Source organism: Chitinophaga sp. CF418, from assembly GCF_900142925.1.
Lineage (GTDB): Bacteria > Bacteroidota > Bacteroidia > Chitinophagales > Chitinophagaceae > Chitinophaga.
Window position 1 is genome coordinate 1 of sequence record NZ_FRCN01000023.1, and the last position, 57,671, is coordinate 57,671.

A 57,671-nucleotide genomic window follows, 5' to 3' on the forward strand; every position below is an offset into this window, starting at 1 on the left:
ACCTGCGTGAACAACTTCAAGGTGATCCGCAAGTGGTGGGCTAAGGATGCATGTGGCAATACTTCTGACACTTTAACGCAGCTCATTACTGTCCACGACGACGTGAAGCCAGTGATCAGTGCAGACTTCGACAAGACTATCAGCCTACAGTGTCTGAAAGACATACCCGCTGCACCTAAACCGACTGCATCTGACAATTGTAACGGTGATATTACGCCTGTATACAGTGAAAAAGGCAGTGGCGTTGCATGTGACTCTACCATCACCCGCAAGTGGGTATTCGCAGATGCATGTGGTAATACTGACTCTGTAACACAGGTCATCAAGATCAAGGACAATATCAAACCTATACTGTCTGGCAGTGCGGGTAATGTGACCGTGGCATGCTACAAAGACATCCCGGCTGCAGCAGGCCTCAGTGCTACTGACAATTGTACTGTAAAACCAGCTATCTATTTCAGCCAGAAGGTGCTTGACAGTACTTGTGTCAATAAGCTCAAGGTTATCCGTAAATGGTGGGCTAAGGACGCATGTGGTAACACTTCTGATACGTTGACACAGCTTATTACTGTCTGCGACAATATTAAGCCGGTAATAACAGCTAATTTTTATAAGATAGTGTACGTACAGTGTCAGAAAGATATACCTGCTGTTCCATCAGCAACTGCAACAGATAATTGTACGGGTAATATTCAGCCGGTGTTTAGTCAAAAGGGTATCGGCAATTCATGTGATTCTTTGGTCACCCGCAAGTGGGTATTTACTGACGCATGTGGTAATAAAGACTCTGTAATGCAGCTTATCCTGATCAAGGATATTACCGCACCAGTAGTAACTTACAAGCCAGCGGATGCCACAATACCTTGTACATCACCAGTTGTATTTGGTAATCCTACCTTCTCAGATAATTGTGGAACTATAGCAGTAACCTACGCAGACAGGAAAGAAGGTACAACTTGTCCATTCAAATATATCCGCAAATGGACAGCGAAGGATAAATGTAACAATAGCGTATCAGTAGAACAGGCCATTACTGTTTCTTGCTGCCAGGGTAAATTCTGTACTTATACACAGGGCTTCTACGGCAACGTGAATGGTCTCGCCTGCACACCATCCGGTACTTCGCTCACTGCCAAACAGATCATGAGTGCTGCTGTCGATGCACAGGCCGGTGATTCCGTTATCTTTGGCCTGAAAGCCACCAGTAAGTACTTTACACTGTTCCTTGGTGATATCGCCAATGATAACATCTTCAAGATGTTGCCTGGAGGCGGTACTCCGCTGGCACTGAAAGGTTACGCAACCTTTAGTAAGAGCAACACATGGGCTAATGTACCGTTGCTGACAACTACCAGCAATTTTGGAAAGATCAATAATGTGTTGCTTGCTCAGACAATGTCAATGTTCTTTAATATGTCTGTAACGCCGACATTGAAGACCCTGACAATAGAAGGCGATACATTGCTGACATCAAAACTGACCGCATGTGGCAGCAATACAGCATCTACAACAGTTAATAAGTATGTTCTGCCACCTAGCGTAGTGATCTACCTGAAGTCAGTCGGCAAAGCCAATATAGCTGGCCTGTATGAACTGGCTAACATGTACCTCGGAGGACAGACAATACCAGGAGTGGCTATTGGAGACGTAAGCAAAGCCGTAGATGCAATTAATAATGGCTTTGATAAATGCGCAGTCCTTGTTGGCTGGACCAAATCATCTGCTTTAACTACCCTGAAAGTCTCCAACACAACAGTTTCCGTCAATGATCCAAAAGCAATGGAACCAATAGAAGAGCCTAAGTTGAATGTTACAGTATTCCCGAACCCATACAATGATAAGTTGATATTCCGCTTCGTTGCACCAGTCAGCGGGAAGGTTAAACTGGAAGTTTACAACCTCCTTGGTCAGCAAATTGGTCAGCTCAACTACGGTATGGTTGACAAGGGTACGCAGCACACAATTGAATACCATGTACCAGTTATTCATCGAGACGTACTAGTATACAGATTGAGTGTAGGCGAACTCTTTAAGACGGGTAAAGCGATACATGCCAAGGAATAAACGGTGACCCTTTTTCCAATATCGACCATATCTTCTGAGGGTGTCTCTTAGTGAGGCACCCTCTTGTTTTTACCAATCAGGGAGAGACGTTGGCCTGCAACCGATATACAATGTATTTTTCGATATCATTCCTATTCGTTAACAATTTTTTTTGGTTTTGGTACAAAACAATTCGACCTTTACACTAAGAACAGTGCTTCTCTTTTATCTAAGACGTCCAATACTCCAACTACTTTTCCAGAATTTTTTTAACCACGTACTATTAAAATACCGAAATCTGTCTGGTTGCCAACAAGCGGACGCGGGAGTGCTTTAAGCGATTAAAACCACCGTCACAAAGTGTCATTGTGTACGTACTCCGCCTATGCCTTTTCCTTTAGATCGTCACTTTTCCTGTAGCACGTCACGCCTTATTTAACTTAACGTCATTTTGCTTAACGCCACATGCCATTACGTATCAGCATACGTATTACGGACCGGCGCATTCATCAACCAAAACAAATCACGCCAACTATGAATGCAACACGTTTACTTCTTTGCATTTTAAGGGCCACTGTACAAAAATCGCGAGCGCGCATAGCGCTGGCCCTCGCGCTACTATTATTCAGTCAACTGACGACTCACGCACAGTCGGCGAACCTTGATCAGGGCGCCAATGAAAAGGCGACTACGCCACAAAGTCCTGTTGCCTGGGTCAATGGTAATCTTAACGCCCAGCAGGCACATTTCCTTGAAGGCTACTCGGTACCTTACCGGGCTATCCTTGAGGGCCTCGTTGTTAACCAGACATACACGCTGGTGATTGGATTCGATATCCGGAGTGGAGGAAAACAGGCGTTGGATTATCTGACGCATTTCCAAAGACTGGATCCTCACAACGTGTTTGGCCATGCTGCGGAAACGGTGAACCCATTGCTCAACGCTCCCCAGGCACCAGCCTACTTTACCACTACGGATGTCCTTGACATTCTCCCTCCATCCAGCGCGGGATCACCGGTAGCGGGGCAGCCTACTACCAGCTTTAATACGCTACCCAATGCTGAACGACAGCTTACAGGCTATAATATGGATCTGCTGAGTATGAGCTATGCTTCGCAGGGCAACCTGACTGCAACTGGTTCTGAAACCGTAGTCAATATTACTTTTAAAGCGCTCAAAGAAACCGCCATACTGGCCTGGGGCGGTCACATCGCCAGTATTGTAGACTGGGGACGAGACCCCGTTACGCACGAACCCAATTCTGCCAGTGCCATCAGTGGTTCTCCTTACCATATGAGCCTGAAGAAATGGATCATTAATGGATCAGATGTCAGCATCGGCAACCAGGACAGATCCCTGAAGACAGATGCTGTTTTCATTCCTCCTAAATGCGAAGTCACCGGGCCTGTCAATGCCTGTGTAGAGACCACAAAACTGACATATGTAGCAACGGTTGATGATTCAATCGGTCTTACCTATGCCTGGAGCATCATAGGCGCTAATACTGCCAATGCAAAGATTGTTAATCCGGCATTAGGCACTATAACAGTAGTACCAATAGGTGCTGCATTTACGCCAGGCTCTTTCAATCTCCGTTTGATTGTTACCCGGGAAGGCCTGAAAGATACCTGTTATCTCAATAGCCATACTAATCCTGGTGCACCCGTTATTGTTTCCCAGGTAATTGTTAATGCTGGCAGTGACCAGACTATTACCAATCTTGATGTTGCGAACCTCTCTGCCTCCGCCACAGGAGGTACCGGTACGTATACATTCACCTGGACGCCGATCACCGGCCTGAGTAATCCTAACATTGCTAATCCAGTCTTCACTCCACCTTCTACCGGTGTATTCCAGTTTGTTGTAAAGGCAGATGATGGCCAGTGTTCCGACCTTGATACGGTTGTTATCACCGTCAATGAACATCCAAAGGCTCCTTGCGGCATTGATGGACCGAGCCCTGTATGTCCTGGTTCACAGAATCAGTATACCGGACCGGATCCTTCTCTGGTAGGTTCTTACCTGTGGTCCGTGCTGACAGGAGATGGCACTATCAACGGCGTTAATAATACCCAGAAAGTGCTGATAGACGCCGCAGCCAAGTGTGGCGCATACCGGCTCCGGTTGATCGTTTCAACACCTGATGGAAAGCGTAAGGACACGTGCTACCTTGATGTAGATATCAAGGATACTATCAAACCGGTACTCTCCGGGGATGTTTCTGATGCAAATGTTACCTGTGCCAAAGATGTACCAGCCGCTCCTAAAGTTGGCGTAACTGACAACTGTACAGCCGAATTGAAGATTGAAACAAGCAGAGATGTTGTCGACAGCACCTGCGTCAATAAGTTTAAGATCATCCGTAAGTGGTGGGCTACAGACCTCTGTGGCAATACTTCTGACACCTTGAAACAGGTGATCACAGTAAATGACGATGTCAAACCGATAATAACAGCCGACTTTGACAAGACTGTCAATATACAGTGTCTGAAAGACATACCGGCTCCGCCTAAGCCAACTGCAACAGATAATTGCAACGGCGATGTTACACCAGTATACAGTGAAACCGGTAGCGGTTCAACCTGTGATTCTACTATCACCCGTAAGTGGGTATTCGCTGATGCTTGTGGCAATAGTGACTCCGTAACACAGGTTATCAATATCAAGGATGATATTAAACCTATACTGCACGGAACTGCTGATGATGCGAATGTAACATGCAGTAAAGATATACCTGCTAAGCCAGAGATCACCGCTACTGACAATTGTGATGAAAAGCCAGCTGTTTACTTCAGTAAGGAAACGGTTGACAGTACCTGCGTGAATAACTTCAAGGTGATCCGCAAGTGGTGGGCTAAGGATGCATGTGGCAATACTTCTGATACTTTAACTCAGGTGATCACCGTTCATGACGATGTGAAGCCGGTTATAATAGCAGACTTTGACAAGACTGTCAAAGTACAGTGTGTGAAAGACATACCTGCTCCGCCGAAACCGACTGCAACAGACAACTGTAACGGCGATATCGATCCTGTATACAGTGAAGAAGGCAGTGGCACTGCATGTGACTCTACAATCACCCGCAAGTGGGTATTCGCTGACGCATGTGGCAACAGTGACTCCGTAACGCAGGTTATCAATGTCAAAGATGATATCAGACCAATACTTTCCGGTACTGCTGATGATGTCAACGTAACCTGCAGTAAAGACATACCTGATGCTGCAAAGATCTCCGCTACTGACAATTGCGATGAAACACCAACTGTTTACTACAAACAGAAAGTAATAGACAGTACCTGCGTAAATAACTTCAAGGTGATCCGCAAGTGGTGGGCTAAGGATGCATGTGGCAATACTTCCGATACGCTAACTCAGGTGATCACCGTTCATGACGATGTGAAGCCGGTTATAATAGCAGACTTCGACAAGACTGTCAAAGTACAGTGTGTGAAAGACATACCTGCGCCGCCGAAACCGACTGCAACAGACAACTGTAACGGCGATATCGATCCTGTATACAGTGAAGAAGGCAGTGGTACTGCATGTGATTCTACTATCACCCGCAAATGGGTATTCACTGACGCATGTGGTAACAGTGACTCTGTAACGCAGATCATCTACATCAAGGATGACATCAGACCAATACTGTCTGGTACTGCTGATGACGTTAACGTAACCTGCAGTAAAGACATCCCTGACGCTGCAAAGATCTCCGCTACTGACAACTGTGGAACACCAACTGTTTATTTCAAACAGAAGACAATAGACAGTACCTGCGTGAATAATTTCAAGGTTATCCGCAAGTGGTGGGCAGAAGATGCATGTGGCAATACTTCCGATACACTGAAACAGCTGATCACCGTTCATGACGATGTGAAGCCGGTTATAACAGCAGACTTTGAAAAGACTGTCGACGTACAGTGTATCAAAGACATACCTGGTGTTCCTAAACCGACTGCAACAGACAACTGCAACGGCGATGTTACTCCTGTATACAGTGAAACCGGCAGTGGTACTGCATGTGATTCTACCATCAACAGGAAGTGGGTATTCACTGATGCCTGTGGCAATAGTGATTCCGTAGCACAGGTGATTAATATCAAGGATAATATTGCGCCTGTCGTAGTATTCAAACCAAATGATACAACCATACTGTGTATATCTCCTGTTGTATTTGGCAAACCTACTTTCTCAGATAATTGTGGTACTGTAATAGTTACTTACGAAGACAGGAAAGAAGGTACAACTTGTCCGTTCAGCTATATCCGCAAATGGACAGCGAAAGATAAATGTAACAATAGCGTATCAGTTGAACAGGTCGTTACTGTTCCATGCTGTCTGGGCAACTTCTGTAGCTATACACAGGGCTTCTATGGCAACACGGGCGGCTCTGCATGCACACCATCCGGTACATCAGCCACTGCTAAACAGCTGATGACTGCCGCAGTCGATGCACAGCCTGGTGACTCTGTTATCTTTGGTCTGAAATCCACCGGTAAGTTCTTTACGCTGTTCCTCGGTGATATCACCAACGACAATATCTTCAAGATGTTGCCTGGCGGCGGTACTCCTGCGGCACTGAAAGGTTACGCAACCTTTAGTAAGAGCAATACATGGGCGAATGTACCATTGCTGACAACTGCCCAGAATTTTGGAAAGATCAATAATGTACTGTTGGCTCAGACAATGTCACTGTTCTTTAATATGAGCCTGAATGTAACGCTGCAGGGCGTGACAATAGACGGTGACACATTACTGACAGCGAAACTGACCGCATGCGGCAGCAATACGCCAACTTCAACGATTAGCAAGTTCGCTCTGCCACCTAGCGTAGTGAACTATCTGAAGTCAGTAGGCAAGGCTAACATAGCTGGCCTGTATGAACTGGCCAACATGTACCTCGGCGGACAGACAGTACCAGGAGTAGCTATTGGAGACGTAAGCAAAGCTGTAGATGCGATTAACAACGCATTTGATAAATGTGCAGCCCTTGTTGGCTGGAAGAGCTCTTCAAGTATAACTACTGCGAGAGTATCCAATACAATAGCTGTAGCTCCTGCCACCGATCCGAAGGTAGCAGCTCAGGGTGATGATGTTACATTGAATGTGACAGTATTCCCGAACCCATACAATGATAAGTTGATATTCCGTTTCGTTGCACCAGTCACCGGACATGTTAAACTGGAAGTTTACAATGTCCTTGGTCAGAATATCGGTCAGCTGAACTATGGTATGGTTGATAAGGGTACCCAGCATACAATTGAATATCATGTACCTGCTCCTTACAGAGACGTATTACTGTACAGATTAAATGTAGGTGAACACTTCAAAACTGGTAAAGTAATACCTGCAAAGAAATAGTAGCCATTTAACCATTTCTAATAACCCTTCTCAGAGAGTGCTCCGGAACCGGAGCACTCTTTCTTTTATGCCCTACTCACCGGTAATATCTTCTTTCGGGAAACCTGGATTACACTTCGGGCAAGATGTGATACTCCCGGTGCTTCCTTCTACTCATCACTCTTTTCGACAACCAGGCTGTCATCTCTACCCGTTAACATCTTTTTTTTGGTTTTGGCATAAAACATTTAGACCTTTGTGCTGATACCTGTGTTTAGCTTTTATATACGGACGGTCCAATCGTCCATCTACTTCTCCACATTTTTAACCACATGCTATAAATACCTATTATTTGTCTGGCTGTCATCAAGGAGACGCGGGAGTGCTTTCAGCAATTAAAACCATCTGTTACAAAATGTCATTGCGTATGTACTTCTATGAGTTTTCCCGTAGCATGTTCCTCCATTAACGCCAACTGCCATTACGCACGTCCAAACACGCATCATCAAAAAGGCGCATCCATCAACCAAAACAAACCTTACCTGTCATGCACGCAGTACGTCTACTTCTTTGCATTCTAAGGGCCATTTTACAAACACCGCGGGCGCGCATAGCGCTGGCCCTTCCGCTATTATTATTCCTTCAACAAACGACTTACGCACAGTCGGCGAACCTTGACCAGGGGGCCAATGAAAAGGCGAGTGCGCCCGTAAGTCCTGTGGACTGGATTAATGGTAATCTTAATGCCCAGCAGGCACATTTCCTGGAAGGATATTCGGTGCCTTACCGGGCTATCCTTCAGGATCTCGTTGTTGACCAGGTATATACCCTGGTCATCGGATTCGATCTCAGGGACGGAGGCAAACAAGCGTTGGATTACATAACGCATTTTCAGAGACTGGAACCTCACAACGCGTTTGGCCATGCCGCCGAAACGGTGGATCCATTGCTAAACATCTCCGGCTTCCCTCCTTCCTACTTTACTACTACGGATGTCTATGCCATCCCGACACCCTCTGCTGCCGGATCGCCGGTGCCTGGGCAGCCTGTTACCAGTTTTACAGCATTACCCGGCGGCGAGAAGCTGTTTACAGGGTACAATGTGGATATAACGGATATAAGCTATGCTTCGCAGGGTAGTCTGACTGCTGCTCATTCAGAGACTGTGGTCAATATTACGTTTAAAGCGCTTAAGGCTACCGCTGTACTGGCCTGGGGTGGTCATATCGCCAGTATTGTAGACTGGGGAAAAGACAGCTCCGCCAGTGCGATCAGTGGTTCTCCCTACCATATGCGGTTGAAGAACTGGATCATTGATGGAGCAGTGGTCAGCATCGGTAACCAGGACAGGTCCCTGAAGACAGATGCTGTTTTCATTCCTCCTAAATGCGAAGTCACCGGCCCTGTTAATGCTTGTGTAGAGACAACTAAACTGACATATGTGGCAACGGTTGACGATCCAACCGGGCTTACCTATGCCTGGAGTATCATAGGACCTAATACAGCCAATGCAAAAATTGTAGATCCTACCCTGGGCACTATAGACGTAGTGCCAATAGGTGCTACATTTACAGCCGGCTCTTTCAGTCTGCAGTTGATTGTTACCCGGGAAGGCCTGACAGATACCTGTTATCTCAACAGCCATACTAATCCTGGCGCACCTGTCATTATCTCTCAGGTAATTGCTAATGCCGGCAGCGATCAGACCATTACCAATCTTGACGTTGCCCATCTGTCTGCCTCCGCTACAGGAGGTGACGGCACTTATACCTTTACCTGGACACCAACCACGGGCCTGAGCGATCCTAACATCGCCAATCCGGACTTCACACCACCATCTACCGGTGTATTCGAGTTTGTCGTGAAAGCAGATGATGGCCAGTGTTCCGACCTTGATACGGTTGTTATCACCGTCACCGAACATCCAAAGGCACCTTGTGGCATTGATGGCCCGAGCCCTGTATGTCCGGGTTCTCAGAATCAGTATACCGGCCCGGATCCTTCACTGGTAGGTTCTTACCTGTGGTCAGTGACGGGAGATGGTACCATCAACGGTGTTAATAATATCCAGAAAGTGTTGATAGACGCCGCAAACCATTGTGGCGCATATCAGCTCCGGCTGATCGTTTCAACACCTGACGGAAAACGTAAGGATACCTGCTACCTCGATGTACTGATCAAGGATACTATCAAACCAGTAGTCTCCGGAGACGTTGCTGATAAAAATGTCGCCTGTGCGAAAGATGTACCAGCCGCTCCTACCGTTGGAGTAACTGATAACTGTACAGCCGAACTGAAGATTGAAACAAGCAGAGATGTTGTCGACAGCACCTGTGTCAATAAGTTTAAGATCATCCGTAAGTGGTGGGCTACAGACCTCTGTGGCAATACTTCTGATACCCTGAAACAGGTGATCACAGTGAACGATGATGTCAAACCGGTAATAACTGCAGACTTCGACAAGACTGTCAATGTAGAATGTCTGAAAGATATACCAGCTCCACCTAAACCGACTGCAACAGATAATTGTGGCGGTAGTATTGAGCCGGTATATACCGAAATCGGTAGCGGCACTAAATGTGACTCTACCATTACCAGGAAGTGGGTATTTACGGATGCATGTGGTAATAGCGACTCAGTAACACAGGTCATCAATATCAAGGATGATATTAAACCAGTGCGCTCTAATAGTAAAGCTGATACCACTGTAACATGTGCCAAAGACATTCCTGCGATAGCAACCGTCACTGCCACTGATAACTGCGATCCGAACCCGACTGTTTATTTCAAACAGAAAGTAGTAGACAGTACATGTGTGAACAGGTTCAAGGTTATCCGCAAATGGTGGGCTAAGGATGCATGTGGCAATACTTCCGATACCATAACGCAGGTGATCACCGTTTACGACGATGTGAAGCCGGTTATAACAGCAGATTTTGACAAGACTGTCAATGTACAATGTCTGAAAGACATACCTGCTGTTCCTAAACCAACTGCAACAGACAATTGCAATGGTGATGTTACACCTGTATACAGTGAAAAAGGCAGTGGTACTGCATGTGATTCTACCATCAACAGGAAGTGGGTATTCACTGACGCATGTGGCAATAGTGACTCTGTAACTCAGGTTATCAATATCAAGGATGATATTAAACCTGTACTTTCCGGCACTGCAGATAACATCAATGTAAAATGCGCTAAAGACATACCTGCGGCAGCAAATATCACCGCTACTGACAACTGCGACCTGAAACCGACTGTTTATTTCAAACAGAAAGTAACAGACAGTACCTGTGTAAACAGGTTCAAGGTTACCCGCAAGTGGTGGGCAGTAGACGCATGTGGAAATAAGTCCGACACGCTGACTCAGCTGATCACCGTTTACGACGATGTGAAGCCGGTTATAACAGCAAACTTTGACAAGACTGTCAATATACAATGTCCGAAAGACATCCCGGCTGTTCCAACACCGACTGCAACAGACAATTGTAACGGCAATATCCAGCCTGTATACAGTGAAAAAGGCAGCGGTACTGCATGTGATTCTACCATCAACAGGAAGTGGGTATTCACCGACGCTTGTGGTAATAGTGACTCTGTAACGCAGGTTATCTATATCAAGGATAATACTGCTCCTGTAGTAGTGTACAAACCAGCAAACAAGATAATATCCTGTACGTCTCCTGTTGTATTTGATACTCCAACCTTCTCAGACAACTGTGGAAGTGTATCAACAACTTATGAAGATAGGAAAGAAGGTACAGCTTGTCCGTTCAAGTACTTCCGCAAATGGACAGCGAAGGATAAATGCAACAATAGTGTAACATTCGAGCAGACTATTACTGTTGCCTGCTGTGCACAATGTGGCTATACTCAGGGCTTCTACGGCAACCCGAATGGTCGTGCATGTACACCGTCTGGCACAACAATGACTGCTAAACAGATCATGAGTGCTGCCGTCGATGCACAGCCTGGCGATTCTGTTATCTTTGGTCTGAAATCCACTGGTAAGTTCTTTACATTGTTCCTCGGCGATATCACCAACGACAACATCTTCAAGATGCTGCCTGGAGGTGGTACTCCGCTGGCACTGAAAGGTTACGCAACCTTTAGTAAGACGAATACATGGGGTAATGTACCACTGCTGACAAATGCCAGCAATTATGGAAAGATCAATAATATTCTGCTGTCTCAGACAATGTCAATGTTCTTCAACTTGTACCTGACGCCAACACTGAAGGATCTGCAATTGAAGGGAGATACATTGCTGACAGTGAAACCAATCGCCTGCGGCAGCAATACGCTCAATCAGACAATTCAAAAGTTTGTAATACCGCCTAGTGTACTGAACTACCTGATTTCAGTCGGAAAAGCCAACGTGGCTGGCCTGTATGAACTGGCCAATATGTACCTCGGAGGACAGACAGTACCAGGAGTAACTATTGGAGACGTAAGCAAAGCTGTAGATGCTATTAACAGGGCATTCGATGGTTGCGCAGCCGTTGTTGGCTGGAGCAGCTCTTCAAGTGTAAATACTGCGAAGGTATCCAGTGTAACAACAGTAGCTCCTGCCACCGATCCTAAGGTAGCAGCACAGGCCAATGAGACTACATTGAATGTGACAGTATTCCCGAACCCATACAATGATAAGGTGATATTCCGTTTCGTTGCACCAACTACCGGACAGGTTAAACTGGAAGTTTATAATGTTCTTGGTCAGCAGATCGGTCAGCTCAACTACGGTATGGTAGACAAGGGTACTCAGCATACAATTGAATATCATGTACCATCTCCTTACAGAGACGTATTATTGTACAGATTAAATGTAGGTGAACACTTCAGAACTGGTAAAGTAATACCTGCAAAGAAATAGTAACCATTTAACCTTCATCTAATAACCCTTCATACAGAGTGCTCCGGTAACCGGAGCACTCTTTTTAATGCCTCCCCTCTCTGGTAACGAACAGTCTACTGATCAGCTGGCACTTTGCTGTATTGGGCCCTTATGGGGCTTCTTTCTACCTTATCGGTCCATTAGGCAACCAGGTTGCCAAACAGAAAGAAAAAAAGAATAAGGCCTGATAGCTGGCATACTCAACATATTGCGGAACCTCTCTTCTTATAGATGCAGCGTCCTTATTTTTTATCTCCGTTAACTATATTTTTGCCTGCCTTTTCGTACCTTTAATATACCAACTACGATCCAAGCCAAATCGAGCCAACTACATCGAAACATTACCTCAGGCTTTTCCTTTCCGGATACTTTGTGTACTGACATCACTTTCTTCATCTATTCAACTCCTTAACTATGCGAACAGCAATTCTACTCCTGTTTCTATCCATTTACAGCGCCTTTAGCTATGCGCAAATCTGCACCACGCCTTATCGTATTGCTGTCTTAGGCTCTTCTACGGCTGCCGGAATGGGAGCTACCCCTAATCACGGCTGGGTAGCTCTTTATACACAATACCTGAAAAGTATTAACATCAATTATCAGGTATACAACCTGGCCGTAGGCGGTTATTCTACCTACGAAGTTAATCCAACCGGCTATGTTCCACCAGCTAACCGGCCATATCCCGATACAGCGCATAACATCACCAAAGCTTTATCCTTCCAGCCAAATGCCATCATTATCAATCTGCCTACCAACGATGTAGGCCGGGGCTATACACTGGCAGAACAGCAAGCCAACTACCAGCGTATTGTCGCCGCAGCAACTGCACAGGGCGTGCAGGTCTGGGTATGCAGCACTCAGCCACGTAACGACTATACCGCATCGATGGTCGCTAATCTCAAAGCAATGCGCGATTGGACCTTCTCCTACTTTGGGAACAAGTCTATCGATTTCTGGACAGGCATGAACCAACCAAATGATTCAATTAAGTGGGCATACAGTTATGGAGATGGTATTCACTTTAATGACTCAGGACACTATATATTTTACAGCAGGATGGTTGCCAGGGGCATCCCGCAGACGCTCTGTAATGGCACTCCGCCACCGCCGCAGATACCCGTTGTGCTGAACAGCTTCACTGTTACAAACAGCACTAATAAACTGCAGCTGAACTGGAGCACAGCTTACGAAAAGAATGTGAAACGTTTCCTCGTACAGCGAAGTACAGACTCTGTTAATTTCAGTGCCCTCGCTACAGTCACCGCCACGGGAAATGACAGTACAGGACGCTCATACACTTATCTCGACACCGTACTCCGTAAAGTGAAACAGTTCTACAGGCTGGATGTTATCGTGGCAGACACGCATTATATCTATAGCGCCATTAAATCCGGCATGCCGGATACGGCCTATGGCACGCCACCGCCACCGCAGATACCTGTTGTGTTGAACAGCTTTACTGTTACGAACAATACCAATAAACTGCAGCTAAACTGGAGCACGGCTTACGAAAAGAATGTGAAACGTTTCCTCGTACAGCGAAGTACAGACTCTCTTAATTTCAGTGCCCTCGCTACAGTCACATCCACAGGGAATGATAGTACAGGACGTTCATACACATACCTGGACACTGTCATCCGTAAAGTGAAACAGTTCTACAGGCTGGATGTTATCGTGGCAGACACGCATTATATCTATAGTGCCATTAAATCCGGCATGCCGGATACGGCATATGGCACCAACACTTATTTCAATATCACCAATCTCCAGGTACAACCCAGCAAGGATAAACTGCAGATACTCTGGTATAGCAACAATGAAAAGAGCACCAAACAATTTATCATAGAACACAGCAGTGATTCACTGAACTGGAATGTTGTAGGTACATTGGCCGCGGCAGGCAACTACCCGGGTTCCCGCTTCTACAACTTCCTTGATCCTACTATCTATTACCGGCTGCAATACTACCGGCTGAACATGGTAACCACCAGCAACCTTCACTTCTTCAGCGCTGTTGTAAAAGGCATGCCTGATACCATGTATACCCAACCTTTCCGGATCGCCACTTTCACCGTTACGCTGCAGCAGACCAAAGCACAGCTCAACTGGACCACGAGTGCGGAGAAAAACACGAAGAACTTTACCATTGAACGCAGTAGAGACTCACTGACATGGCAAGCCATCGGTACTGTTAATGCGGCCAGCAATTCAAGCACTACCCGCTCCTACAGCTTCCGTGATACCGCTACGCTGACAGGCACTGTTTATTATCGCCTCAACATGCTGACACATGATAACAGGCGCTTCTTCAGTAAAGTGGTAAAATTCACTTTCCCCGGATCACTCACTATGGGTACCCGGCGGTCGCCTCTTCTCCCTTACACAGGCGTATCAGAACCGGTACGACTGGCGCCTAATCCTATACAGGAAAGCAGCCGGCTGCTCGGACTACCTCCAGGTAATCATGTTGTCAGGATCTTCGACTTCTCCGGCCGGCAGATCTATTTCAACCCACAGTTCCAGGCAGGAAAGACAATAGAAGCCCGTCGCTGGACACGCGGTGTCTATCTTATCATCATAGATGAAGGAACATACCGGTTAAGAATTATCAAACAGTAACAAATCCCTTTCGTAGGAAAAAGGCGTTCGCTCTGAACGCCTTTTTTGTTATTTTCACTCCTGACAAAGCTATAGGGGCTGGAGACATACTGCCACTGCAAAATTATGACCTTGGAAATCAAACTCGGATTAAAAGAGAACTGGAAGCAATTCTCCCTGCTGGTACTGATAAACATGTTCGTGGGTGGTATGGTAGGATTGGAAAGAACAGTAGTGCCATTGGTGGGGACAGAAGAGTTTAAGATAGGATCTGACCTGCTGATATTTTCGTTCATCATCGCTTTTGGCGTTGTAAAAGCCTTCACCAACCTGGTCTCAGGGGTCCTTGCCGACAGGTATACCCGTAAAAGGATATTGATCTTTGGATGGTTAGCCGGTCTTCCCGTTCCCTTTCTGCTGGCATGGGGACCGACCTGGAACTGGATCATTGCCGCCAACATATTATTAGGTATCAGCCAGGGACTGGCCTGGTCTATGACCGTGAATATGAAAATTGATCTTGTCGGTCCCCGGAAGAGAGGTCTTGCCATGGGGCTCAATGAAGCCGCCGGTTATGGCGCCGTTGGGCTGACCGCGCTGCTCACCGGTTATCTCGCTTCCCGTTATGGTCTTAGACCTCAGCCATTCTATATTGGTATTCTTTATACAGTTGCCGGCCTGGTGTTGTCTGTGTTTGTGGTCAGGGACACACGTAAACATGCACAATTGGAATCAGCGCTGCATCAAACAGTCTCTTCGGTTCACAAGCCTGATTTACTATGGGTATTTAAGGAAACTTCTTTCCGGAATAAGAATCTTTTTGCCGTTTCACAGGCGGGTCTGATCAACAACCTGAACGATGGTATGTCATGGGGTGTTTTCCCTTTGTTGTTTTTATCTGCCGGTGTTAGTCTGCAAGGTGTAGGATGGATAAAGGCCGTCTATCCCGTTGTCTGGGGGGTGGGTCAGATCATAACCGGCCCACTTGCGGATCGTATAGGGAGAAAGCCGCTTATCGTATGGGGGATGATCATACAGGCGTTGGGGCATGTGGTGATCGGTGTTGAAATGTTGCCGCCATTTGCTTCCGGCATATCAGGATCTATCCTGCTAGGCGCGGGAACCGCAATGGTATATCCATCCTTGTTGGCGGCAGTAAGCGATGTTGCCCATCCTTCATGGCGGGCCTCTTCATTAGGGGTATACCGCTTCTGGCGGGATATAGGTTACGCTGTGGGGGCTGTCATGTCGGGAGTTGTGGCGAATATGCTGGGTTTGATCTGGGCGGTACATGTAGCAGGGGCAATTACGTTTTTGTCCGGTATTTTTGTGTGGGTGCGGATGAAGGAGACGGTGAGATAACATGACCTGTTGCCATTAAAACAACTACGGGAGTATAAAATTATTCTTTCTCAGCATCCCGCAAAATCAGTTTATCTTATATCCCGTATTTTAAAGTTACCATGTTCTACCCAATGAGAAGACACCATTTCCACTTTATCCTTGCCATCATCCTCTTTTCCTGTAAGCAGCCATCAAAACAGCAGGAGAACCCTTTTACTTCTGCAACGTTCAAGTCTCTGCCTAAATACCCCTCAGAAGGGCTTCTAAGCGATTTCGACCTGCTTGTTAACAGCCTGAAAGAGGGACATACCGGCATATACTGGTATTCTTCCGCAAAATCGTTTGACAGCCTGGTAAGCGTTCAACGTGCAATGATAAAAGACAGTATGAACGGGTTTCAGTTTTATAACATCGTTGCCCCGATCGTAGCTTTTACGAAAGAAGACCATTGTGATATCAGCCTCTCTGATGAACTGAAAGCCTTTCAGCGGCAGCAAGGAAAGTTTCTGCCATTGTCTGTACTCAATTCCGGTGACGATGCCTTTATTTTAAGTGATACGGTATCCGGTCATGCCTTCAAAGGAGCACGTATTGTTGAGATCAACGGATTACCCATTAAAACGATCAAAGAAAAGATTTATAAGACATTCGGATCAGATGGTAATATTATGAGTTCGAAGATCGTCTTCCTGGATGGGATCCGCCTTGCTGTTGAATACGCAAAGGTAATGGGACAACCGGACAGCTTTAATATAACGGTAGTGTACCCGTCAAGCGAAAAGCAGGAAACAGTGTCAGTCAAGCCAGTAACATTTAAAACACTTAAGGCTATTGAAACAAGCGTGAATGTTGCTTATCATACGGATACAAGTAACCTACCTGCATCATTTAAGTGTCTTGATGGAAATACTGCGCAGCTTACCTTTAAAACCTTCAGCAACAGCAACTTTCGCAAGCATAGTATGAATTTCCGGCAGTTCACGGATTCCTGTTTTAATATCCTGCTAAATGCTGAAGTTGATATCCTGATTATTGATATGCGTGAAAATGGCGGCGGTTCTGAAGGAAATGAGGACTATCTCTTCTCCTGGCTCACTGACAAGCCATATATCAAATATGACAGTGTAGAATTATCCCGGTTTGCATTCAGTTTCATCAACTATACAGATTATGCCAAAGACAGCGACAGAATTGATCTATATAAAGAATTGCGTTATGAAAACGAATTGACTGGCAGTGGGAGAATATTACGCAGAAAAGGGATCTATACCCCGACACCTCCGAGAGCGCATCCGTTCAAAGGCCACCTGTATATTCTTACAAGTGGCTGGACATATTCCGGAGGGGCAGAATTCTGCAGCCTCGTGCGGGAACATACGAATGCCGTGTTTGTCGGCCAGGAAACCGGTGGCGGCTATTATGGCAATACCAGCGGCACTTTACTGGAGCTTACCCTCCCGGTGACAAAGCTCAGCATCTCCATCCCCATACTCAAATTTAACTTGGCTGTACATAAAGGTATTCCCGGTCATGGCGTGATTCCGGACTTTGAAGTCAAGCCCTCTTTTGAGGCTTTTAGTAAAGGTATTGATCAGGAATTAGAGCAGGCGCTCTCTGTGACGCCGGCGGTAGAAATCAAATGAGCGATTGTCATTCTGCTATTGTAGCCGGTTGATGCAAAATCGCATTTTCTCCCTTGTAAATTGTCAGCTCTGCGGGAGGATCGTCGTAATTTGCTCCCAGTAGCGTGACCGAACAACTATAAACATAGCCGTTATTTTTGAACTCATATCTGTGGTTACCTCCGGTACCTTCAAATATAACTTCTCCATTTTCTATGATGAGGTCCGGCTTATCGTTCTGTTTATTTTTTAAAGACCAGGAAGCGTACCGATAATGTCCATCGGCCATCTCATCAATCCTGATCCTGAATTTTCCTGTTTCCAGCAGACATACCGGCCGCTTGAAGTCCTTTATGGATGTGTGTACCAGGCTCCTTTCTTTATCTATCAGTAGGCCCTTCTTTTGGCTTTCAACCGCTGATTGATAATTCACCGCGATCAGCTTGCCTTCTTCATTCAGCCATAGCTGTCCGTTACGCAGCATTAATCCACGCCAGCCCATCTTTGACCAATCCTTGTCAGGGACAGACGTTACAATCGACTTTACCAGTGAGTCATCAAACACTTCATTATACCTGCTTAAAAGCTCCTGTTTGTTCTTTATCGGCGGAAGAGGGTATTGTCTTTTTAATGGAAAAACGATCTTCTTAGATAATCCGTCTTTATCCTGTTGCTTTATACAGGTGATAAAATCGGAAATAAGCTTTTGATACTCTACAGTCCCTGTCTGGCTAAAGGCAGGAAGGAAATATAGCGTTAACAGCAATATGACGATGAATGGCTTTTTCATTTGATTAGAATCGTTTGCAGGCAAAGATACCAAAACGCTAATGTCTTTACGCCGCGGGTATTTTTTTCCATTTTGTGCGTCCCAAAGACCTATTCATGCAGGATATTCTTTCTAAAGTAAGGCCTATTGAAAGATATAGGGTGCTTAGTAACACCTATCGGGGTGATAATTCACTGGGAGATTATTCGTACGAAATGGTACTTCTAACGTTCAAAGGGCCTGGTTACAGTCCGGTTTACTTTACCCGGCACCTTCTGTCGCCTCTTCCGATCAAGTCCAAGTCAAGTCCTATTGATGTTCTATTGAAATTCGATTATATCAGCTCACTTAAGGCTTATTATAAGGGCATAATAATAGCCTTAGAGGATATCGAAGTGCCCCTTTTATTCCTTTATAATGCCGATAAAGAATAGAATCTCGATCGAACAAAGAAGCTAACTATCAGCTTCTTAATGCCAATTTTTCCGTAAATTGAACAATAATCTATTGCATGTTATGGCCCAAAACTTCAACATTCTTACCCAGGGTCTTTCCGGTCATGTCGGAGACCTTATCTATTACGAGCGGAACGGCAAACAATTCTGCCGTAAGATGCCCCAGTATGGCCCGGATAGTATGTCCGCCGCCAGCAAACAAAGCAGCCGCGAATTTGCAAAGGCCAGTAAGGCCGCAAAATCGATCCGTTCTGCCCTGAACGGTATATGGCAGCCAGCCCAGGACGAAACGACTGTATACAGGCTAAATAAGGCCGTTTATGCGGCACTGAGAGAGGATGTCCTGCATCCACGGGGGAAACGCGTATTCACAGCTGCCGCATTACATCAGCATCTGAAAGATTTCCGGTATAACAAAAAAGCTGTCATGACCATTGGTGGAATAGATACCATACGTCAGGAGAATGGCAACGTGATATTAAAATTGCCCACTAACTGGCAAAACTGGCTGAAACCGCCTAAAGATGCCCGTTATATACAGCTCCAGGCAGTAGCACTGGATATGGACTTTGAGCAGCATACCTGCCCCGGTAGCACGACAGCCGCCAGCTGCGTGCCCTTGGGAGAAAAACAACATACCCTGTTGCTGCCAGTTACACCTGTCAGGGCAACCGCTACGATCGTTCTTTTACAGATCCGTTTTCTGCATACCAATACAGGTATTCAGGCCACCGGTACCGCCAGCAGTGAGCAGGCATTTGTAACAGCAGTACTGGAACCGGTATTACCATTGGTAGAAAAGACAAAGCATCCGCAGCAAGCTGCCAAAACATCCAGAATTGCAAAGAAAAGCCGCTCCGCAGCGGATATACTGCGAGTTGACAGCCGGCAACAGGAAAGACCTATGCTCACCTCTGGAGAGAAGGCCAAAGAACAGTTTATTCAAAAAGAATTGGCAAATGTGCATGAAGAGGGGCCTCCTCTAACAGTCTTTCATCAATATAACTGTGACCAGTTCCTGGTCTGATCAACTCAATTTTGTTTAGATACCTACAAAGGAAAAGCCGCTCTGAGAGCGGCCTTATAATTCTTTTGTGCCCCACCGAAGCTTTGAATTCCCCCGGCATCCGCTACAATAGCGGGTTTACTATTTTCCGTAACATGGTCCCTAATATGCAATTTAGAGATACACATACCCGTAATGCAATTGCTACTTCTTTTGCAGCTCATTCTTCACTGTCCTCACTACTAACCTTGTAATATTGCCAGCCCTCGGCTTCATATCATCCTTCACGGAAGACCTCACCAGCAATCCTGTTTTAATATCCACATTGATTGTTCCCTTCCTGGAATAAGAGGCCTGGATATCGTTATTTATAGCTGAAGCCGATGATACCGCTATCTCCATTTCATTCCCTTCCTCAGCCTTCACATTATATTCTACTCTCAATGGTCCTACATGGTGATTATCGTCTTTGATCCATTTATCACCTATTCCAACTTCTTCTTCCGGGATATAAGAAAACGCTGCATCAAAGATTTTCCTGATCTCTTCATTATTAACGGTAACCCGGGTTGTTTTTCCAAAGCTTTTAACAGCAGGATCGTCTTCTCCCATGCTTTCAAGCGCAACATTAATCAGTGTATCCACTCCTGTTACCTTTTCTACACGCCAGTCAGGGTTGATGTAAACAGTAAACGATTTTCCCAGTATCGCTTCTCCCAGTTTACGCAGCTGGTCATTCTGCGTGTGCAGCTCATCGCTGGTGCTCTTTACCACAAACTCATTAAAGTCGTCTGAGTTAAACCCGGTCAGGTCATGTGTAAACAGGTGTTCCGTCCGCTGGTTGATTTTCAGGTAAGTGGCCCTTATCATTAACTTCCCCTCGGCTGTCTTCCCTATTACACGGAGGAACCAGCTGGTTGAAAAATTCTGATTGATGGCACGTACTCCGTCCTCATGAATGTCGGAAATGGCTGTGTTTCTGAAAACGTATTGCTCCCCTGGCGTCAATACCGGAATAATTGTCCTCTTTACCTGTCCGGATAAGATTGCTGAAAAGAAGATAAGGCCCGTCAACAGGACAGTACTCTTAGTGGTCATAGGTATATGCGATTAGTTTAAGAAAACAAATATATTAAAATGAATATATAAAGTAAAGAAACATGTGACCACCGGTAATTCCGGCCTCTATGAGATCAGGTTAAAAGATACCAGCACAATTGTAACGCTTACACAGATGAGCGCCACCAGGAAAACGTAATCCGCTATCTTTTCCAGTCGCTCACTTCTACGCTCATCTTCCGCCCGCATAGATAGAAACGAGAGAAAACAGCTGGCCATTAAAAGCAGTGAGGCTATTCCGGTACTGTCGTCAATGAGTGTACCATTGTTAAAATGCATGACTTTGATGGAGGTCAGCACAATCAGACAAAACCCAAGCAGATTGGTAGAAGTATTGAGTATATGTGGTGATTTGCTTCCGTTAGCCATATTACGCGCAGATTTAAGGTCAAAAGTTAAGTAAAAGCTCGTTTTTAATAGATTTATCTGGAAAGTTATAAGGGAAATTTAACAAAGCCGGTGAGTGTTAGTACTTCCTGGGGCCGTTATTGCGGGATGACGGCGCAGACATTTATACAGCCCACCGTTCATTGCTTCTAATAGTCCTTTTGCAGAAATGGGCCTAAACTTGCCCGAATGGCGCACTTATTGTGTTTTCCATATTCCAGGCTACTTTCGTCGGTAGCTCCTTTTATTTCCTAACATTAACAACTAGTATGCAAGTTGCAATTAAAAGAGCTTATGACCCTGCCGATCCAAAGGATGGCTACCGTATCCTCGTCGATCGGCTATGGCCGAGGGGTATTAAAAAAGAAGATGCTGAGATTGATGAATGGCTTAAGGAAGTAGCTCCTTCCACAAAGCTGAGAACCTGGTTCGGGCATGATCCGGCGAAGTGGAAGGAGTTTAAAAAGAGGTACAAGGATGAGTTAAAGGATAATGAAACATGGGATGAACTACAGGCTTTAGCTAAGGAAAAGAAGAAGATCACGCTTGTGTATGCGGCGAAGGATGTGGAGCATAACCAGGCGGTAGTGTTGGAGGAGTTGTTGGATGGGAATGCTCAATAGATGCTACAAGCCTATTTCATCAAATAGGATACAAAGGACATCAGACATTCAGAGAAAGGCTGCCGTATGTTACTTAGGAGTACCGAATAGCATATTTCCTTTACCGGCACTAAAGGATATCGGAGCGAAACAAAATAAGCCCAGTCATGACTGGGCCTTATAAAAGGATCTGTATTAACAATATACCTGAAAGCACTATCCCGGGCCATACATTGTACCCACATATTGATGTGCGCCCCTGTCACAACCTTTAATTTCTTTGTTGTAAGACTATAATCAAAAGCCTTTGTTATATTATTTCTATTAACGACAACCACAAATTCTGCGGCCGCAAAGGCTCGATATCCAATTACCTGGACAATTTCATTTTTATCATTCCTTACTTTATTGACAATACTATCTATGGTTGATAGGTAGGATTTAAGCTCGAATGAAGAACGATAGTGGCATTCGCATTCAAATTTCAGTTGAGCGTGGATCTTGTTGTTAAAAAAGAATAGTACTATTAAAATAATTAAACGACGCATAGGCGGCTAGTTAAATTTTGCAGATTGAAAGCGTGGCATTCCAAACTTATAAACTGTTGCGGACTTTGCCTCTTTTTTGTGCATTAAACTCTATAGAAAGAACAGAAGTACCTGGGAGCGTAATTAAACTAGCAGAATCTCTTAGCTTACCACATACCGGTAGCACTCAGAGCTCTTGCTAGAACGGACCTCATAAGAGTATATCATCGCTGAAGCCGTTATGCACTGCCAAGCCCTTCGGCGTATTTAACATCGTCTTGATATTCAGAAAACGTATCCTGCCAGAACGAAACTTACAAAACGCTTCTGCGGCTAGCGAGATGTACTCATTCCTTTTTTTTATTCAAAACATCCGTTTGCGGAAAAATGCAAAGGCCTTTAAGGTTCCGGCATCTAAATAGATCCCAAATCACCCTGTCCCCCTCTAACGGTATAAGAACTCCATTAACTTTCATTCCTCCAATGCTTAACTTTCCTGCAACAAAATTCAGACGTGACTCCAAATCCAGATCATAGTATTGTCCTATTACAATAGGCTCGCAATTGCACACACTGTCCTTTGTCGAAGCAATCTTTACAATCGGATTGCCTTTCTGGGCGTAAATTATATATATCGATTCAACAGTATCAATACGGCAAATTTTATATTTACCTTCTATATTGATATTTTGATAAACAGGTGATTGAGAGAATCCACTTTGAAAATGTAAAATAATGATCGAAAAACAAACTAGAAGAAATTTCATTGTCATTTTTTTTCAAGCGAATTGGACAAGTAATGGGTTACATTCTTATTAAAATCCGCCGACTTACAATTTACAGGTAAATGTTCCGCATCTAATAGCAGTTGCTCGCAAATCATCCTCCAATAGCGTTGTTCGTTTTAAAAGCAATTTTGTTTCGTTCTAACCTAAATCTCGTCTTTGACAAACTAGATCAATTCAAAGTCGTCACTTTTCGCGCTGTAGGTCCGCAGTTTATCGAACTGCGATAAACTGCGGATCTACGAGGACGCAAATATTTTTCCGAGACTATTAAAAAAAATAGTCAAATAGCTACTTTTTTATTCGGCCCCGGGTAGCTAGCTCCTCTCTCCAAAGATAATCGGCCTGCATGGTAGGATTCCGTTACCTCATGAAGCATATCCTGCCACGGCTTACCATAGTATCTGTTTTCTTCACATTTAACTGATAATACACACCAACCTTCAATGGTATAACTATAAGCCACCTCACATATGCAAAGAGAACGCCCAGCAACATTGCAAGGCGCTCCATATAATTATCATTCTTATTTTTCTTTCAACTGGTCATACCGTTTCCTTATTAGTTGCCTGAAAGATCTATCTATCATAGGGATATCAAACTCAGACTCTTTTCTGTCCCCATAACTACATTTTTTGTCCAATCTATTATCGTCTGTATTCAAAATCCGTTTCAGAGCTGCTTTATTATTAACCTTTTTCAGGATCTTCCATCTTAAAGAAACCGGAGAATGAAGGTCGTGCCATAAACTGGCTTGTGTATCAAAACATTCATCAAACAAAAATACAGGAAGCGCTCCCTGCGTATAAGAATTGAGGCTGTCCGCATAAGTTAATATCTGTTCCTTTTTTTCCTTTAACCGATCTAAATGTAAGCCAGGGCTTACCGTTACAAATGTATCATTAACCTGAGCCAACAAACCGCTTACTTTAAAGAAAAAAACAATGAATAATATAACCCTTGTAATCATTTAGCTTTAAGTTTTTTACTATTAAATATTATATCAGTGCTTCCATTATTGTATTTAATAGTGCCATCGCCCAATGCATTCGAGGCTCTGACATTAGCATCAGCTTCTTTATTTTGGCTATTTTCAGCAGCTTTAATATTTTTTGACATCGCTTTTAAAGCGGGCATGCCAATTTTGTTATTAATAAAGTCACTTTTTTGAGCTGCATCCATCCCTGTTGCCGCCTGGGAATTATTAAATGCTTTTGTGGCATCTACCATAACGTTATCAGCGGTTCCTGTATATGTGGTTTTCTTTCCATCAATCTTTACTTTAATAGTAACAGGTGAATTGGCAGCATCCATTAACTGGTCCTTATGCCCTTCTTCATGTGCTTTAACTTCCCTTTCTAATCCGGGACTCTGTGTTTCTAGGATAAGCAACTATTGTGTAATCGGTCGGGAATATTGGTAATCAACTACTTTCAGCACTTGCCCATCATTGTCTCTTATCACTTTGAGACGCCCAAATCCGTCATATTCATAGTAAGTGATCCTGCCGACTGCGTCGGATTGGCTGGTCATTCCTACCAAGGGTTCATAACAGACACTTACCATCCGCGCAGCTGCCGGATAAACCCTTAATTCATCAATTGTGATTGCACCACTTACCGTTACAGTTGAAATCCCCGCATTTAGTCTATGTTCATAATAATTCCAACCTTTTTTAGTCGTAACCAGTGTACCACTTCCTCCGTTCACGCTTGCTGAACCGGATTTGCTCCAATAAGAAACTACAAAACTATTAGTCGTGGATAACCCCGATCTTGATACCGCTCCATTCCCTAAAGCATAACATTGATTGCCAGTAATTGCCTGTGTGGTATCTCTTACAGAAGATGGTATAGTCCAATAACCGGCAGCATCGGGCTCAAAGCTTGTATAGGCTATATCGGTCTGCGCGGCATTGCTTACAGTAGCGATCGGGTACAATGTATCATATCCCCAAACATAACTTTGCTTAATGTCATTCTCCTTCTGCTGTTCCTGTATATTACCGTACAGGTCAAACTTATTATAACGAATGCGTGTCTCTATAGGATTTGAGCCGATCTGCAGCTCTGTGTTCATGGGAAGTAATAATTTGCCGTCATTGTTCCAGTCAGTATAATTAGTGTTGGCCAACAGCACAGGTCTGCCTCCCTTTTGTCGTATATTCTTCACGACGTGTGAAAGTATGTTCCTGTTCACCATTTTTTGATACACGTTCCCGGAAGCTGCGAGCTTTGACGGATAAATGCTGGAATCACTGATTAACTCACCATCACTGGCCCATGAATTCTGCATGGTTGGTAACGTATGCAGCAGGTCATCATATTTATATTCGGTAAATGTGGATATCTTATTACCAGAATCATCCCAGGTCGTGTCAGACTGATTGGTCAGCAACATAACACCAGAACGATTCGGAAATGAAGTAAGCGCAAAATCCTCATTCGCATAAACCGTAGTACTGTTCACTTCCTGGCAACAGGTAGTCAGGTAAATATTCTTAATCTTCAACGAATTTTCCAGGGTTTCCCGGTACGGGCTATAGTTAAACCGTTTTGTGCTGATAAGTGAATAATTCCCCCCAACTCTTTTATAAGTATTCTCATAAGCCAGCTTATTATTCTTCCAGGAATTAGATGTGAGAAATATACCAATGGTATTAAATGTAACTGTCCTCACTACAGGCAGATTTGCAATCTCTGTCTGATCTGTATACACGTTGTACCCATACTCTGTTTTGCCATTGGTCACATCCAGGCTGTCCACCTCATACCTGGTCACCAGTGGATATAGCAGTGGACTTCCACTGAACTGTGATACCGGCAATACGCTATTGGCATGAAATATCAACGCGTCATTGGGAGGTACTGGAATAGTCATATAGAAGCAATTGGCCCCTGCCCCACGGGGCATTATCTGCTCATAATTCAAATCGCGGTAGTATTGATCTGTCAGCATAGTTCCTGGTGCATATTCATACTTCTCACGATCCAGGAATTTCCCATCTAAATCATAGTTGGTAATGGTCTTTACCCTCAGTCCTCCGGATCTTTCGGTAACAAGTACGTCTCCGAGATTTTTGGTATAAGAGATCACGCAGTTTGCAGAAACATCAGGGCTGGAACTATAGATATTTACAGTTAAATTATATGTATGTCCTGCAACCAGCGACAAGCCGACGTCATTAACCTGGTAGGAAGAACTTTCCTGCCCGACCGGAGTACTAATAAAGAAAATCTGCGAGCCAGTAGTCTGATCCGTAAGTATTATCCTTGGCCTGTCTGTTACCGGCTTACCAGCAAAAGCAGAGATATATGCAGAGTACTTAAAATCTTCATTGTCTGCATCCACCGTAAATATCTTTGTATTCGTAGACTGTACATTGCCAGTACAACTAGCTGATTGTGAAATATCCTGAACCTGCGTTTCATACTTTTGGAAGGCATGTGGTTCAAATTCAAATACGGTTTTACCTTTTGTCGGGTACTCTATTGATGTGATAGTTCCGGCTTTCATCCTATCGCTGTCCGGTTCTCTGTTAGCACTACCAATATTGTAGTAAGTGTTCCAGAAATAAATATTCTGAGCGGGGATCAGGGTAACATTCCCCCAGGCACCGTTGTTAAATCCCCAGCGGTCCTGCGCATAAGATTCACGGGGCGCCAGTTTGGAGGTGTCATAGGTCATCCGGTAACTTTGTGGAGACAGCGCACCACTGACAGACAACAATGCTACAGAATCCAGTCTGAGCCTCTTTTTCTGTTCCGCACTAGCTGCAGTGAAAACGTACTCTGAACCAATGCTATTAAAGTAGGATTGATACAGTTTCATCCGTTTTACCTGCTTCAAACGGCCATTCAGGTTGGAATAGACAATAATTTCGTTCAGGCGCATGCCTGATCCTGTTACGTCCTGTCTGTCACATGTATTGATGAATGAAATCCTTCCCCCTCTCCAATTAATTTCCTTTGGATATGCCTCATTCAATGTGATCATCTGTGTTTTAGTCTGTTGCTCATTCTTAAACTGCCAGTTCGGAGTAGGCCCACACTGAGTAAATGCATTTCCAACATAATGTGTAAAATTAGTACTCCACTGATAGGATGTGCTACAGGAATTCTCATAACTGAAATAAATTGTGTCTGCAGCATTGCTATCCACCATCTTTGTCAGTCGCCAGGAACTGATATAAGTATACAACCCGGAAGCCACTGACATATCGGTGGAGGTAGTCTTCTCAAACAGGTACACAATCCCATTCTCGTCAGTAATTTTGTAGAACAGTCCATTCGATCCCACACCAGTCTCTATCTTATTATTTGTTACCGGTATTTGCATGAAAGTACCATTCCTCCTGTAAAGAAACTTACCAGAAGGACCATTGATATTGTATGAATAAATATCCGGCTCCGCGTCCCGAAGCCCTTTCTGTACCTCATACAAATAAGTATAAAACGTTGAGGGGGAACCTGCCACTGAATCAGGAGATGGGGCGTTTCGAAACCCAAATTGATCTTCATCAGGAATTCCCACCATCTGTCTGCTGATAGAACCTATACCAGATAAAGCCCACCCCAGCCCCACGCTGGATGCCATTTCATCTATTCTTACGCCACCGGCATGATAGTCCAGCGATATGGGTATATTAATCTTTCCAATATTGATATTAAATACAGGCACCGTGATAGAAGGGACGCCTGTTGCGTAGCTTACAGGTATCTCACCAAATTTACCAAGGCTGGCAACTTCCGGCGATTTTGGGGAAACATCAATGATACTTTGAAAGGTAGTACCCGACCTTATCTGGCCATTCACAGTTATACCTGCTGTCAGACAAAGCAGCAAAAGAAATCGTCTCATAGGTAGAGAATGATTAATAACAAGTCATTTAATATATCATAAGAATTCCGGCATTAAACTATATTAAAGAGCCTTTCTTATGGATTAAGATCTAAATTGAGAAATGTGACTGCTCGAACAATGTATAGGAAGCCTGTCAAAGGATACAGGGCAACATCAAATTTCAATCAGCCGCAAAGGTGATGAAACCATGCGACAAAACACATAACACATTAGTTGTATGCATATTACATAATTATTTCTGAACGTATCATCGCAAAGAAAGCTGCTAATAACGCATTGTATGTGCGTTGAGAAGTTCTGATGCCAAGCATCCTCCTCACGAAATACCGTTGTCAGTATAATAACAGTTTTTTAATCTTTTTTGCATATTTTCACTATAATTTGAAACAGAATACTATATGAGAACATACGCAATACTTATTTTCTTGTTGTTTGCCGGAACTGCTTATTCGCAGAAAACCATCAACAATTACAAATATGTACTCGTACCGGACAGGTTCGATTTTTTTAAGATGGATAATCAATATGGATTGAATACGCTGACCAAATTCCTGTTACAGGAAAAAGGATTTACTGCTGTGATGGGTAGCGAGCCATTACCACCGGAAGTGGTTGCCAATCCCTGTAGTGCGCTCAAAACTGAGGTAGTAGAGAAAAAAGGATTATTCGTTACAAACCTTACGCTGCTATTGAAAGATTGCCAGGGTAATATCATCTTCAAAAGCAAGGAAGGTAAAAGCAGGGAGAAAGAATTTCAGGCTGCTTACGAATTTGCTTTAAGGGGTGCATTTTCATCGCTGAACGATGTACCTTATAAATATGACAGCGTCTCGTTAGCACCACCACAGCCGGTTGTTGCGGTGCAGCCTCCTATACCTTCCGCTCCTGTTCCCGCTCCGGCAGCGGCCCCCACATCAGTTGCGATCACCGAAAGCATGGGTACCTTATATGCGCAGGCAACGGCCAATGGATATCAGTTAATTGATACCACTCCGAAAAAGGTATTAACACTGCTCAAAACTTCTATGCCTGACTATTTCATAACTGAGGGCGGAGCATACAATGGTCTTGTCTTCAAAAACAATGGGGAGTGGTTTTATGAGTACTATAAAGACGGCAAACTCGTTTCTTTGAAACTGCAGATTAAGTTCTGATCGCTATCTGAAAAAATATACTTCTGATCTGTTCAGGAGATTGAAGCCGGGGCCACACACCCCGGCTTTCCTTTTATGCTTCTTCTGTTACTCTTGATGTTTTCGTCAATGGAGGTGCAACAAATACTGCCATCTTCGGGATCAGATAGCTCAGACAAACGCCGATATTAAAGGCCGCAGTGAAATTCTGTGCTTCTGTCTTCACATTACCGTTTGCATCTGTTCCATCCACGTCATCAGCAAAGTAACCTACCCTGTCAGTTATACCGGAGATAAAGAGGAACGGTGCGTCACACAACAAGCGTATTACGCCATGAGTCGTTTCTACGGAGCCTACCGGCAGTGTGTTACCGGTATCGGCGAGTGCCTTTAACCCACTCTCATCAGAATACTGGTAATCGGCATAGTTAGTGATATTCACAACGCTCACGCCGATGTAGTCTTTATCAGACAAGACACCGATATTACTTGAAGGATTCAGGTAAGGCTTCAACAAACGTTGTTCTATCAATTTGATTGTATCAGCATCCAGGCGATTGAAAATGTTTGCATTAACAGCTGAAGGAAGTACTTTTTCGAAATGTACAGGATCATCCCATTGACTTTGTGGGTTTTCACCGTTCGGATGATAATTATGAATGAAGATATTGCTGCCAAATACTACACAGCCGTTATTGTTACCACCGTCGAGCCCTAGTGCAGCTGTGCCTAACGCAACTACCAGGTCTGGTTTTTCAGTACGGTACTGGAGTATCTTGGGCAGACATTCATGTTTACCCTGCGAGCTGGAGGGATTCCATTTTGGATCCATGATGTCCTGCACGCACCACAGCTCAATCGTTATTTGCTCATATGAGTCCCATACGGCGCGGGGCTTTGCGGTGCCTTGTGAAAAAGTCCATGGATAGTTCAGTTGTGTGGGGTCTTTCAGCTCTTGAGGACGGATCCTCACGTTCAAGAGCGCATTTAAAATAGGTTCAACTTCCCAGGATTTGTTGCCTATTAATACAATCCTTTTCATAAAGTGGGTTTAAAGAGTGAATGAATGGGTGCTAAACAAGCGTATTAATGGTTATTCGGGTGTAATTCCAGATTAATAACACCGAACGGGGAAAAAGGTTAACTTTTTTAGAAATCCATTGGAAGGGAAGGAAGATGCAGAAGATTGAAAATTCCTAATGCCAGGAGTTATTACCTCACAAACCGCTGTATTACCCACGAGATCAATGTAAGGACTATACTAACCAGGATCATTGTTGTAATGGGAATATATATCCGATAGTTGCCCCGTTCAATTCTGATATCTCCCGGAAGATGTCCCAGAAAGCGCAGCTTATCGCCCAGGAACCATATGATTAGTCCGGCTATAAGTATCAGAACTCCAATAAGCACTATCGTTTTGCCAATACGTTCCATGTTTCCAAAGTTACGTTTTTCCCCTCAGCACCGCAGCCCCCCAAACATCTTCGTATGTGACTACCTGACAAAAAAACTGAACCGGCTAACGTTACCTTTTCCCCCCATATTTACCAAAACAATCTCTATATTGCGCCTCAAACATAAATCCCCTACTATGAACATAAAAACCGGATTCTTACTGTTCCTCGGATTATCTTTGACATATACCGCCTTCTCCCAGACACAAGCTAAGAAGAACCTCAAGCTCACCTTTACCCCAGGCGAAGAATTTGATTACAAGAGCAGCATGATCATTGATGTAACGCAGGCTAAACAACCTATGATACGCCAGGAACTTGCTTATACGCTTTTATGGAAGGTCATAGGTAAAGATGCGACCGGAAAAACAATGATCAGGGCAGCATATACCAGTCTCAGGCAAAAGAAAGAAGATAGATCGAAACAGGAGACTACTGGTTATGACTCTGACATGCCGGATCAGTTTATCAAAACAAGCAATGGTGAGAAGGAACAATTCCTCAATTTGCATTACCGCCAGTTCAATGATGCCCTGATTGGCCAGGCCTTCACCATTTATTTTGATGAATCCAACGCCGGTATTAAGGTTACCGGTGTTGATACCATAACAGACAATGCGCTCGATAAGGTACAGATAGATGATGCGGAATATAAGGAAGGCTTTAGACAAGGCGTAAAATCAATGTCAAATAATGAGGAAATTCAGAAACAACTGGAAGCCGCATTTGACTATCTGCCTGGAAAGCCAGTGGGTATTGGCGACGGCTGGACTAAAAACAAGCCTCTTGAAATGGCTACACTGAAATTAGGGTACGTTGTAAAATCAATTCAACCAGATAGTATGGCTGTTTTACTCATATCAAGCCCGGTGATAAATAATGATTATCAGATGAGTGTGGGTATGCAGGGTAATCTGACCATTGATGCCAAAACTGGTTTATTGATTCATTCTGCTACACGTCAGGAATCGAAATCGGTACCTGGTAGTCAGGAGCAGGTATCCATGATCACCACCGAAAAATTTGAGCTGATCAGGCGAAAGAAATAAAAGTAGTTTCGATACTAACAATATATATATCATAAAAGAGATAACAGAAAAGGGAATCAAATCAAGGTAATCAGCCTTGCGTTTGGTTCCCTTTGTATATGTATAAACTGGCAATCAGGCTCCTGATCGCATTATAGATTGCAATCAGGACAAGATAACATATCCTCAAACACGGCTGCATCTAAACGCAATATTCCTTCATGGAAAACCGTATCAGACAGATGTGTTACTATCCCTTTTTCCAGAACAGCCTGCATTACTAGTCAATACCTTATCGGCCTGTCCTTTACACTTGCCAGCCTTTTAAACTGTATCATCGACATTTTATATTTCCAAAATAATACCTTCGCAATGAAAAATGCGATGCATCCTCTTTCATTAAATAAACTGGATGGATGTATCGTTATCCTGATTATACCATATTGTTGTATGCTAATGAAAACCAGAAACAAAGTACTGTTTGCATTGCCCGTGGTGTTGAGCATTTTATCATGCTCCAAAACCGAAAACACCAATCCATCAAACGAACAGGAACAAGAAAAGCAGCAGGCCGCCGCTGCAACTGACTACAGGCAGGAGATGCGGAACTTTGTAATTGGCATCAGCCAGTATGCAAAGGCGCAGAATCCACAGTTTGCCATTATTCCGCAGAACGGAATAGAACTGATCACCACCAATGGAGAATCCGATGGTACCCTTGCACAGACCTATCTGAACGCTATTGACGGCGTAGGACAGGAAGACTTGTTCTTCGGTTATGAAGATGACAACAAGCCCACTCCTTCCGAAGATAACCTGTACCTGCGGGAATTCCTCAACCGGATCAAGACCACCAAAAAGGTAATGGTAACGGATTATTGTTCAGGTAAGACAAACATGGATAAGTCTTACAGCTCCAACAACACCAACGGCTATATTTCTTTTGCCGCGGATAAAAGAGAGCTGTATAACATTCCCGCTTACCCGGCCCAGCCTTATGGTGTGAACACCAACAACATTACCAGTCTTTCACAGGCAAAGAATTTCCTGTATCTGATCAATCCGGAGAAATTCTCCAGCAAAAAGCAGTTCATTGATTCTGTAAAGACAAAGAACTATGATGTGATCCTGATGGACCTGTTCCTGAATGAAACTGCTTTTACTGCAGCAGAGATTGATCAGCTTAAAACAAAGGCTAATGGTGGCAAACGCCTGGTGATCTGTTATATGTCCATCGGAGAGGCAGAAGATTATCGTTACTACTGGCAAAGTACCTGGAAAGTAGGTAACCCGCCGTTTATCGTAGCGGAAAATCCTGACTGGCCAGGCAACTATAAAGTACGGTACTGGAACACTGACTGGAAAAATGTCATTTTCGGTAATGATGCATCTTACACGAAGAAACTGATAAACAGTCACTTTGATGGTGCTTATCTCGATATTATTGACGGGTTCGAATATTTCGAGGGTAACTAAGCCCCATTATCTGTCATAGGTATAAAAAAAGATGCAGTACGCATAGCGATACTGCATCTTTTTTTATACCTATACCTACTTCTCCTGATTCGCCTGTAAAACAAAACAATAATTGTAGTTTACCGCGTCCAAAAGGTAGCGGTTGAAGTAACAGCCATGATCCGGGAAAAGGTCCTAATGCCCCTTCATTTTTTACTGACACCACCACGCACCTTGTTGATCTCTTCATAGGTAAATGCGCTGTCTTTCTGGTTAAAGCGCTTGTTGATATAAGTGAGTATAGAGGCTACAGCATAGTCATCCAGAAAATCGCCATGTGCAGGCATTACGCCGTTGTAGGTCTTACCGTTCACTTTGATCTCTCCCTGCAACCCATTCAACACTATTCTAATTAATCGCTCCCGGCTGCCACTGACAAATTCAGAACCTGTCAGGGGTGGATAGCGGTTATTATCTCCTTTACCATCGCGCTGATGGCAACTCGTGCAATACGTATTATACAACATATTCCCATGCATCTCCCCTCCCTTTCCCAGGTTATCCTTTACTTCGTCGGGTGTCTTTATGTAAGACCGCGATTTACGGGCTTCCATAGCGGCCAGCTGTGCCTCGCCAAACCGCGCTTTGCTTCCTTTATACATCACCCGCCATATCCTGCCCTTATTGGATTCTGAAATATAGAGTGAGCCATCTGGCCCTTCAGCGAGCCCCATAGGACGATATAATGCATCACTTGTATTCACCACAGTATCTACGCCGGTAAACCCGTCTGCAAACACTTCCCATTTACCCGTGGGCTTCCTGTTCTCAAACGGCACAAAACATACGATGTACCCTGCCTGAGGATAAGGCGATCTGTCTGTTGAGCCGTGGAAAGCAATGAAAACACCCTTCTTATACCGCTCAGGAAACTGACGACCACGGTAGAACAATAGCTCCATAGGCGCCCAATGACCGGGGAAGCCGATTACAGGTACATCAAACTTAGCAGCTCTGCCAATAATCTTCCCATCACCGCCATATCCGGGCTGCAGCATGTTCCTGCCCAGCATGTGATCGAAGTAGGCATAAGGCCATCCAAAATCCGATCCTTCCGTAACCTTCAAGAGCGGTTCTGAGGGTAGTACTGCTGCCTGCCAGGAGGTAAACACATCCGGATACCGGGTATGAAAATTATCTATCCCATTCATCACTGCATACAGACAGTCATCGTCCTGGTTCCAGGCTATGCCTAATACACTTCGGATGCCCGTGGAGTATTTATAGCCGTCTTTCTGTGTCTGACCTTCCTTGTCTGCATCAAAACGCCATATACCTCCATGCCATTTAAGGTCTGGAGCAGGATCAAGCCCCTTGCCTCCCGGCATTCCTCCGGGACCAGCTTTTTCAACATCCTGCGCGGCATCTGTAGGAGCACCAAAAGGCACATACATATTGCCGCGATTATCGAATGCAATGGGCTTGGCTGTATGCCAATGGCGCTCGATATACTCATCCTCATCGGTGAGGATAATCTCCTTTCTACTGTCGGGAATAAGCTGCCCCGCCTTTAGTTTGTTCCTGAACACCTGCCGGAGCGTAGAAGTATACAGGTAACCGTTATAGATCACCATACCTACTGGTAGCCCTCCTTCATCTTTATAATCACCGAAATAAGCAATAATATCTGCCTTACCATCATTGTCATTATCCCGGAGCCCTACTGTTCCTCCTCCTCCTTTCATGATATCGTTATACACAAGCTTTGCATAGATATCGCCGTTTTCATTTACAGCTATATGCCTGGCCCTGCCAATGCTATCTGCCACTACCACCGCTTCAAAATTACCCGGTAGTATAAGTCCTCCATTGTCCGGATCTCCCGGAGGCAGTACTGCAGGAGGTTTACTTTTACAATGAAATACAATAATAGCTATGCAAACGATCAAACACCATTTAATAAAGTGGGAACGGTATATTGCCGGGAAAGTAAAGGAGGATTTGCACATGATCATTACGTTTTGATATAAAATCAAAAAAAGGACCCTCATTTATACTAATATACGGAATCTGCCTGCTTTAATATGAATATCTAATTAATTAGTGAGCAGGCAATATTACAGCTGCTGGCCTGCCGGTCCAGATAGTCCGGAATTAAGGATGCGTTGTCCTGACGCTTATTGAAAAAGACAGCGATGGTAAGAATAAAGTTAAATTGTATTTCTTATCAGAACATGAAAAGATCGAATATATTAACCCTGTTTGATCAGATTTTAAATAATAATTTTGTCGCCTTATCCGGAGTACCTGCACTCCACTCTTCAATAAAAAACCAATTCAACGCTATGACCCAGGAATACATCGAAATACGTGGTGCACGGGAAAATAATTTAAAAAATGTAGATGTTCGTTTGCCCAAGAGGAAAATCAACATCTTTACCGGCGTATCCGGTTCAGGGAAGTCGTCTATTGTATTTGACACCATTGCCAATGAGGCGCAAAGACAATTGTATGAGAACTTCAGTATGTTTATCCGGAACCTGCTTCCGCGTTACCCTCAGCCCAATGCAGATGTTATAGAAAAACTGAGCATGGCAATTATCGTTGATCAGAAGCGGCTGGGTGGTGGTTCTCATTCTGTGATGGGTACTGTGACAGACATTTCACCTGTACTGCGCCTGCTTTTCTCCAGGATAGGAAAACCCTTTGTCGGATATTCAAATGTATTCTCCTTTAATGACGCACAAGGCATGTGCCCGGAATGTAACGGATTAGGGCAAAAGCTGGGATTTGACGGAACGAAGTTTTATGATCCTGATAAGTCTTTAAGGGAAGGAGCATTACAGGTACCTGGTTTCGCTGGTTGGGAAAAAGATATGTATGCCAACACCGGTTATTTTGATATAGATAAGAAGCTGCGTGATTATACTGATGAGGAAATGAATCTGCTGCTATATAGCCCTCCCACAAAGTTTAAGCTACAAATAGGTAATGGAACGATGAATGCCACCTATATGGGGATTATAGAAAAATTCAATCGTTCCTACATTAAACGGGACCTTAAAACTTTATCGGAACGTACACAGAAAATGGTGTCCGCTTACCTGCATTATGGGCCGTGTCCGTTATGTAAAGGCGCCCGCCTGAACCAGGAGGTGTTAACATGTAAAATAAATGGATATAATATTGCATCGCTGTCTGCAATGGAAGTAGAGGAGTTGATTCCCTTCCTGCAGAAAATAAGCGATCCCATAGCCCGACCAATGATAGAAGCACTTACTGAGCGTTTACAACACCTGGTTGACATGGGATTGGGCTATCTGAGCCTTGACAGGGCCACAGATACACTGTCAGGAGGAGAATCCCAAAGGGTAAAGATGGTAAAACATCTTGGCAGCAGCCTGATCGATGTATTATATATTTTTGACGAACCAAGTGTGGGATTACACCCCAGGGACGTCTACAGGCTTAATGCGCTGCTTACCAAGCTGAGAGATAAGGGAAATACGGTAATAGTAGTAGAACATGATCCTGATGTAATCAGGATTGCAGACCATATAGTAGACGTGGGCCCGATGGCTGGATCAAAAGGTGGGAGTATTATGTATGAAGGTAGTCTTGCTGGTTTACTCAAATCGGGCACCCTTACCGGAAAATATATGAACCATACTTTTACTATAAAAGAACAATACCGGAAAGCAAAGGGACAACTCTCTATCAATCACGCCACTAGTAACAATCTACAAAATGTATCCGTTAATATTCCTGTGGGCGTATTGACAGTAGTCACGGGTGTAGCCGGCTCAGGCAAAAGCTCTCTGATACATCATGCTTTTCTGTCAAAACATCCCGAGGCGGTTGTAGTGGATCAGTCAGCTGTGGGCACTTCTTCAAGATCCAATCCCGCAACTTATACCGGAGTGATGGACCTGATAAGAAAAGCATTTGCCAATGCCAATAATGTAAATGCATCACTTTTCTCGTTCAACTCAAAAGGAGCTTGTGAGAATTGTCAGGGTACAGGTGTCATCTACACAGATCTTGCCTTTTTAGAAGGTGTAAAAACACCTTGTGAGATATGTGAGGGAAAAAGATATAAGGAAGAAGTGCTTAGCTATAAACTGAACAGCAAAAACATTTCCGAGATTCTGGAGATGACCGTTAAAGAAGCCAATGACTTCTTTACCATAAAGGAAATCTCAAAGAAACTGCAAACATTGATGGAAGTGGGTCTGGAATACCTGACACTGGGACAACCATTGAGTACGCTCTCAGGAGGAGAATGCCAGCGTATCAAGCTAGCCAGTGAACTGCATAAAAAGGGCAGCATCTATGTTTTGGATGAACCAACTACAGGGCTGCACATGTCTGATACCGGCCGCCTGATCTCTTTGATGGATAGCCTGGTAGATGGCGGGAATACAGTAATTGTCATCGAGCATAATCTTGATGTTATAAAAAATGCAGACTGGATAATAGATATGGGGCCGGAAGGTGGCCATAAAGGAGGCCAGGTGATTTTTGAAGGAACACCGAAAGAACTGTGTAATCATACCAGTTCGTATACCGGTTATTACTTAAAACAGGCATTAGGTTAAATGCATTGTTCAATTTAAGCTGACACTTTATTAATGCTGATCTGATAAAAACAAAGAAGGGCTGTATCAAAAGTATGATGCAGCCCTTCGGATACCTGATGGCGACAGGTAGTTGTTTAATCGGTTTTCAGTGCCTTTGCTTATTATTGATACATCTTTTGTAAACAGGTCTTTTACGCTGGTAAAATCTCAATATACCCTTCTGTTCCATGCACCCGGATCCGTTGACCATCTTTTATCAGCTTAGTAGCATTCCCTACTCCGACAACTGCCGGCAGGCCATATTCACGAGCGATAACCGCTCCATGAGTCATCAGTCCGCCAACTTCTGTGACCAGGCCCTTTATGGATACAAACAATGGTGTCCAGCTGGGATCGGTGAAAGCGGTGACTAATATATCTCCCTCTTCCAGGTTAGCATCATCCATGTTTAAGATGACACGTGCTCTTCCCTCTATTAATCCAGACGATACAGGTAAGCCCACAATAGCCCCTGCCGGAAGATTTTCCCACTTGTACTCGCCTCTAATGACTTCACCATCTGATGTCATAACACGTGGTGGAGTAAGCTTTTCATGCAATTTATACTCTTCCTTCCGTTTACTGATGACCTGGTAATCCAGTTTATTGGTACGTACGACTTCACGAAGTTCTTCCAACGTAAGAAAATAGACGTCTTCCTTTTCATGAAGAATATTGGCTTGTACGAGCTGTCCGGCTTCTTTCAGTAAGGCTTGTCTGTAAATGAAGTAACGATTGACCAGATTGTATTTTGGATATTCACGATAACCCATGAAATTCCGGATCAAACCGATCATTCGTTTTGCCTCTCCGGCTTTTTGTTCACCATCCGGTAATTGCTTTATTCGCTCTAATAACTCTTGTTCCTTTTTCAGTGCCTCCTGTAGTCCCTGCTGAAATTTCCGGCTGCTGGCACCAGCTTCCAGGTTCTTTATGTTACTGAGGATCATAGGAACAAGTGTAGCCGGTTTCTCACTCCAACGCGTTCTGGTAATATCGATTTCCCCGCTGCATCGCATTCCATACTTGTTAAGATATGCATTGATAGCATTCCGCACCTCCTCTCCACCATTAAACTTAATCAGTTCATCCAAAAAGTCATCATCTTTTACATGCTGTAAATAGTTAATTATCTCCGGATAAGGGCGAATCACATCAGCGACATCCAATAGCGCCAGCCCCATTTCGGATGTAATATTGTTTGACACAGACAGAGAGAGCGTATCAGCTACATTTTTTTCACCTAACCACTCTTTCATCTTTTCATTTATCCATGATGAAGCATTCATCGCAGTCATAATCACACCAAAGCTTTCCCGATCTGGTGAATCTTTCACTTTCCGGATGTCTTCCAGAATAAAATCAATCCGATCCAATCCTGATTTCCCCTGGATGTTACGCTTCAACTCGTCTATCAATGCCTCCCTACGTTTTATCAACTCAGCAACGATTGCCGGATCATATTCCTTTAGCGTTAGAAAGTCTTCAGGCGATGTCCTCCCATTGCTTTTACCGGGATTTATTTCCTGCCCCTCATCAGATATCAATCTTATAAAATCTCCCCGCTCTAAGATAGTCGTCAGTGCGTCCCTTATGAGCGGATCAGATTTTCCCAGAACATTTACAATAATTTCTCTTCTGCCAGGCGACGCAAGATCAGGTGCGATATCGACAAACAGCCTTCCTCCTGCCGTATACATAGGTCGGCCAGCTGCTAACTGGAACAAAGATATTCCCAAAGGCTTCATCGGGTCAGTCATCATTTGTTGATGACCAACAGATACATAGACGTGGTTTTCCCGATCAGCCACTTCAGGGATCGGGTATAAAGTAGTGATTGGCCGGCTCTGGACAATATAAAATGTATCATTGTCCAGGCACCATTCGATATCCTGTGGACAGCCGAAATGTACTTCGATCTTCCGGCCCATTAGCTCAAGCTGCAGGATCTGGTTATCCGTTAGTACCTGCCTGTTCCGGCTACCGGGTTCAATCTCCTGTTCTTTCGTACCACCATCTTTTAAGGCATAAATACCCAGCTTCTTAGTGGATATCTTCTTATCGATGATTTTACCCTTACCCACTTTATAATTATCAGCATCCACCAGGCCGGAGACCAGGGATTCTCCCAATCCGAAGCTGGCATCAATGGATGACTCTTTCCTGTTAGAAGTGAGGGGATCGGCAGTAAACAGAATTCCTGCCGCCTGCGGGAAGACCATCTGCTGAACAACTACAGACAATTGAACTTTATTGTGGTCGAAGCCATTTTGAAGACGATAAATTACTGCCCGTTCGGTATATAACGATGCCCAACACCTGCTGATATGCTTTAGGATTGCCTCCTCTCCTATAATGTTCAGATATGTGTCCTGCTGGCCTGCAAAAGAGGCTGTTGGCAAATCCTCCGCAGTTGCACTGGATCTTACTGCATAGGCATTTTTCTCACCACACAGGGAGAGCCAACGGGAGATCTCTTCATGAATATCGGAAGGAATGTTTATCCCTTCGACACTGCTGCGAAGTTCAGCGCTGAGTTTACCGATCTTAACCCGGTCTTCCACCTTTAGAAGTGATAGCTGATCCAGTAAACCATTAATCGATGGCATTTCCCCAATGATTCTTTTAAACGCATCCGTAGAAATACAAAAGCCATCCGGTACGCGGATCCCTTCAATCCTGGTAAGTTCTCCCAGGTTTGCACCTTTCCCTCCTACAAGACTGAGTTTTGTCTTGTCGATGTCCTGAAAACCTAACACATATGAACTCTTATTGGCCATATTCATGCTATTTAGATTTTTTGCAATTATTTTTCGCTGAGCTTATTTGTTGTTTCACTCATTACCTCAATTGCTTTTAAAAAGTAGGTTTCTATTACTTTGAGGTCCTTAGCTGAAAATGAAGCGATAATGTTTTCTGACTCCTTCCGGAATTCCCTATAAAGCGGCTCAAAGAGAGCCATTATATTATCAATGTTTGGCTCAATGATCACCTTCCGTCTGTCATCTTCTGCAAATCGTCTTTTCACCAGCTTTTTCTTTTCAAATCTGTCTATTAAACCGGTAATAGCACCGGTAGTAAGACCAGTTAAATTCGCCAGCTCGCCGGCAGTCATTTGCCCTTTTTCTATTAAGAATCCCAGGTATTTGTGATCAGTTCCGGAAAACCCGGCCTTTCGGGCAATGGTTTCATGCATATGAATAGAAGTATATGCATGTTGCTGGCTCAGTTTCCTTATTCGTCTGATTAGCTCGGTATCCATTTTTTATCTTATTAAGTAAATATCTTAGTTACTAAGATAATATTAATTTAGCGAAGTATCCAAATAATTTTGGTCGTATTGGGGCGTAAGACGCAACAGCGGAAGGTGAATTTCATGAGGCTAAGTGTATTGGCGGAGAGACACTGAATTAATAAAAAGTATTATATTAGCATGGCACATAAAAGATATTCCTGCATTCCCTGAATTGCCAATACCTATGAATTATCAGATCATAAGAGATGAAAATATCCTCAAAGAATTTATTGCATGGCTGCCAGACCTTGAAGAAGGAGAAACCTACTATGTAGGGTTATTGGCAAGAGGCAAGTATGCAGAGGGGAATACTATTAAATCCGACAAGCAGCAGCTAAAAAGATTCACCAGCCGGAAGGAAGACCTTTTTTATAAGATCTGGCAACTGGAATGTCCTGTAGGAGCTTATACGCAGAAAGGCACTCCTGTTCCGCAGGAATCTCTGGCCATCTACATTACGCCTAATCCCCGTAGTATGTATGATGCTACGTTTAGTGGCCTTACCACACTTGCCAAATGCATACAACATCAGAAGAAAACACACAATCCTCACCAGGAAGTGATGAATGAGATACAACGCTCAAAAAGCAGAAGTTGTTTTGTCGATTTCGATATCGACTATAAGGAAGCTGATTATGAACAATTTCTGAAGCCTTGGGTCTTTGAAAGAGTAGGCAATACTGCTAATGTAAGGTTCATTGAAACAAGGGGTGGTTACCATGTACTTGTTGACCCTTCAACGGTAGAAGAGCCGTTTAAAAAGAACTGGTACCAGGAACTGGCGAAACACCCACATACAGACCAGACAGGAGATCAGCTGATACCGATCCCGGGATGTACGCAGGGAGATTTTATGCCAAGGTTTGTGTAGGAGATATTCTATACGCTGAATTTCTTCGGATTAACGGTAGAGTAGCCCTTAAGTTGCCCTTTTTTGCGATCTCAACTATTCAAAAAAATCAACTATTGTCCATCCTACAAAGATTATATATTCTAAATAATATATATTTGATCCTTATTTCAAACTCCTATGGACACTTTAGACATCGTGAAGATTTTAGGCACGGGGATCGCCGGATTTGGTTTTTTGCTGATGTATCTCGCGTATAAACTGATTGCCAGCCTGGTTACGCTGCCAAAAGTTAACCCAGCCATTCTTAAAATGATCAACCGCTATATGGTGGTTTGTTTCGTCATGACCGTAACAGTGGGCGTATTTACGTTTATGTCCACCTCTTACAAGAATGATTTGATTTCCAGCCAGGAAGCCGTGATCAAAAGCAAGGATACCGCACTGAACATCCTGACCACATCTCAGAAAAGTAAACTGCTTTCCGACAGCGTATCAAAAGCTACTGACAGCCAGACTATCGCTCAGGTACAGTCCAGGCAAAACAGCTATCTCGACACACTGCAGAAGTACATCGAAAGCCGGCACAATCCCACGCAGCGTGACAGGTTTAACCATTACAAGAATTCACTTTCCACCATCGCTGACTCATTGACTATGTCAACTGTGGATCATAAAAGGAGGGAATTCCTGAAAGAGAAGTACGTAACGCTCAACGATTCGATTAGCAGATTATCGCTGAAAGTAGTGGACAACCAACAACCCGCCAGCAAAAATTAAGCTATAACATACATGGATAAAGCCTGCTGCATTATTTGGCAGCAGGCTTTATTTCCATTACTTGCTAAAGGCGGTCGGTCCTCTCAATGCTTCACCACCAGTCCCTGCCCGGGCACATACTTATCATATTCCATGTGCCTGGCAATACGCATCGCTTCAGCCTCTCCCTTCAACCTCGCCACCAGGTGCAGCGCACCGTCTATGCCTGCGGAGATACCTGCAGTGGTAATGATACGTCCATTATCTACATAACGTACATTAGCCAGTACTTTGGCGGATGGCACAGCCTTCTGCAATGATTGGATGCTATTATGAAAGGTTGTCACCGTGAGACTGTCCAGCAAACCGGCACGTCCCAGCACGAATGCACCTGTACACACAGAGAAGTAGCCTTTCGTGCTGCCATCACGGCTTTTGATCCAACTGATCACTTCCGGATCACCAGCGGCAACATCATCATCTCCACCGAATATGGCAAAAATATCTGCCGGTGGCGCATCCTGTATACTGTAGTCGGGATTCACTTTTAATATGCCCTGTATGGTTACAGGCGCCTTGGTTTTACCTACGGTAAATATTTTAAACCCGGCATAGGAAAACACTTCCAACGGCCCAGCAAAATCAAGCACTTCTGTACCGTCGTACAGGTAGAAGCAGATGCTGGATAGCTGCTGCCCTGGTACCAGGGCGGTATCACGGAGCACCAATGTCATGCCACAATGCGGGCATACACCTGGCTTATGATATACGATAGCGTCGCATTGGCCACAAGGTGGACAAACATAATCGGGTTCTTTTTGTTGTGCCATTCCCCATAAAGGCATGCACAACAGTAAAATAAACAGATGTTTCATATACTATTATTATACACGCAAATTACGGCAGGGCATCGTGCAAAGAAGGACAACGAACCTGCTAATCAGGCCATTTTAGCTGTTACACCCGCCTTCTTTGCCAGCTGGCTCAGTTGCCGGGTACTGCCAATGCCGCAGGTCCTGGCAACCCATGCCAGTTTCTGGCCATCCTTCAGCAATTGTGTGGCCTTTTCTTCCCGCAGATTACGGATGTAATCTCCAATGGTAATGCCCGTCGTAGACTTGAACAGGCGGGTGAGATTCCGCGACGACATAAACACCATTGCCGCCAGTTCGGTGATTGTCAGTTTTGTGTGCAGATGATGAGTAATGTAATCCTGTACTTCATGTACCTGGTGATTGATATGCTGCCGGTGCTGCAGATGGATACTATGCTGGGATGCCTCCCCGTCGCGACGGATGTATACCACCATGTCTTTGGCTACCGTATATGCGAAAGTAGGACCATAATGTTCTTCCACCAGGAACAATGCCAGGTCTATACCCGTAGAGATGCCCGCGCTGGTGTAAATATTATCGCTCTTTACGAACAACCTGTTTTCTATTACCTGCAACTTTGGAAAGTGTTGCTGTAAAGCGACGGTATAGCCCCAATGCGTAGTGCAGCTACGCCCATCGAGCAGCCCGGCCACCGCCAGCGCAAATGCAGCCGTGCAAACAGAACATACGGTAGCGCCTACCGCAGCAGCGTGTTGCAGCCATGGTATCCATACGCTGTCATCTGTATGGTCCCACTTTGAAATGTCCATTCCAGCTACAATCACTATATCGTCGGATCGAATGCTGATGGCATCCAGTGGCTCTACACGGGTGAACCCCAATCCTGAAGAAGTACCAGGCGCAGTATAGGGCGACACATATCGCAATTCATACGGATGTCCGCAACATCCTGCTTCGTAAAAAACCGTGACTGCCCCCGCCAGATCCAGCAGATGCACATGGTCAAACAGAAAAAATACGACTCGCTTCTTTTCCATGATACTAAGATAGGCAATGAATCGCCTATAATTGGGGCATACTCCAGGGGCCTGGTATCCATGCCAGCAATTTTGATCCGGATCAAGCTAGGAAAAGCTGGCGCCCTTGCCGATGTTACCGACGCCCTTGCCGTGGCTCCCTCCTGGCAAGTTTAATCTTACAAAACACGCCAGCTTGAAAATTGTTGATTCGCAGGGTATCTGATAATGACAAACGCCAGTCTAAAAGGGAATGCTCTTAATGGCATACGTAACTATTTACATCACAACCAATTAAGAAAACTGTAGTCGTTTTGTATACACATTTATACCGGAAAGTAGACATTCCGTAGCCACCTGAAGTTTGCTGTTGAAGAGATGCCTGTTCACCTTTGTGCCGGTAATAACACCACATGTAAACCATCTCACCATGAGCACAAAAACACTATCTATTCTCTCTTATGTAACATTGATCGGCTGGGCAATTGCCTATTATTCAGGTAAAGACAGGGCCGACAAGCTGCTCAGATACCATTTACGGCAGTCACTGGGATTGGCCATTATCAGTATTCTTCTCAGCATTGTGTTGAACATTATTGCAAGTATTATTCCTGCATTGGCCTTTCTGAGTTTGCTTAGCCTTGTAATCACTATCTTTTGGGTGCTGGGGATCATAAACGCAGTCAATGGAGCGCTAAAACCTGTTCCGGTTTTCGGGAGAGCATTCGAGAATAAGTTTTCTTTTATTGGTTAATTTGGCTTTGCCGATAAGCTTCGCTTCTTCAGATGGAGGAAGCGAAGCATTAGACAACTGTAGGAAAAATGAGTACAGGAAAAATTAAAGAATTTATTGCCCCAACCGGCGTGAGCCAGTTTAGTAGTCTATTTCTTGCGATTACCAGAATAGTATTGGGCATTTATGTGTTACGTACCGACCCCTTATCTTCCGGATTCGGATATCTCCTGATACTTTTATTTTCCATTTCGGTAGCAAGGCATCTCCTTTTTTACTTTAGTAAACCAATGCCCGATAATATATATAATTTTTCCCTTGACCTGCTCACTCCATGCTTATTTGGATTCATACTGTATCATGTCTTCTCCATATATCAGGCAGATCTTTTATCGCTTTTAGTCAGCTTTTTTTTACCTGCCATAATTTATTGCTTTCTATTTGCAGGTGCCCCTCATCAAGGAATGGGTAAAAGCACCTTTTGGGGAGGACTGTTTTGCTATGTATTGTCTTTTCTTCTCGTGTTAAATTATTCGTTTGATTCTTCAGCCCCTGTAGTTGAGAAATATTTTTTAGCAAATAAATACGTAGTATCTGTCGGGTCTGATGATGAGGGGTATGCAGGAGAGGCTTACTACTTTGACCTTATCCATCCCGATAGTATTTCTACACCTGCCTATTGGGTAGATATAGATCAGAAAACCTGTAAGTACTATCATCATAGCTGGAAGTATAAAATGATAAAACTTGAAAATGAAACTTTTATGATACTGGACAAAAAGACCTCTTCCAACCTTAAACATCAGTGTTATTTTCTGTTGCAAAAAACCAATGGCCCTATTCATAAAAGAATCACTACAGAACTGCAATACGCTCAATTTGAAAAAGGAGATACTTTCAATATTGAAAAACATAGAGGGCTTTGGGGGATAGAATGGTTGACTTACCGGTAATAAAACGGATGAAGCTGAAAGTGCGCCATATCGCGAAATTTGATTAGACGAGCACAAATAAAAAAGCTTCAATTTTTGACCTTGATGATTTTCTGTGATCACAGGTATTGGAAACTCGAACCAGATTGTTAATGACTAAACTCAACTGCACAATATCTGATGCCGTGTGAGTTACATCGCAATACGAACAAAAAAGTAAAAGAATGATCAGAAAGATTCAGCAATTAGCAATCCCATTGCTACTATTATTGGCTGCTACCCCGATTCTCAAGGCCCAGTCCTCTCCCTCTCTATTAGTAGTATATGATGACTACTCGGGCAAAAGAACAGGCCTCACTTATTGGAAAAATGGGGAAACAATCCAGTTGACGGATGGTACAACGTATGCAGGGGCATCAGCAATTGCTATGTCTGGCAATGATGTGTATGTCGCCGGTTATCAAAATAACCTTGCAGGAGAGCCTGTTGCAACCTATTGGAAAAATAAGGAAGCGATCAAACTCTCTGATGGGAAAACATATGCAAAAGCAAATGGAATAAGTATATCCGGTCCAGATGTACATGTGATTGGAAATGATGGCAGCCAGGCGGTATATTGGAAAAATGGAGCGGCTACCTCATTTGGTGAAGGCACTAAATTATATGCCCTTTCCGTCAGCGGGAACGATGTTTATATAGCCGGTTGCCGGGCAAATGATCAGGGAGAATATGTTGCCACCTACTGGAAAAATGGGAACGAAAAAGCGCTGACCGATGGTAAGAAGAGTGCAGAAGCGAATGCTATTGCCATATCCGGCAATGATGTTTATGTGGCGGGTTTTACAATTGATTCGGCCGGGAGAGAAATTGCCATGTATTGGAAAAATGGTAAGCCTGTCGTTCTTCCGGATGGATGCAGGGCAAATGCAATTGCCATATCCGGCAATGACATATACGTAGCTGGGATTGACAGAAATGAAGCAGGTGCCAATATCGTTGTTTGCTGGAAGAATGGGACAGCCGTCCGGCTAACCAGTGGGAATGAAGCCGCAGGCGCTGGCGTAAAGGTCATCACTGTAGCCGGAAATGACGTTTATTTGGCGGGCTATCTTGATGGCATAGCCACATACTGGAAAAATGAAAAGCCGGTAAGTCTAAATGATATAACGGGGGGAATAACCGGGATGGTGGTTAGATAGGGAGATTAAATTTTACAATAATTATAATATTCGTGCTCTTTATCTCATTTAATATGAGAAAAAGAGCACTTCTTTTTGTAATTTAAGCCTGCGCGGGGCGTTGATCCAGGTCAGTGTCGGTATTATGAGAAAACATCCTAAAAGGTACCGGCGAACGGCTAACAGTGCCCTTGTAATAATTCCATGGAATATGAAGAAGATATGGCAGCAGCCCTTGAGGTAGGGATAAACCATGGACGATGAAAGAACCGGATGCTAAACCTTAAATTTTTTATTATCCTCCAAAACCACGTATATGCAAAACATTCAAACCAATAAGTTATTCTGGGCAAGCTGCCTGGCATTATTAGTAACTTCTCTTTCCTTCGGTATCCGCGCAGGAATGATGAACCAATTAGGGGTAGATTTCCACCTGAACGCGACTCAACTGGGTTCCATTACGGCTACCGCTTTCTGGGGTTTTCCACTGGCTATGGTCATCGGCGGTGTTATAGTCGACATCATCGGCATGAAACGCCTGCTGGTCATCGCTTTTCTTTTTCACCTGGCCGGCATTGCACTCACTATTTTTGCACAGGGTTACTGGACGCTGTTTTTCTCCACCCTGCTGATTGGTATTGCCAATGGCACAGTAGAAGCGGCCTGCAATCCACTGGTGGCTGCACTTTACCCTAAGGAAAAGACAACGAGACTAAACTATTTTCACCTTTGGTTTCCGGGAGGTATCGTGATCGGTACATTGGTGGTTACCTTGTTTGTCAACCTAAACCTGGGCTGGCAGTTGCAGGTGGCTACCATGCTGATTCCTACCCTGATCTATGGTTTCTTGTTTTCGCGGCTTGATTTTCCGCTCACTGAAAGGGTTTCATCTGGTTATTCCAGCGGTGACATGTACAGGGCAGTACTTACGCCACTGTTCATCTTCATGCTTATTTGTATGTTAATGACTGCGATCACTGAACTTTTCACCGGTCAGTGGATAGGCCTCCTGCTAAAAAACGTGACCGACAATGCGCTGCTGCTGCTAACGCTAACGACTGGTATTATGGTCGTTGGCCGGGCCTTCGCCAAGCCGATCGTTAAAAAGCTGGCACCGCAGGGTGTTCTCCTGTTTTCAGCCATTTTCGCCGCTGCAGGGCTTTATATGCTGAGCACATTTACAGGAAACTCGGTGTTCCTTGCCGCCCTGATCTTCGGTATCGGAGTATGTTACTTCTGGCCAACCATGATCGGTTTTGTTGCCGAGAATATCCCGCAGTCCGGTGCATTGGGGCTTAACCTGCTGGGTGGTGCCGGAATGTTCGCCGTATCCATATACACTATGTTCATGGGGGGATTTTATGACGGTTTGATTGTTAAGTACCTTCCTGCAGGTGCTAGTCTGGGTACTTATGCGGCCGCGGCCGAAGGAACTCCCGAAGCTGCCGCGCTGAACGAGGCAAAGAACCTTGCAGGCCCTGAAGTATTACAGGTCACTTTAGTGCTGCCCATTATCCTGATTGTCGCTTTTACATGTCTGGTAGTTTACATGAGATATAGAAAATCCAGGCAACTCGCCGCTGCCTAAGCTATTTGATAGACGGATCGCTTAACCATAAGAAAAGCCATTAAATGTAGTTATTTCTATGTTTAATGGCTTTTCAGCTTTCACAGAACCCCGCTTTAAAATCATATACTCTGATTCTATATGATGACGATATTACCATAAGGCAAACAGTGACCTTTAAAAACGACATGGAGCAGAAATAGCTACTATTCACGGGCGACTGCATGTCCGTTACAGGTGTGTCTGCTTATCTTTTCAATGATATTCTGTCACCCCTTTTACAATAACCCTTTTGTTGACTTAAAACTTTCCCACATGAACAAACATCTATACCTGGCTATTATTGCCTGGCTTATTGGTTTGAGCACTACCCAGGCACAAAATGCGGATCAGCTGTATTACAACACCTTCGCATTGCAATTCCACTACAAAGCAGCAAGTTTCGTCGTAGACACGCCATTGGTAGCTTCTGCTCCACAAGCCTTTCTGTTATGGAGCGCCAACGTGTACCAGGATTCCACGAAAAGTTCTTTATCGCTCGATCAGTTTGATGCCAACGGCAACTTCATCTCAGAGCATGTGGTACCACAACCCGGCAAGCTGTTACCTTCCCTACTGCCAAAGAAAATCTTTCGCATGAAAAGCGGTAAAGGTTACTATCTCTTAGGCTACGTGATCCAGTCCACTAACCTGATCAATGGCATCCCTGTGTACTCCACACCAGTACTCATCCGCCTGGATCAGCTGCTGAACCCTATCTGGGTACAGAAGCTGCACTTCTCTGCGGTTACCACTGCCAACGCCAACGCGCTCATTGAGTACAATGATCTTATTGAAGCTATTAACGGCGATGTGATCATTGCAGGCCGCTACAGCCCCTCGCCAGCAGGTCAGCAGATCAACATACTGGTAACCCGCCTCACCAACGCCGGCGCCATCGTGTGGAACTACCAGTACTCCACCAACTTCACCTGTAACGCTAACGCGCTGGCCCTGACAGAAGCCACCGATAACAACATCATCCTGACTGGTTATGTAGAGCTGTGTACTAGTGGCTTTGGTGGCCCACGCCAGGTACTCTTCCTCCGTCTCCAACCTACCGGTATCCCTGTTACTGGTTTCGCTTATCTCGGTGCCACCACTGAATCTGCCGGCACCAAGATCGTGAAACGTACCAACATTGCCGGCAACGATGCCTTCTTCATATCCGGCTTCACCGATGTCACAGCCGCCACCGGCGCAGCTAACAGACAGGTACTGATACTGGACGTAAGAGAAAGCGGCACCATCGTAGGCTCCTTCCATGTTGGCGATGCCGGCACAGAAGAGTCCAACGACCTCGTTATCCGCAACCTGGGCAACGAAAACTACTACCTATATCTCACCGGTTTCACCACCAGCTACTACACTGCCGTGAGTAAAGAAGTATTCTACCTGCAACTGCGCTACCTGCCTGGTTCCCTGGGTCTCGTGGAGTTCAGCACCTTCCCGCAGACGGCCAACTACACCGAAAGGTATGGCCTTGAAATAAAAGCTGCCGGCAAAGACAAGTTCGCGATACTGGCCAACGCCAACTACATCACCAGCAGCACCAGCAGCACAAGTACGTTTACCAACGTGCTTCTCCGCGATCTCAGCACCACCAACCAGCAGTGTATCAAATTACACCAGCCACCGGTAGGTAGCATCAACTTCAGTCCTAAACAGCTCACGGTATCACCGACAGCACTCTCTTTCAAACCTTATGCGGAGAAATATATCGTGTTCCAGAAAGTATTTCCCAAACTGCTCTGTGGTCAGTTCACCGTCAACGCATACGATGCACTCAACAGCGGCGTGATAGAACAACGGATAGCCGCGCCAACTATGCCACTCAACAAAGTGGCGCCGGTAACCAAACTGGAAACCGTGAACATCTATCCTAACCCGGCCAGCAACTACGTCTTTATCGAATACAACAAACCTATTACCTCCAAAGTGCTGGTGAAAGTGTTTGGTCCCGATATGCGCTTGCTGAAAACTATTGATATCAATGACAACAACAGGAAAACGTTGTCACTCGACGGCCTCCCATCCGGCTTGTATTTCATACAGGTGGGCGATAATAATAAAAACGAAACATTTAAGATAATGAAAAACTAAGGACTACTTGATCACATAAAAAGAGGGTGTCTTTCAAAAGGCACCCTCTTTTTATGTCGCAAATCTTAGCGGTGTCTTTTTTCGGCATGAATGCCATCAATTGTGCGGCGGGTTGAGATGGGAGCCCTGTCGTCTCTTGTAATCCCAGGTATCGGAACCTCGAACCGGATTATGCAGAATTTATAACCAATTACAATATTTAAACAGCAGTATTTCTGGTGAAATGAAGGCAATTCAGCTCTTCCAGCAGGGAATTTGTGTACAAACTACGGGATAAAAGAGTGATTACAAAATATAAAAAAAGAATGCGAATTTTGTAATAATCACAAGTTAGCGGTCATTGTGTAGCAACACCTTACAAAATTTTGAGCAAATAATATGCAGGAACAAAAAGGGAAATATGAAGGCTTACAGCATGATGAGCTGGGGATAAAGATTCGATCAAACGACAATCCTTATCTGTCAGTTGATCCTCAAAAAAATTTGCTGCAACCCCGCAGATTATCTTCTTATTTTATTGTATTAATTGAAAGCGGTTCAATTACATACAATTTAGAATCACAAGACTATACGCTTACTGACGGGCACCTGCTTTTTGCGATGCCCAATCAAATTTTTACGCCACCCGCTAAAACAGACAATCTTAAATATTGCAAATTGCTGTTTGATGAAAATACATTGGCCTTGTTGCCACAACAATTTCCCTTTTTAGTCAACCCTTTAAACGCACCAACCATAGCTCTTGACAGTGCTGCAAAAGAAAGAGTAATAAAGGTTTTTGGAATTTTAAACCAGATACTGTACTTAGATAAATATGAGACCGACACTGAAATAATATTAGCTTATTTGAACTCATTGCTATCAGAATTAAACAGCGCCTATTTCAAAAACAAAGAACCCGCCAATATCTTAAACGCTAACCTTTCAAAGTTTATTGAGTTCAAATTAGTTGTGGAAACGTCCCTTACAGAGCAACCTTCTATCAACGCAATTGCAGAAAAATTAGCTTTATCTACCAACAGTTTATACCGGATTGTAAAAGAATACGCCGGCACATCGCCCAAAGACTATTTTATTAACCGCTTGATAGCGGAAGCTCAGAGAAAATTGCGCTATTCTAATATTTCTATCAAAGAATTGGCCTATGAATTAGGCTTTAATGACCCAGATTATTTTTCAAGGCTCTTCAAAAAAAGTACAGGAAAAAGCGCCAGTGAATTTTTACCCAAGCAAGATTTGTCGGGAGAATAAACAGATTTGTCCATTCCCGCAATTTTTGGCTCCCCTACTTTTGCTTTATAAAATTCACGCACAAAATGAAATTTGCATTAGTAACAGGAGCCAACAAAAGCATTGGCTTTGAAGTTGCCCAGCAACTTGCTCAAGAAGGAATGTATGTTTACCTCGGCAGTCGTAATTTAGAAAACGGCGTTGAAGCCGTTGGTAAATTAAAAGCAAAGGGACTAAACGATGTAGAAGTTATTCAGCTTGACATTACGGACGACGAATCAGTAATTAAAGCCCGTAAAGAAATAGGTAAAAAAACAAACGTGTTGGACATACTTATTAATAATGCGGGTATTTATGGTGGTTACCCGCAAACGGCACTTGACGCCACTATTGACCAGTTTAAAGCAGCTTATGATGCAAATGTTTACGGCGCGGTGCGGGTTACACAGGCATTTATTGATTTATTGAAAAATTCGTCAGCACCTCGTATAGTAAATGTAAGTTCAAGTCAAGGCTCAATTACACTACACAGCGACCCGACATATAAATACTACGACTACAAAGGCGCTGTATATCTTTCTTCCAAATCAGCCTTGAATATGTACACTGTGGTTTTAGCATACGAGTTTAAAAACACTCCCTTCAAAATAAATGCCGTTTGCCCGGGATATACAAAAACAGATTTCAACGGACATCGTGGGCCCGGAACTATTAAAGATGCCGGAAAACGGATCGTAAAATATGCACTGATTGACGATGATGGCCCAACAGGGAAATTTTTTAGTGAGGAAAATAATCCTGAAACAGGAGAAATACCCTGGTAGTGCAGATAAGTTAACCTAAATGAAACCCGGTAAGCAGACATAAGTCTATTTATAAAAATGGAGAAAGGCAAACCATCGTGGTCCATTTAAGGACCCTCAAGTTTAGCCTTCCTCCTGGGATTGTTATAGAGGATCATGGATCACACAACTACAGGTTGGTCGACCTGAAATGTGCGCGGGTTATGTTTATTTCTCAAAATGGTAACCGCCGAAGTATTTCACGGGCGACCATGACGGTAGCGGATCCGCGATCTTTGGTGAGAGATCACTGTATTTATCTGAGCCGTAAACTACTCTTCCGCCTACTACGGTCAGCACAGATTGCAGGTTTTTGATCTGGTCGTCAGTCACAGAAAAGTAATCATCACTCAGCAGCACGAAGTCTGCAAGATTTCCAGGTGCGATGCGTCCCTTATCACTTTCCTGATACTCGAACCAGGCGGCACCGATGGTGTATAATTTCAGGGCTTCTTCACGTGTCAGGCGGTTATCCTCAGCCAGAATGACGTTACCAGAAACAGCTTTGCCAGTTACTGCCCAACTGATCCCTATCCAGGGGTTACCGGGAGAGACGCGGAAAGCATCCGATGTCAACGACAAAGGAATGCCGCTTTTCATCAGAGCGCTGAATCTTGGTGTGTACAAAGCTTTTTCTCTGCCATGGGTCTTTGCAAAAGCTTCTCCGTGCAGCGCCATTTTTGCGTCAAGTGCGATACCGCCGCCTAACCTTTTTATCCTTGCGATATTTTCATCGCTGATCGTTTCTGCATGTTCTATACTCCAGCGCATGCCGTCCAGTGGCGTGGTCTTGACCACTTCTTCCATTGCGTCCAGGAAAGGCGTCAGATTTTCGTTGTAGGTTATGTGCATACGGAAAGGGATCCTCTTTTGTATGAGTTTACGTACATCTTCTTCCGCGTATTGCCTCATTTTCTCTTTTGGAATGATCACAGTTGGCCTGTCAAAATTCTCATGGTCATGGATCTCGGCACGGAGTACCTCGCCGGTCCCTTCATACTCATAGCCATGCTCCAGATTGGGGTGCAAATTTTGTCCCGGGCTCAAAGGTGAGATCTTCGTGATCCTGTCTATCTCGGTATCTACCCAATTTTTTTCAGGATCATAACTGAACCCGAGGTCAGCGAACGGAAATCGGATATTTAGCCTATTTTCATTAATAAGGGTTTGAAGGGGTGCGTGACCTTCAGGGTAACCAATGAGGCTGGAGTTGTCAATGACAGAGGTTATCCCGAAACGATTCAGGTCTTTGATCAGATATTCAAGGGAGCTAACCTGCTCCTCCGGTGTCGCTGTCGGCAACATGGCATCCATTGCCAGAAATACGAAAGTATATCCTTCGATCACCCCCGTATAATTGCCTTTATCGTCCTTTTGGAGTTCAGTGCCGGGTAGCATCGGGAATTTTGACGTGCCGATGCAGAAGAATTTCATGGCCGGCTTGTTGAGCCATACCCTGTTGTAAGCATACTGAACATAAAGAGGTTTGTTTGGCACCGCTTTGTTCAATTCTTCAATTGTCGGATAACGTTGTTCCTTAAATTGATAAGGGGACCATGCGCCGTGCACCTTTACCCAATGGCCATCCGGCGTTCTCGCCGCTTGCTCGGTCAGCATTTCAAGCGCCCTTTTAAGCGTCGGCACATTATCCCATCTTACCTTATGATTAAAATTCTTCTCGTTCAGCGGATGCATATGAGAATCTTCCAGTCCGGGGATCAGGCGTCTGCCGTCTGCGTCGATCAGGCGGGTGTGCCCATCTTTAAGGGCAAGGATCTCGTCATCGTTGCCGACTGCATAGATCCTGCCGGCACTTACGGCAAGCGCCGTGGCCTGCGGCTGTGCTTCCGTCAGGGTCGTGATCTTAGCATGATAAACTATCAGGTCCGCACCGGCTGAAGAATTTCTCGTTTGCGCATGTGATCCTAAACCGATAAGTGCTGTTGTGAGTAATGCAATGGTTCTTTTCATAATTTTACGTTAGTGATATAATAGAATTCCCAATGTTATAGCGCCTTTTTGCCCTAATCCGACCAACACCAAAAAGATTGGATAGGCAATACGTATCTTTTATGTGAGCATGACCAGCAACATCACCACAAATAAAAGAGCCAGGATCAAAAGCAGGTTTTCATATATTTCTGATCAAAATTTAAAACCTAAGAGTGAACTGATAAAAACCCCATCTTTATGCTGGGGTATCACGTCATTGATAAAATCCCCGGTCTTAAAATATTGTACGCCGGCATTGTAGCTCAGAAACTTGCTGATCTGCCAGGATACCGTAGCAATGTAAGCTGTGCCAATATACTGGCTGTCTGAATTTGAGGAACCTAGCCTGAGCGTACCATCCGGGAGGTAAATACCGTCCTGCGGGGATTGCCGCCAGGAGAAGACCGTCTCTAAGGACAATAGCACATTCCCGACCGGGTTCCAGCTCAGGTTGGGATGAATAGACAGCAGGTTTGCCGGACCGGCCTGTGGGTTCATACCGAAATAACCGCCGTTCGGATATAAAGCGTTAAATGTGCCCAGTTTACCGTCGCCCTTTGCATCGTCGCCAGAAATAAAATCGCTTCGGAGCTTTACTGTCGGAGCCCCGTTCAGATTAGCGAAGCGATAAGCGACATCCATCGAACCGCCCCAGGCGCGGATATCTGCCGCACCAAACTTGCCCAACTGATAACCGATCTCAAAGTTGTAGAGCAGTTCATTTCCGATCGCCCACAACCGGGTACCTACGGTATGACGGGTTTCAGCGGCAACACCATCATCAAACCTGGTTTCACCTCGGTTGATACCCATATAATAAAGGTCGATATTGAGCATTTTAGCCGCATTATGTGTGCTGTAAATACCCCAAAGGCTCGATTTTCGGCTAATAATGGGATTATCAAACACACCGGTCTTTACACGGCCGGCCGCCATGAGGAAAGCATCAACATTCCATTTTGAGGAAGTATATGCCACCTTGGCTCCGTCGAAATACAAGCGAAGGTTGGGGCCTTCGCGGACATCGAGCAGCCGTCCGCTACCGTACTGCAATTCCTGGCGTCCTAACCGGATGGTCATCCTATCATCCATTCCCTTGTAAGGGATCAGGTCTATGAAAAGGTTTTGAACGTTCAGCTGATCTTCATCGATGGGCCGCGGTCCATTCTTTCGCCCGTTCTCCAAGCCACTTCGTAGCTGACCGAAGATCCTGATCCTGCTACTTAGATGCAGATCAGCATGCAGCTGGTACCGCTGTAGCAAGAAAATATTTCTGCCAACATTACTTGCGCCCCAGTCTTCGTGCTCTGCCCGGTCCAGTTCCCCCCGTAGCTCACCACCGAAGGAAACATAGGTTCTTCCGCTTTCCGAAAGCGGCAGGTATTTCAACCTGTTGTAAAAGGTCCGGCTGCTATCCTTCAAAGCTGAATAATCTTCATCAAAACGTAACAGTTTGAAATTTTGGGCATAGGAAAATTTTGCCAACATTAAGAGACTTATTAGTAATACAGTTTTTGGTTTCATCAGCCGTGCATATTTATTGATTGATCTCCCGACCCGTTTTGGTTGGGGCCGTTTTCCTTTCATCGTACATCGTTTTTTGGTTCCCAAAGGAGGGTTCCCCCCGTTCGCATATTTATATATTTCCATTCCGTTCGAATCATTTTTTGCAGCTTTTTAGAACGATAGTCAATGGAAATATGGATCCCCTGTACTACATGAACATCGTTATAAGAAATCATGCAAATCTCTGCAATCGGAATGCAACGGAACGAAGATGTTTGTCGGAAAAGTAAGTAGACAAATGTCTACTGTTTTAATTGAGGCAGGAAAATAGACTGGTTTAAACAACTCTTGCCGGCGATTGTCACGGCCTAAGCTATCTCTACAGATGCCTGGTTAAGAAGCAATGACAATGTTGAGGAAAACAATCGGCAAGCTCGGGATAGCGTACTATTATTCCGCATAATGCTTACCTGTAGCAGAACTTATGGCGTATGTTACCGCGCCCGATAACTGGCCCTGATGTTACTTCCTTAGGGGATATTCATTATTGGGCGATAGGCAGAAAAATGTTCTGCCTGTTAAGACAAGAAATAACAATGTTATTTTAAATTATGCCGGCGTTTGACACGGCTTAACGTATCTTTATTGATACCTAGATAAGAAGCAATGACATGCTGAGGAAAACGATCAACAAGCTCGGGATAACAATCAGCAAAATCTATATAACGCTTTTCAGCAGTGAAA

The 57,671-nt window shown here is 44.3% G+C and carries 38 protein-coding genes (1 of these 38 running past the window's edge); 21 read left to right on the plus strand and 17 right to left on the minus strand.

All coding sequences use genetic code 11. The features are described 5' to 3' along the window. From F3I09_RS34295 to F3I09_RS33675, 6 genes are all read left to right on the plus strand, one after another. A partial coding sequence (locus F3I09_RS34295) for a hypothetical protein (RefSeq protein WP_223233470.1) occupies positions 1–2,064 on the plus strand: 2,064 nt, incomplete at its 5' end. Between the two features lie 513 nt (positions 2,065–2,577). Further along, positions 2,578–7,404 (plus strand): hypothetical protein, encoded by a 4,827-nt coding sequence (locus F3I09_RS33655; RefSeq protein WP_149699448.1) that lies wholly within the window; start codon positions 2,578–2,580, stop codon positions 7,402–7,404. Positions 7,405–7,930: 526 nt separating this feature from the next. Beyond that, positions 7,931–12,256 (plus strand): hypothetical protein, encoded by a 4,326-nt coding sequence (locus F3I09_RS33660; RefSeq protein WP_149699449.1) that lies wholly within the window; start codon positions 7,931–7,933, stop codon positions 12,254–12,256. Between the two features lie 435 nt (positions 12,257–12,691). Further along, the gene (locus F3I09_RS33665) at positions 12,692–14,899 is read left to right on the plus strand and encodes an SGNH/GDSL hydrolase family protein (RefSeq protein ID WP_149699450.1); all 2,208 of its coding nucleotides are present in this window, start codon (positions 12,692–12,694) and stop codon (positions 14,897–14,899) included. A 111-nt stretch (positions 14,900–15,010) separates the two neighbouring features. Further along, a complete protein-coding gene (locus tag F3I09_RS33670) occupies positions 15,011–16,240 on the plus strand; it encodes an MFS transporter (RefSeq protein WP_223233471.1) in 1,230 nt (409 codons plus the stop codon). 113 nt (positions 16,241–16,353) lie between these two features. Next, positions 16,354–17,865: a S41 family peptidase gene (locus tag F3I09_RS33675; protein WP_188134067.1), complete on the plus strand. Its 1,512-nt coding sequence runs from the start codon at positions 16,354–16,356 to the stop codon at positions 17,863–17,865. A gap of 7 nt (positions 17,866–17,872) precedes the next feature. Here F3I09_RS33675 and F3I09_RS33680 read toward each other — a convergent pair whose 3' ends face one another. Next, positions 17,873–18,634 (minus strand): hypothetical protein, encoded by a 762-nt coding sequence (locus F3I09_RS33680; RefSeq protein WP_149699453.1) that lies wholly within the window; start codon positions 18,632–18,634, stop codon positions 17,873–17,875. A gap of 495 nt (positions 18,635–19,129) precedes the next feature. Between F3I09_RS33680 and F3I09_RS33685 the strand changes: the two genes are divergently transcribed. Then, positions 19,130–20,095 (plus strand): hypothetical protein, encoded by a 966-nt coding sequence (locus F3I09_RS33685; protein ID WP_149699454.1) that lies wholly within the window; start codon positions 19,130–19,132, stop codon positions 20,093–20,095. Between the two features lie 183 nt (positions 20,096–20,278). Here the strand turns inward: F3I09_RS33685 and F3I09_RS33690 are convergent, their stop codons facing one another. Both F3I09_RS33690 and F3I09_RS33695 read right to left on the minus strand, forming a co-directional pair. Further along, on the minus strand, positions 20,279–21,172 hold the full coding sequence (locus F3I09_RS33690; protein ID WP_149699455.1) for a DUF6263 family protein: 894 nt from the start codon (positions 21,170–21,172) through the stop codon (positions 20,279–20,281). A gap of 87 nt (positions 21,173–21,259) precedes the next feature. Beyond that, positions 21,260–21,562 (minus strand): hypothetical protein, encoded by a 303-nt coding sequence (locus F3I09_RS33695; RefSeq protein WP_149699456.1) that lies wholly within the window; start codon positions 21,560–21,562, stop codon positions 21,260–21,262. A gap of 287 nt (positions 21,563–21,849) precedes the next feature. On the opposite strand from F3I09_RS33695, the gene F3I09_RS33700 reads away from it, so the two are divergent. Then, positions 21,850–22,203 carry a DUF488 domain-containing protein gene (locus F3I09_RS33700; protein WP_149699457.1) on the plus strand — a complete coding sequence of 118 codons (354 nt, stop codon included), beginning with the start codon at positions 21,850–21,852 and terminating at the stop codon, positions 22,201–22,203. Between the two features lie 853 nt (positions 22,204–23,056). Here F3I09_RS33700 and F3I09_RS33705 read toward each other — a convergent pair. From F3I09_RS33705 to F3I09_RS33720, 4 genes are all read right to left on the minus strand, one after another. Further along, positions 23,057–23,476, minus strand: coding sequence for a hypothetical protein (locus F3I09_RS33705; RefSeq protein ID WP_149699458.1), 420 nt, complete (start codon positions 23,474–23,476; stop codon positions 23,057–23,059). Positions 23,477–24,020: 544 nt separating this feature from the next. Further along, positions 24,021–24,464 carry a hypothetical protein gene (locus F3I09_RS33710; protein WP_149699459.1) on the minus strand — a complete coding sequence of 148 codons (444 nt, stop codon included), beginning with the start codon at positions 24,462–24,464 and terminating at the stop codon, positions 24,021–24,023. Beyond that, the gene (locus F3I09_RS33715) at positions 24,461–24,808 is read right to left on the minus strand and encodes a hypothetical protein (RefSeq protein WP_188134068.1); all 348 of its coding nucleotides are present in this window, start codon (positions 24,806–24,808) and stop codon (positions 24,461–24,463) included. The genes F3I09_RS33710 and F3I09_RS33715 overlap by 4 nt, the downstream gene beginning before the upstream one ends. Positions 24,809–24,886: 78 nt before the next feature. After that, positions 24,887–28,354, minus strand: coding sequence for an RHS repeat domain-containing protein (locus F3I09_RS33720; protein ID WP_149699461.1), 3,468 nt, complete (start codon positions 28,352–28,354; stop codon positions 24,887–24,889). A 401-nt stretch (positions 28,355–28,755) separates the two neighbouring features. Here F3I09_RS33720 and F3I09_RS33725 point away from each other — a divergent pair, with 401 nt between their 5' ends. Continuing rightward, a complete protein-coding gene (locus tag F3I09_RS33725) occupies positions 28,756–29,511 on the plus strand; it encodes a hypothetical protein (protein WP_149699462.1) in 756 nt (251 codons plus the stop codon). A 73-nt stretch (positions 29,512–29,584) separates the two neighbouring features. Here F3I09_RS33725 and F3I09_RS33730 read toward each other — a convergent pair whose 3' ends face one another. Beyond that, positions 29,585–30,532, minus strand: a complete 948-nt coding sequence (locus F3I09_RS33730) for a hypothetical protein (protein ID WP_149699463.1) — start codon at positions 30,530–30,532, stop codon at positions 29,585–29,587. 170 nt (positions 30,533–30,702) lie between these two features. Then, positions 30,703–30,927: a DUF2905 domain-containing protein gene (locus tag F3I09_RS33735; RefSeq protein ID WP_149699464.1), complete on the minus strand. Its 225-nt coding sequence runs from the start codon at positions 30,925–30,927 to the stop codon at positions 30,703–30,705. Between the two features lie 157 nt (positions 30,928–31,084). On the opposite strand from F3I09_RS33735, the gene F3I09_RS33740 reads away from it, so the two are divergent. Both F3I09_RS33740 and F3I09_RS33745 read left to right on the plus strand, forming a co-directional pair. Then, positions 31,085–31,996, plus strand: a complete 912-nt coding sequence (locus tag F3I09_RS33740; protein ID WP_149699465.1) for a DUF6263 family protein — start codon at positions 31,085–31,087, stop codon at positions 31,994–31,996. Positions 31,997–32,431: 435 nt separating this feature from the next. Next, the gene (locus tag F3I09_RS33745; RefSeq protein WP_149699466.1) at positions 32,432–33,451 is read left to right on the plus strand and encodes an endo alpha-1,4 polygalactosaminidase; all 1,020 of its coding nucleotides are present in this window, start codon (positions 32,432–32,434) and stop codon (positions 33,449–33,451) included. A 185-nt stretch (positions 33,452–33,636) separates the two neighbouring features. On the opposite strand, the gene F3I09_RS33750 is transcribed toward F3I09_RS33745, so the two are convergent. Then, positions 33,637–35,439 (minus strand): c-type cytochrome, encoded by a 1,803-nt coding sequence (locus tag F3I09_RS33750; protein WP_149699467.1) that lies wholly within the window; start codon positions 35,437–35,439, stop codon positions 33,637–33,639. Between the two features lie 336 nt (positions 35,440–35,775). Here F3I09_RS33750 and F3I09_RS33755 point away from each other — a divergent pair, with 336 nt between their 5' ends. Then, positions 35,776–38,028 carry an excinuclease ABC subunit UvrA gene (locus tag F3I09_RS33755; protein ID WP_149699468.1) on the plus strand — a complete coding sequence of 751 codons (2,253 nt, stop codon included), beginning with the start codon at positions 35,776–35,778 and terminating at the stop codon, positions 38,026–38,028. A gap of 173 nt (positions 38,029–38,201) precedes the next feature. Here the strand turns inward: F3I09_RS33755 and ppsA are convergent, their stop codons facing one another. Both ppsA and F3I09_RS33765 read right to left on the minus strand, forming a co-directional pair. After that, complete coding sequence (ppsA, locus tag F3I09_RS33760) at positions 38,202–40,829, minus strand: phosphoenolpyruvate synthase (protein WP_149699469.1); 2,628 nt, start codon at positions 40,827–40,829, stop codon at positions 38,202–38,204. Between the two features lie 26 nt (positions 40,830–40,855). Then, the gene (locus F3I09_RS33765; RefSeq protein WP_149699470.1) at positions 40,856–41,311 is read right to left on the minus strand and encodes a MarR family winged helix-turn-helix transcriptional regulator; all 456 of its coding nucleotides are present in this window, start codon (positions 41,309–41,311) and stop codon (positions 40,856–40,858) included. Between the two features lie 217 nt (positions 41,312–41,528). Here F3I09_RS33765 and F3I09_RS33770 point away from each other — a divergent pair, with 217 nt between their 5' ends. Then, positions 41,529–42,215 (plus strand): hypothetical protein, encoded by a 687-nt coding sequence (locus F3I09_RS33770; protein ID WP_149699471.1) that lies wholly within the window; start codon positions 41,529–41,531, stop codon positions 42,213–42,215. A gap of 159 nt (positions 42,216–42,374) precedes the next feature. Continuing rightward, positions 42,375–42,974: a hypothetical protein gene (locus F3I09_RS33775; protein ID WP_149699472.1), complete on the plus strand. Its 600-nt coding sequence runs from the start codon at positions 42,375–42,377 to the stop codon at positions 42,972–42,974. Positions 42,975–43,057: 83 nt separating this feature from the next. Here F3I09_RS33775 and F3I09_RS33780 read toward each other — a convergent pair whose 3' ends face one another. Together F3I09_RS33780 and F3I09_RS33785 are read right to left on the minus strand one after the other, a co-directional pair. Then, positions 43,058–43,828 (minus strand): DJ-1/PfpI family protein, encoded by a 771-nt coding sequence (locus F3I09_RS33780; protein WP_149699473.1) that lies wholly within the window; start codon positions 43,826–43,828, stop codon positions 43,058–43,060. 65 nt (positions 43,829–43,893) lie between these two features. After that, entirely contained in the window at positions 43,894–44,826 is a 933-nt protein-coding gene (locus tag F3I09_RS33785; RefSeq protein WP_149699474.1) for a GlxA family transcriptional regulator, read from the minus strand. A 409-nt stretch (positions 44,827–45,235) separates the two neighbouring features. On the opposite strand from F3I09_RS33785, the gene F3I09_RS33790 reads away from it, so the two are divergent. The 7 genes from F3I09_RS33790 (at position 45,236) to F3I09_RS33820 (ending at position 53,411) form a co-directional block, all read left to right on the plus strand. Then, positions 45,236–45,559: a DUF4870 domain-containing protein gene (locus F3I09_RS33790; protein ID WP_149699475.1), complete on the plus strand. Its 324-nt coding sequence runs from the start codon at positions 45,236–45,238 to the stop codon at positions 45,557–45,559. A 68-nt stretch (positions 45,560–45,627) separates the two neighbouring features. Beyond that, on the plus strand, positions 45,628–46,491 hold the full coding sequence (locus F3I09_RS33795; protein ID WP_149699476.1) for a hypothetical protein: 864 nt from the start codon (positions 45,628–45,630) through the stop codon (positions 46,489–46,491). Positions 46,492–46,694: 203 nt separating this feature from the next. Then, positions 46,695–47,669 carry a hypothetical protein gene (locus F3I09_RS33800; protein ID WP_149699477.1) on the plus strand — a complete coding sequence of 325 codons (975 nt, stop codon included), beginning with the start codon at positions 46,695–46,697 and terminating at the stop codon, positions 47,667–47,669. Positions 47,670–47,964: 295 nt separating this feature from the next. After that, complete coding sequence (locus tag F3I09_RS33805; RefSeq protein ID WP_149699478.1) at positions 47,965–49,236, plus strand: sugar MFS transporter; 1,272 nt, start codon at positions 47,965–47,967, stop codon at positions 49,234–49,236. 294 nt (positions 49,237–49,530) lie between these two features. Then, on the plus strand, positions 49,531–51,357 hold the full coding sequence (locus F3I09_RS33810; RefSeq protein WP_188134069.1) for a T9SS type A sorting domain-containing protein: 1,827 nt from the start codon (positions 49,531–49,533) through the stop codon (positions 51,355–51,357). A gap of 378 nt (positions 51,358–51,735) precedes the next feature. Further along, a complete protein-coding gene (locus F3I09_RS33815; RefSeq protein WP_149699480.1) occupies positions 51,736–52,608 on the plus strand; it encodes an AraC family transcriptional regulator in 873 nt (290 codons plus the stop codon). A 65-nt stretch (positions 52,609–52,673) separates the two neighbouring features. Then, positions 52,674–53,411, plus strand: coding sequence for an SDR family oxidoreductase (locus tag F3I09_RS33820; RefSeq protein ID WP_149699481.1), 738 nt, complete (start codon positions 52,674–52,676; stop codon positions 53,409–53,411). Positions 53,412–53,597: 186 nt separating this feature from the next. On the opposite strand, the gene F3I09_RS33825 is transcribed toward F3I09_RS33820, so the two are convergent. The 3 genes from F3I09_RS33825 to F3I09_RS33835 all read right to left on the minus strand — a co-directional run. Then, the gene (locus tag F3I09_RS33825) at positions 53,598–55,400 is read right to left on the minus strand and encodes an amidohydrolase (protein ID WP_149699482.1); all 1,803 of its coding nucleotides are present in this window, start codon (positions 55,398–55,400) and stop codon (positions 53,598–53,600) included. Between the two features lie 174 nt (positions 55,401–55,574). Then, the gene (locus tag F3I09_RS33830) at positions 55,575–56,909 is read right to left on the minus strand and encodes an alginate export family protein (protein WP_223233472.1); all 1,335 of its coding nucleotides are present in this window, start codon (positions 56,907–56,909) and stop codon (positions 55,575–55,577) included. A 617-nt stretch (positions 56,910–57,526) separates the two neighbouring features. Further along, positions 57,527–57,671, minus strand: the 3' end of a protein-coding gene (locus F3I09_RS33835; RefSeq protein WP_149699484.1) for a Crp/Fnr family transcriptional regulator. It continues 440 nt past the right edge of the window; only the last 145 of its 585 coding nucleotides appear in the window; the start codon falls outside the window, past its right edge; it ends in the stop codon at positions 57,527–57,529.

Bases quoted from the DNA above. Each gene is read 5' to 3' on its own strand.
- F3I09_RS33655 (WP_149699448.1), top strand. From the start codon at position 2,578: ATGAATGCAACACGTTTACTTCTTTGCATTTTAAGGGCCACTGTACAA.
- F3I09_RS33660 (WP_149699449.1), top strand. From the start codon at position 7,931: ATGCACGCAGTACGTCTACTTCTTTGCATTCTAAGGGCCATTTTACAA.
- F3I09_RS33665 (WP_149699450.1), top strand. From the start codon at position 12,692: ATGCGAACAGCAATTCTACTCCTGTTTCTATCCATTTACAGCGCCTTT.
- F3I09_RS33675 (WP_188134067.1), top strand. From the start codon at position 16,354: ATGAGAAGACACCATTTCCACTTTATCCTTGCCATCATCCTCTTTTCC.
- F3I09_RS33680 (WP_149699453.1), bottom strand. From the start codon at position 18,634: ATGAAAAAGCCATTCATCGTCATATTGCTGTTAACGCTATATTTCCTT.
- F3I09_RS33685 (WP_149699454.1), top strand. From the start codon at position 19,130: ATGGCCCAAAACTTCAACATTCTTACCCAGGGTCTTTCCGGTCATGTC.
- F3I09_RS33690 (WP_149699455.1), bottom strand. From the start codon at position 21,172: ATGACCACTAAGAGTACTGTCCTGTTGACGGGCCTTATCTTCTTTTCA.
- F3I09_RS33695 (WP_149699456.1), bottom strand. From the start codon at position 21,562: ATGGCTAACGGAAGCAAATCACCACATATACTCAATACTTCTACCAAT.
- F3I09_RS33700 (WP_149699457.1), top strand. From the start codon at position 21,850: ATGCAAGTTGCAATTAAAAGAGCTTATGACCCTGCCGATCCAAAGGAT.
- F3I09_RS33705 (WP_149699458.1), bottom strand. From the start codon at position 23,476: ATGAAATTTCTTCTAGTTTGTTTTTCGATCATTATTTTACATTTTCAA.
- F3I09_RS33710 (WP_149699459.1), bottom strand. From the start codon at position 24,464: ATGATTACAAGGGTTATATTATTCATTGTTTTTTTCTTTAAAGTAAGC.
- F3I09_RS33715 (WP_188134068.1), bottom strand. From the start codon at position 24,808: ATGGATGCTGCCAATTCACCTGTTACTATTAAAGTAAAGATTGATGGA.
- F3I09_RS33720 (WP_149699461.1), bottom strand. From the start codon at position 28,354: ATGAGACGATTTCTTTTGCTGCTTTGTCTGACAGCAGGTATAACTGTG.
- F3I09_RS33725 (WP_149699462.1), top strand. From the start codon at position 28,756: ATGAGAACATACGCAATACTTATTTTCTTGTTGTTTGCCGGAACTGCT.
- F3I09_RS33730 (WP_149699463.1), bottom strand. From the start codon at position 30,532: ATGAAAAGGATTGTATTAATAGGCAACAAATCCTGGGAAGTTGAACCT.
- F3I09_RS33735 (WP_149699464.1), bottom strand. From the start codon at position 30,927: ATGGAACGTATTGGCAAAACGATAGTGCTTATTGGAGTTCTGATACTT.
- F3I09_RS33740 (WP_149699465.1), top strand. From the start codon at position 31,085: ATGAACATAAAAACCGGATTCTTACTGTTCCTCGGATTATCTTTGACA.
- F3I09_RS33745 (WP_149699466.1), top strand. From the start codon at position 32,432: ATGAAAACCAGAAACAAAGTACTGTTTGCATTGCCCGTGGTGTTGAGC.
- F3I09_RS33750 (WP_149699467.1), bottom strand. From the start codon at position 35,439: ATGTGCAAATCCTCCTTTACTTTCCCGGCAATATACCGTTCCCACTTT.
- F3I09_RS33755 (WP_149699468.1), top strand. From the start codon at position 35,776: ATGACCCAGGAATACATCGAAATACGTGGTGCACGGGAAAATAATTTA.
- ppsA (WP_149699469.1), bottom strand. From the start codon at position 40,829: ATGGCCAATAAGAGTTCATATGTGTTAGGTTTTCAGGACATCGACAAG.
- F3I09_RS33765 (WP_149699470.1), bottom strand. From the start codon at position 41,311: ATGGATACCGAGCTAATCAGACGAATAAGGAAACTGAGCCAGCAACAT.
- F3I09_RS33770 (WP_149699471.1), top strand. From the start codon at position 41,529: ATGAATTATCAGATCATAAGAGATGAAAATATCCTCAAAGAATTTATT.
- F3I09_RS33775 (WP_149699472.1), top strand. From the start codon at position 42,375: ATGGACACTTTAGACATCGTGAAGATTTTAGGCACGGGGATCGCCGGA.
- F3I09_RS33780 (WP_149699473.1), bottom strand. From the start codon at position 43,828: ATGAAACATCTGTTTATTTTACTGTTGTGCATGCCTTTATGGGGAATG.
- F3I09_RS33785 (WP_149699474.1), bottom strand. From the start codon at position 44,826: ATGGAAAAGAAGCGAGTCGTATTTTTTCTGTTTGACCATGTGCATCTG.
- F3I09_RS33790 (WP_149699475.1), top strand. From the start codon at position 45,236: ATGAGCACAAAAACACTATCTATTCTCTCTTATGTAACATTGATCGGC.
- F3I09_RS33795 (WP_149699476.1), top strand. From the start codon at position 45,628: ATGAGTACAGGAAAAATTAAAGAATTTATTGCCCCAACCGGCGTGAGC.
- F3I09_RS33800 (WP_149699477.1), top strand. From the start codon at position 46,695: ATGATCAGAAAGATTCAGCAATTAGCAATCCCATTGCTACTATTATTG.
- F3I09_RS33805 (WP_149699478.1), top strand. From the start codon at position 47,965: ATGCAAAACATTCAAACCAATAAGTTATTCTGGGCAAGCTGCCTGGCA.
- F3I09_RS33810 (WP_188134069.1), top strand. From the start codon at position 49,531: ATGAACAAACATCTATACCTGGCTATTATTGCCTGGCTTATTGGTTTG.
- F3I09_RS33815 (WP_149699480.1), top strand. From the start codon at position 51,736: ATGCAGGAACAAAAAGGGAAATATGAAGGCTTACAGCATGATGAGCTG.
- F3I09_RS33820 (WP_149699481.1), top strand. From the start codon at position 52,674: ATGAAATTTGCATTAGTAACAGGAGCCAACAAAAGCATTGGCTTTGAA.
- F3I09_RS33825 (WP_149699482.1), bottom strand. From the start codon at position 55,400: ATGAAAAGAACCATTGCATTACTCACAACAGCACTTATCGGTTTAGGA.
- F3I09_RS33830 (WP_223233472.1), bottom strand. From the start codon at position 56,909: ATGTTGGCAAAATTTTCCTATGCCCAAAATTTCAAACTGTTACGTTTT.